We start from the raw sequence: 57,001 nt of genomic DNA on the forward strand, positions 1-57,001 counted from the left end.
TCTCTCCCGGCGGGCCCCCGGGGGGGGCGGCACCCGCCCCCCCCGGCCGCTCATTTTCCCCTTCCACACCCCCCCGGGCGCCTCCCTTTAAATGGGGGGGGGCCCCCGGCCCCCCCCCGCGGGCCCCCCCCCGCACGGGACTTCGTCAGTGCACGCCCTCGAAGAGGCTGGTCACCGAGCCCTCCTCGAAGACCTCGCGGATCGCGGCGGCGATCGACGGGGCGATGGACAGCGTGGTGATCTTGTCCAGCTGGAGCGAGGCCGGGGTGGGCAGCGTGTTGGTGAACACGAACTCGCTCACCCGCGAGTTCTTCAGCCGGTCCGCGGCCGGGCCGGAGAGCACACCGTGGGTGGCCGCCACCACGACGTCCGCGGCACCGTTGTCGAACAGCGCGTCGGCCGCGGCGCAGATGGTGCCGGCGGTGTCGATCATGTCGTCGACGAGCACGCAGACCCGGTCCTTGACGTCACCGACGACGTCGGCCGACAGGATGGTGTTGGCCTGGGTGATGTCGCGGCGCTTGTGGATGATCGCCAGCGGGGCGTCCAGCCGGTCGCACCACTGGTCGGCGACCTTCACGCGGCCGGCGTCCGGCGAGACGACGGTCAGCTTGGAGCGGTCGACCTTCTCGCCGATGTAGTCGGCCAGCAGCGGCAGCGCGAACAGGTGGTCCACCGGGCCGTCGAAGAAGCCCTGGATCTGCGCGGTGTGCAGGTCCACGGCCATCAGGCGGTCGGCACCGGCCTGGCGCAGCAGGTCGGCGATCAGACGGGCCGAGATGGGCTCGCGGCCGAGGTGCTTCTTGTCCTGGCGGGCGTAGCCGTAGAACGGCAGGATCGCCGTGATGCTCTTGGCGGAGGCCCGCTTCAGAGCATCGATCATGATCAGCTGCTCCATGATCCACTGGTTGATGGGAGCCGTGTGGCTCTGCATCACGAAGCAGTCCGCGCCACGCGCGGAGTCCAGGAAGCGGACGTAGATCTCGCCGTTGGCGAAGTCCAGGGCCTTGGTGGGGACCAGTTCGGTCCCGAGCGCCGCGGCCACCTCCTTCGCCAGCTCCGGGTGGGCACGGCCGGAGAAGAGCTTCAGCTTCTTCTCACCCGACGTCGTGATCCCGCTCACTGCACCGTCTCCTCGCGTTGCGGACGCTGAACCCTCGACCCGGCAGCGGGCAGGCGGGGCCCGCTCGCGGCACGGGTAGGGGAAATGTCGGTACGCCTGGACACGGGCGGTAAGCCCAGTGGCGCACGTATGTCCCCAAGGTTACGCGCCCGCGCAGAAACCGTCCGCCCCGGGACTACCGGGTGCCCCGGGGCGCCGCCCGCTCAGGCCTGCTCGGCACCGTCCGCCGCCGCCTGCGCGGCCTGCGCGGATGCCGTCCCGGGGCGCTTGCGCTCGACCCAGCCGTCGATGTTGCGCTGGGTGGCCCGGCTCACACCGAGCGCCCCGGCCGGGACGTCTCCGGTGATCACGGAGCCGGCCGCGGTGTAGGCGCCGTCACCGATGGTGACCGGGGCGATGAACATGTTGTCCGAACCGGTCCGGCAGTGCGCGCCGATGACCGTGCGGTGCTTGTTCACGCCGTCGTAGTTCACGGTGACCGAGGCCGCGCCGACGTTGGTGCCCTCGCCGATCGTGGCGTCGCCGATGTAGGACAGGTGCGGCACCTTGGCACCCTCGCCCAGCTCGGAGTTCTTCACCTCGACGTAGGTGCCGACCTTCGCCTTGCGGGCCAGCTTGGCACCCGGACGCAGGTAGGCGTACGGACCGGCGGTGGCCAGCTCGCCCACCTCGGCGCGGTCGGCCGTGGTGTTGCTCACCCGGGCGCCGGCGCCGACCAGGGTGTCCCTGAGGGTGGAGTTCGGGCCCACCTCGCAGCCCTCGCCCAGGTGCGTGGCGCCCTGGAGCTGGGTGTTCGGCAGCACCACGGCGTCCGGCTCGTACGTGACCTGCACGTCGAACCAGGTGGTCGCCGGGTCCACCACGGTGACGCCCTCGCGCATCGCCCGCTCCAGCAGGCGGTCGTTCAGCAGCCGGCGGGCGTGCGCCAGCTGGACCCGGTCGTTGATGCCCAGGATGTCCCGGTGGTCCTCGGCCACCACGGCGCCGACCCGGTGGCCCGCCTTGCGCAGGATCTCCAGGGTGTCGGTCAGGTACTCCTCGCCCTGCGAGTTGTCCGTGGTGAGCTCGCCCAGCGCCGTGGTGAGCAGCTTGGCGTCGAAGGCGAAGACACCGGAGTTGATCTCGGTGATCGCGCGCTGGACGGCGCTGGCGTCCCGCTCCTCGACGATCGCGGCGACGGTGCCGTCCTCGTCCCGCAGGATGCGGCCGTAGCCGAAGGGCTCCGGGACGACGGCGGTCAGCACGGTGACGCCGTTCTGCTGGGCGGCGTGCGCGTCGGCCAGCCGGCGCAGGGTCTCCCCGGTCAGCAGCGGCGAGTCGCCGGCGGTGATGATCACCGTGCCGTCCAGCGCCACGCCGTCGGCGGACAGCGACTCCAGCGCCGTGCGCACCGCGTGCCCGGTGCCGTTCTGCTCCTCCTGCACCGCGGTGCGGGTGGCCGGGTAGTGCTCCGTCAGGTGCGCCACGACCTGCTCGCGCTGGTGCCCGACCACCACGACCAGCTGGCCCGGGGTCAGCTCCCGGGCCGCCGAGACCGCGTGACCCACCAGCGAGCGCCCGCACACCTCGTGCAGCACCTTGGGCAGCTTGTTCGACTTCATCCGGGTCCCGCCACCGGCGGCGAGCACGACAACGGCGGCAAGCGAATTGGCACCCATGCGGGGAGGCTCCTCGGTAGGTTCACAGAGAGGGCAGAGCAGGCCCGGCCCGGACCCAGGCCGGTCGCCATTCGCACAGTCCGCCGAGCAGCACCGACAATACCGGCGCGGGGGAAAACGCCCGAACCCGAGGCGCGCAGAGGCTCCGCCGCTAGGATTCGAACCCAGACAAAGGCCTCCAAAGGGCCCTGTGCTGCCATTACACCACGGCGGACAGTCGTGTCAGACCCTACCCGAGAGGGCCCTGCCGTGGGTATCGAACTGCACCGATCCACGGCCCCGATTCGGCGTCCGGCGGCCGAACCCGCCGGACCCGCGGTTCATCCATCCAGTCGGGTGAATTCACTCAAGTGCCGCGCGGCGGAGTGTTCCCCTGGACACGGAGCGCAACCTACGATGCCGTAGGTTACGCCAACGTAGCTCCGCTTCTCTCCCGTTCCGGGACGCCGCAAAGGGACGCCCATGACCATTCAGGCAGGCGAGGCGCGCGCGGGGAACGCCGCGTCCCGCACTCCGTCGCCCGACTCCGACCCGGCCGACGTCATCGAGTCCGCCGACATCGTCGCGACCGCCGGGACCGCCGGCCCCGACGCCGCGGCCACCCGGCTGTCCGCCACCCGCGGCGGGGAGAAGCAGGGCCTGGCCGAGCGGATCGCGCTCTCCCTGTTCATCCTGGTGCCGTTCGCCGCCCTGGTGGCCGCCGTCCCGGTGGCCTGGGGCTGGGGGCTGGGCTGGACGGACCTCGCGATCACCGTCGGCATGTACTACCTCACCTGCCACGGCATCACCATCGGCTACCACCGCTACTTCACCCACGGCGCGTTCAAGGCCCGCCGCCCGATGCGCCTGGCGCTGGCGATCGCCGGGAGCCTCGCCGTCGAGGGCCCGCTGGTGCGCTGGGTGGCCGACCACCGCAAGCACCACCGGTTCAGCGACAAGGACGGCGACCCCCACTCGCCGTGGCGCTACGGGGAGAGCGTCCCGGCGCTGATGAAGGGCCTGTGGTGGGCCCACATGGGCTGGATGTTCGACGAGGAGCAGACCTCGCAGCTCAAGTACGCCCCCGACCTGGTGCGCGACCCGGCCATAAGGCGGATCTCCCGGCTGTTCTGGCTCTGGACCACCATCTCGCTGCTGCTGCCCGCGCTGGTCGGCGGCCTGGTGAGCCTGTCCTGGGAGGGGGCGCTGTCCGCCTTCTTCTGGGGTTCGCTGGTCCGGGTGGCACTGCTGCACCACGTCACCTGGTCGATCAACTCGATCTGCCACGCCGTCGGCCGGCGCCCGTTCCGCTCCCGGGACCGCTCCGGCAACGTCTGGTGGCTCGCCCTGCTCTCCTGCGGCGAGTCCTGGCACAACCTGCACCACGCCGACCCGACCGCGGCCCGGCACGGGGTGCTGCGCGGGCAGATCGACTCCTCGGCCCGGCTGATCCGCTGGTTCGAGCTGGCCGGCTGGGTCCGGGACGTCCGCTGGCCGGACGCGCAGCGGATCGCCGCCCGCCGCGCCGCATGAGGCGTCGCTTCCAGCATGATGTAGGGGTGAACGGGAGCAGCGCAGACAGCACAGGCGGTCACCACAGCACGCGGACGGACGCGGCGCCCGCCTCGGCGCCGGCCCGTCCGCGGCCCGCTGCGCCGGCGGCCGGCCCCGGCGAGGGCGGCTCCGCCCCGGCCCCGCGCCGCCGGGGCGGCCGGGTCCGGATGACCGGCAAGCAGCGGCGCGAGCAGCTGCTGGAGATCGGCCGGACGGTCTTCGCGGAGCGCGGCTACGACGGCACCTCGGTGGAGGAGATCGCCGAGCGCGCCGGGGTGTCGAAGCCCGTGGTGTACGAGCACTTCGGCGGCAAGGAGGGGCTCTACGCGGTGGTCGTCGACCGCGAGATGCAGCTGCTGCTGGACATGGTGACCGGGGCCCTGACCGGCGGGCACTCGCGCGAACTGCTGGAGCAGGCCGCCTTCGCGCTGATGGACTACATCGACACCTCGACGGACGGCTTCCGGATCCTGGTCCGGGACTCCCCGGTGGCCCAGTCGACCGGCACCTTCGCCTCGCTGATCAGCGACATCGCCACCCAGGTCGAGGACATCCTGGGCCTGGAGTTCAAGTCCCGCGGCTTCGACGCCCGACTGGCCCCGATGTACTCGCAGATGCTGGTCGGGATGGTCGCGCTGACCGGGCAGTGGTGGCTGGAGGTCCGCAAGCCGGACAAGGCGACGGTGGCGGCGCACCTGGTGAACCTCGCCTGGCACGGGCTGGAGGGCCTGGAGCGGCACCCGAAGCTGGTCGGCGAGCGCAAGGGCTGACCGGCCGGGGCCGTCACGGGCCACCCCGTTCGGCCCAACCGGCCCGGCCCGTCCGGCTCAACCGGGCCGACGTCCGGCTCGACCCGCTCGGCCCGTCCGACTCAGTCCGGCTGCCTGGTCCCCACCGCGAAGATCCGCCGGAACGGGAACACCGTCCCGTGCGCCCCGGCCGGGTAGGCCTCGCGCAGCAGCCGCCCGTACTCGGCGAGGAAGGCGGCGCGGTCGGCCGGGTCGGTGAGCCGGGTGAGGACCGGGCGCAGCGCGGTGCCCTTGACCCACTCCAGGACCGGGTCCGCCCCCGGCAGCAGGGTCAGGTAGGTGGTCTCCCAGACGTCCGGGAGGCAGCCGGCGGCGACCAGGGCGTCGAGATAGCGCTCGGGCCGGTGGACGCCGACCCGGACGGCCTCCCCGCCGAGCGCGTCCCGCCAGCGGGCGCTGCGGCGCAGGTCGGCGAGCAGGGTGTGACTGGGGGCGTCGAAGTTGCCGGGCACCTGGAAGGCGAGCACCCCGCCGGGTTCGAGGGCGTCCGCCCAGCGCGGCAGCAGCGCCAGGTGCCCGTCCACCCACTGGAGGGTGGCGTTGGAGACGATCAGGTCCGGCCGGGCCGGGGCCGGGTCGTAGTCGCGGGCGTCGGCGAGCAGGTACTCGGCGCCGGGCTCGCCGTCGGTGCGGGCGGCGGCCAGCATCGGGGCGGAGTTGTCGACGCCGGTGAGGCGGGCGTGCGGCCAGCGCTCGCGCAGGACGGCGGTGGAGTTGCCCGGGCCGCAGCCGATGTCCAGGATCGCCTCGGCACCGGGGTGCGGGAGGGCGGGGACGCGGGCGAGCAGGTCGCGCAGTGGGCGGGTGCGTTCGTCGGCGAAGCGCAGGTACTGCTCCGGGTCCCAGACGGGGTCGGTCATGGTTCACCTCGCAGGTATCTCGATATCAAGATATCTCGGGTAGCCTCGCCTGCACATTTCTCGATGTCAAGAGACTTCACATCGACACATCCACCGATACACTGATCGTCATGGAGGACGAGGTCGACAGGCTGGTCGCAGCGTGGCGCCGGGAGCGCCCCGACCTCGACGTGGAGCCGCTGGAGGTGCTCAGCCGGGTCAGCCGGCTCGCCCGGCACCTGGACCGCGCCCGCCGCGCCGCCTTCGCCGAGCACGGCCTGGAGCCCTGGGAGTTCGACGTCCTGACCGCCCTGCGGCGGGCCGGCTCCCCGTACCAGCTCTCCCCCGGCCAGCTGCTCACCCAGACCCTGGTCACCTCGGGCACCATGACCAACCGGATCGACCGGCTCACCGGCAAGGGCCTGGTCAAGCGCCTGCCCGACCCGGACGACCGGCGCGGCGTGCTGGTCCGGCTGACCGACGACGGCCGCGACCGCGCCGACCAGGCGCTCGCCGGGCTGCTCGCACACGAACGCGAACTGCTCGCCCAGCTCAGCTCCGGCCAGCAGACCGAACTCGCCGCGCTGCTGCGGGTGCTGGTCGCCCCGTTCGACAACATCCCGGGCTGACGGCGGCTCCCGGGCTCCCCTGCCACCGCGGTTCCCGGCTCAGGGCCGGTTCGACACGGCTCAGGGCCGGTTCGACACGGCTCAGGGCCGGTCGACGCTGCCGACCACCGAGGGCGGCGGGAGCGCGGCCGGCTCGGCGGGACTGACCCCGGCCCGGCGGGCGACCGCGACGGCCGCCAGCGTGGAGTGCACCCCGAGCTTGCCCAGCACGTTCTGCATGTGCGTCCGGACGGTGTGCGGCGACAGGTAGAGCCGCTCCGCCACGGCCTGCCGGCCGAGGCCCGCGACCATGCAGCGCAGGATCTGCTTCTCCCGCGGGGTCAGGGTGTCCACCAGCCGCTCGCTCTCGGTGCGGTCCCGCCGGGCGGTGGTGAGTTCGCGGATCACCCCGGTGAGCAGCGCGGGCGGCAGGTGCGTCTCGTCCCGCAGCACACCCCGGACCACCGCGAGCAGCCGGGCCAGCGAACTCTCCTTGGCCACCCAGCCGGTGGCGCCCGCGTGCAGGGCGCGGGCGGCACGGTGCGGGTCGTCGGCGGCGGCCAGCACGACGGCGCGCAGCCCGGGGTGGGCACGGCGGAGTCGGGCCAGCAGGGTGATGCCGTCGGGCGTCGGGGCCGCGGGTCTCAGCTGGTCGCCCCGCAGCGGGTCCACCACCGGACGGGCGCCGGGCAGCTGCCCGCCCGACAGCGCGACGGGCGCCCCCGGCGGTACGGCCGGCCGGCGCGGCTGCGGTACGGGAGGGGCGGCGCGGCCGCGCCGGGCCTCGTCGCCGTGCTCCGCGCCCGGCCGCCGACGGGCGAGTGCTCCGCCGGCTCCGGGTGCCCCCGGTCCGCCGGACTGCCCGACCGTCCCGGGCCCACCGGGTAACCCGGCCGTACCGGGCACTCCGGCCGTACCGCCCGTGCCACTCGCCTCGACTCCGAGGTCGGCGTCGATCAGTGCCACGTCGTAGGCGCGGCCCTCGCCGGCCGCACGCTCCAAGGCCCGCTCGGCGGCGGCGGCACTGCCGGCCGCCCCCACCTCCACGTCCGGCTCGGCGGCCAGCGCCGCGGCCAGTGCCTCGGCGAAGATCCGGTGGTCGTCGACCACCAGGACGCGAATCCGCGCCATCGTCCCTCCCCCTGCTCAGACCGCCCGAGCCCGGGGCGGGACCGGCCCGGCATCCGCGTTCCGGACCCGCCGTTCCGCCCGCCCACCGGTGGCCGGTGAGACCGAATGGGCGCCGGCCCCCACCGGTACCGCACTCAGCGTACGGGGCGGGAAACGCGCTCGTGGCGATTCGGTGAAGTTTCGTCAGAAGGTGCGCGGGCAGCCGGACTTGGAGCATCCGACCGCCCCCGCGGGGCGCCGCGCCCGGACGTTTCCTGGCGCCGCGCCCCACCGGTGGTCGGGCCGGGATCCCCCCGACCGGCCCCTCCCCGGCGCTTGTCGCCCAGCGGCCGTTCTTCTGTTGCTCAGTGGCCGTTCTTCGCCAGGGTGAACTTCCAGGCGTCGGCGACGATCTCGTCCAGGTTCGGGCGGCGCGGGGTCCAGCCGAGCGTCTCGTGGGCGCGGGCGGCCGAGGCCACCAGCACCGCCGGGTCGCCGGCCCGCCGGCCCTCGACCCGCACCGGGATCTCCCGGCCGGTGACGCGCTTCACCGACTCGATCACCTCGCGCACCGAGAAGCCGCTGCCGTTGCCCAGGTTGCAGATCAGGTGCTCGCCCGGCTCGGCCGTGTCCAGCGCCAGCAGGTGCGCCTCGGCCAGGTCGGCGACGTGGATGTAGTCGCGGATGCAGGTGCCGTCCGGGGTCGGGTAGTCGTCGCCGTACACCGCGATGTGCGGGCGCTGCCCCAGCGCGGCCTGGAAGACCAGCGGGATCAGGTGCGACTCGGGGTCGTGCCGCTCACCGTACGCACCGTACGCACCGGCCACGTTGAAGTAGCGCAGCGAGACGGCGGCCAGACCGTGCGCGACGGCCTCACTGGTGATCAGGTGGTCCACGGCGAGCTTGGTGGCGCCGTAGGTGTTGGTCGGCGCGGTGCGGGCGGTCTCGGCGATCGGCACGACCTCCGGCTCGCCGTAGGTGGCGGCGGTGGACGAGAACACCAGCTTGCGCACGCCCGCCGCGCGCATCGAGCTGATCAGCTCCAGCGAGCCGGCCACGTTGTTGCGCCAGTACTTCTCCGGGTCCGCGACCGACTCACCGACCTGCGAGGAGGCGGCGAAGTGCAGCACGCCGTCGAAGGAGCCGTCCAGCACCTTGCCGGCCTCCTGGATCCGGCCCTCGACGAACTCGGCACCGTCCGGGACGCCCTCGCGGAAACCGGTGGAGAGGTCGTCCAGGACGGTCACCTGGTGCCCCGCCTCCAGCAGGTGGGCGGCGACCACACTGCCGACGTAGCCGGCGCCACCCGTGACCAGGTACTTACTCATGTTGCGACCTCCAGCGAACGACGGTCCGCCCGTCGGGCGGAAGCCATCGACGGAATGCGTACGACTGGGGTCATTCTCCCAATCCCCCCGGGGTGCTCCGCACCACACGGACGACTGATTCCAGCCTTCTCACCGAGCCGTCAACCACCGGTTCACCGAGTCGTCGGCCACCGGTTCACCGAGCCGTCAGCCGCCGGCCATCCGCTCCAGCAGACCGGTGCGCGCCGCGACCGCGGCCGCCTCCAGCCGGGTCCGCGCGCCGAGCTTCATCAGCACCCGCTGGACGTGGGTCCGGGCGGTGCTGGCGGCGATCCGCATCCCGGCGGCGATCGCCGCGGTGTCCTCGCCGTCCGCGATCCGGGCCAGCACCTGCACCTCACGGCGGGTCAGCAGCCGCAGCAGCCGCACGGCCTCGTCGTCCGGCTCCGCCGCCGGGCGCAGCAGCTGGTCGAAGGCCCCGCGCAGGATGTCCACCGCGACCGCGGCCTCACCCGCGCGCGCCCGCCCGATGGCCCGCTCGACCACCTCGATCCGCTCGTCACTGGGCACGTACCCGGCCGCTCCGGCCGCGAACGCCGCCGCCACCCCGCGCAGTTCGCCCACCGGACCGAGCACGATCACGGCCACCTCGGGGCGTTCGCGACGAATCCGGCGCAGCCCGTCGAAGGCGCCCGGCTCCCCCGGCGCGGCCACCCCCAGCAGGCACACCTCCGGCCGCCGGCCGACCACCAGATCGGCGGCGACGCCCGCCGGGGAGCCGACCGCGAGCACCCGGTGACCGCGCAGTTGAAGTGCGGTGGCCAGCGCCTCGGCCAGCAGCCGGTGGTCGTCCACCACCACGAGTCGAACACCCATGACGCCCTCCAGGTCGGGGTCCGGCTCGCGCCCGCACCCCTCGGGCGGGCGGCCGATGACGCACCATCACAGCGCATTCCGTACCCGACCCGCTAGGCCGTGGCGTGTCGACGGTGCGGAACCGGCCGGGAAACGCGAAAGACCCCCGCCGTGAGGCGAGGGTCTTTCAGTGGAGCCCCCATGCGGAATCGAACCGCAGACCTTCTCCTTACCATGGAGACGCTCTACCGACTGAGCTATAGGGGCTTGCTCGCTTGCCGGTGTTTCTCCCGGCCGCTCGAACAAGGAAGACATTACACGGCTCCGGGCCCGGAAGGGAAATCGGCCTCCGCTCCGCCCTGACCGGGCAGCCGGGGGCGACTCGGCCCTCTTCGTGCGCCGGACTCAGCCCTCGCCGTGCGCCGCGTCGAACTCCTCGCGGGCCGCCAGCATCCGCCCGGCGCGACGCTCCGTCCACCGGCCGACCGGCTCCAGCAGCTCGGCCAGCTCACGGCCGAGCGGCAGCAGGTCGTAGACCACCCGCGGCGGCGTCTCCGGGAAGACCGTACGGAGCACCAGCCCGTTGCGCTCCAGGTTGCGCAGGGACTGGGTGAGCATCTTGCGGCTGACTCCGCCGATCCCGCGCTGGAGCTCGGAGAAGCGCTGCGGACCGGAGAGGTGCAGGCTCGTCAGGATCAGCATCGACCACTTGTCGGCCAGCTCGGCGAACACCTCGCGACTGGGACAGAGCCGCGCGAACCGGTCGTACTCCTGCCCACCCTGCGCGCCATGCCCGTCCGCTTCCGCGGGCCGTCCGCTCCGGGTCCGCGCCGCTCGCTCCGTCGTCATGCGTCCAGGGTAGCCCGGCCGGTCTCCATTCCACCCTTGGTAACCAATAGAGACTTGGTCTACATTGGAGACCGAACGGGTCGGGGTCGCTGCCACCGCGCCGCGCCCCTTCCCGTCCCCACGCCCGCCCGCGCCCATCCCCTCTTCTTCCCTGGAGTGCCGCATGACCGCCGTCCGTCCGACCGTCGCCCTCGCCTACCACTCCGGCTACGGCCACACCGCCGTGATCGCCGAGGCCGTCGCCCGTGGCGCCGCCGCCGCGGGTGCCCAGGTCGTCACGATCGCCGTCGACACCATCACCGAGGAGCAGTGGGCCCAGCTGGACGGCGCCGACGCGATCGTCTTCGGCTCCCCCACCTACATGGGCACCGCCTCCGGCGCCTTCCACACCTTCGCCGAGGCCACCAGCAAGCGCTGGTTCACCGACGCCTGGAAGGACAAGCTCGCGGCCGGCTTCACCAACTCCGGCTCCAAGAGCGGCGACAAGGCCGGCACCCTCGGCTTCTTCCAGACCCTCGCCGCCCAGCACGGCATGAACTGGGTCAACCTCGGCCTCAAGCCCGGCTGGAACTCCACCGCCGACTCCGAGAACGACCTCAACCGGCTCGGCTTCTTCAACGGCGCCGCCGCCTCGTCCCCGGTCGACGCCGGCCCGGAAGGCGTCCACAAGGCCGACATCGCCACCGCCGAGCACCTGGGCGAGCGCGTCGCCCGGCACACCGCCGTCGTGCTGGCCGGCCGCGCCGCCCTGGCCGGCTGAGCCCCCGCGCCGCTACGCCGCCGGGTCCGTCCCCCACCGGGGCGCCCGGCGGCGTCCGCCGTCCACCGGACCGTCGACCGGCCCCTCCGTCGCACCGTCCGCCGCCCCGCCCACCGAGCCGCCCAGCGAGCCGAGCTCCGCGCCGGTGTTCTCCGGCAGCATCCACAGACACCCCAGCGCCAGCACCCCCAACACCGCCAGGTACCAGCCCACCGGCTGCGCCGTCCCGTACGCCCCGGTCAGCCGGGTGGCCACCAGCGGCGTCGTCGCCCCGCCGACCACCCCGCCCAGGTTGTACGTCAGCGCCGCGCCCGTGTAGCGCACCCGGGTCGGGAACAGCTCCGGCAGGAACGCCGCCAACGGCCCGAACATGCCGCCCAGCACCACCATCGACCCCGCCAACGCGACGAACATCAACGGCCGGCTCACCGTCTCCAGCAGCGGGAACAGCACCAGCGCCCAGACCGCGGCCAGGCACGTCGCCCAGAACAGCGTCCGCCGCCGCCCCCACCGGTCACTGCGCGAGGCGCTCAGCCACACCGTCGCCGCCATGCCCACCGCGCCGACCAGCAGCATCGACAGCACCAGCGTGCTCGCCACCCCGAGCCCGCCGGTCGCGTACGCCAGCGCGTACGTCGTGGTCAGGTAGAACAGCGCGTACCCCACGGTGATCGCCCCGCCGCCCGCCAACACCGGACGCCAGTGCCCCCGCAGCACCTCCAGCACCGGCAGCCGCTCCCGACGGCCCGCCGTCCGGAACAGCGGCGACTCCTCGACCCGCAGTCGGACGAACAACCCCACCGCGACCATGACGAACGAGGCCAGGAACGGCACCCGCCAACCCCACGCACGGAACGCCCCCTCGTCCAGGCCGAGTTGCAGCGCCAGGAACACCCCGTTCGCCAGCACGAACCCGATCGTCGGCCCCAGCTGCAGGAACCCCCCGTACCGCCCCCGCCGCCCGGCCGGGGCGTTCTCCGCGATCAGCAGCGCCGCCCCGCCCCACTCCCCGCCCAACCCGACGCCCTGACACACCCGCAGCACCACCAGCACCGCCGGCGCCCACCACCCCCACACCCCGAACCCCGGCAGCAACCCCACCCCGGCCGTCGCCAGCCCCATCAACAGCAGCGACACCACCAGCGTCGCCCTCCGCCCCACCCGGTCCCCGAAGTGCCCGAACACCACCGCCCCCACCGGCCGGGCCAGGAACGCCACCGCGTACACCGAGAACGCCGCCAACAGCGCCCCCACCGCGCCCAGTCCGGGAAAGAACACCGGCCCGAACACCAACGCGGCCGCCGTCCCGTAAATGAAGAAGTCGTAGAACTCGATCGCCGTCCCGATCAGCGCCGCAGCCGCCGCCCGCCGCACCTGCCCGACCCGCCAAGCACCCTCCGCATCCATACCGCCAACCCTCGCCACCCCCACCCCACCCCCACCAGCCTCCACCCGAGTGACCCCGGCGCACACCCCCACCCCTCACGCCCCACGAACGCGCGCGAGGGCGCCAGGATGAACCCGACGCCCTCGCGCATGTGTCCGACCCCGAACGCGGCTACCTCGCGTACGGGTTGTCGTCCGGCGGCACCGGCGGCCGGTACGACGGCGGAGGCGGCGGCACCGCCCCCATCGGCTGCTGCGGCGGCACCGGCGGCATCTGGACCGGCTCGGGCTGCCCGACCAGCTTCCGCCTGCGCCGCACCACCGCGAACACCACCCCGGCCACCACCAGGCCGGCGACCACACCGGCCGCGATCGGCAGCGTGCCGCTCGAACCCAAGGACTCCTCCGCCTTCTGCGCACCGACAGCAACATCGGTCGGCGTGTCAGCCGGGACCGGGACCGCCGATGCGGGAGCGGACGCACTGGCCGACGGCACCGGAGCCGCCGACGGCGTAGCCGCGTCAGTCGGCAGCGGCGACACGTTCGCGGGGCCCGGGTCCCCCGGATCCGTCACCGCGATACGCGGTCGCACTGCACCGTAGCCAACGATGTCGTTACGGCTGGAGCCGTCATTCGGCTTCCCCGCCGTATTGATGAGGACCCGCAGGACCTGATTCGCCGTCCAGCCCGGGTGCAACGACCACACCAGGGCCGCCGACGCGGAAACCACGGCGGCCGCATCCGACGTGCCATGGCCCTTGCAATAACCGGTCGCGCTTGAGCAGGCCGCGATCATGTCCATACCAGGGGCGACGAAGACGACCTGCGGCCCGCGCTCGGACTCGGCAGTGACCGTGCCGTTCCGGTCCGAAGCCCCTACACCGACCACGTTGGGCAGGGCTCCCGGATATTCGACAACATTCCCCTGATCGCCGGAGTTTCCGACGCTGGAGACCACGAGCGATCCCTTGGTCCGAGCCCACGCCAAGATCTTGTTCAGCTTCTCCACATCGGCCGGGGAGGTCGTGACAGCAGCCGTTCCCTGCGAGATGTTGATGACCTTGGCACCCTGCTCGACCGCATACGTCACCGCCTGGCCGATCTGGTCCAGAAAATCAGCCGAAACCACCGCATGCTCGGATCCGTTGGCAATCTTCAACGGAAGAATCCTGGCGCCGGGGGCGAGGCCGTAGGCTCCCTTGCCACCATTCGATTGACCGGTTCCGGCAATGAGGCCGGCCATCTGCGTGCCATGGCTCTCCGCATAGGCACCTACCCCGCCCGGGCTTCCACTGAAGTCCTTACCGGGCAGGAACTGCCCGGCCAGATCCGGGTGGTCCAGCTTGAAGCCGCTGTCGATCACGGCAACGGTGACGTTCTCCCCTTTGGTGACCTTCCACATCTCCGGGGCGTGCATGGCATCCAGGTGCCACTGATCGGCACGAATCGAGCCGTCCGCAACCGCGGGTGCTGCGACCGGGCCGACCACGATCCCCGCCGCCAGAAGTGCCGCAGCAGCAACCCGCCAACGCGCTCGCGCGTTCGTCCGCCCCATCACAACTCCTCGTCAATCTCTCCGCCGACCGGGAAGCGCGCCCCGAACAAGCCTGCCCGGCCACCGGGAAGTCCCAGTGGCCGGGCAGTCGTTGCCGTCCGCTGACGATAGATCACCTCGCGTACGGGTTCTCCTCCGGCGGCACCGGCGGCTGGTACGACGGCGGAGGCGGCGGCACCGCCCCCATCGGCTGCTGCGGCAGCACCGGCGGCACCTGGACCACCTCAGGCGGCCCGGCCGGCCTCCGCCGACGCCGCACCACCACGAACACCACCCCCGCCACCACCAACAGCCCGGCGACCACACCGGCCACGACCGGCAGCGTGCTGCTCGAACCCGAGGACTCCTCCGCCTTCGGCGCACCGACAGCAACATCGGTCGGCGTGTCAGCCGGGCTCGGCACCGACGACGCGGGAGTGGACGCACTCGCCGTAGGCGACGGGGCCACCGTCGGCGCAGCGGAGCCGACCGGAAGCGGCGACACGTTCGCAGGGCCGGGGTCCCCCGGGTCCGTCAGGGCAACACGCGGGCGCACCGCGCCGTAACCGACGATGTCATTGCGGCCGGACCCGTCATTGGGCTTTCCCGCGGTATTGATGAGCACCCGCAGAACCTGGTTGCCCGTCCAGTTCGGATGCGCCGCCCACACCAATGCCGCGGAGGCCGACACCACGGCGGTCGCATCCGACGTGCCATGACTCTTGCAGTAGCCCGTGGACGCGGTGCAAGCCGCGATCATATCCATGCCAGGCGCGACGAATGCCACCTGCGGGCCTCGCTCGGACTCCGCCGTGACAGTGCCGTTTCGATCCGAAGCCCCGACGCCGACCACCCCGGGAAGCGCGCCGGGATATTCGAGGGGATTCCCCTTCTCGGCTTCGTTCCCAACCGCAGCGAACACCAGGGCCCCCTTTTCCCTGGCCGCCGCGATGATCCCGTTGAGTTTTGCCACATCCGCCGGGAAGGCCGTTACTGCGTCGATCCCTTGCGAAATATTGATGGCCTTCGCACCCTGAGCGACGGCATAGTCGACGGCCTGTCCGATCTGACCAAGGAAATCGGTCGAGACGACCGACCCGACCTTGCCGGTGTTGATCTTCAACGGAAGCACCTTGACGCCTGGCGCCAGCCCCTGTGCGCCGGTGCCCCCGTTCCCCTTGCCCGTCCCGGCGATGAAGCTGGAGATCGCCGTGCCGTGGCCGTCCGCGAACGAACCCACACCGCCCGAACTTCCACTGAAGTCCTGGCCGGGCAGGAACTGCCCCTCCAGGTCCGGATGATCGAACTTGAACCCGCTGTCGATCACCGCGACCGTGACACCCTGTCCCTTGGTGACCTTCCACATCTCCGGGGCGTGCATGGCCTCCAGATGCCACTGCTGCTGCCGGATCGTGTCCTCGGCAACCGCGGGTGCTGCGACCGGGCCGACCACGATCCCCGCCGCCAGAAGTGCCGCAGCAGCAACCCGCCAATGCGCTCGCGCGTTCGTCCGCCCCATCACAACTCCTCGTCAATCTCTCCGCCGACCGGGAAGCGCGCCCCGAACAAACCTGCCCGGCCACCGGGAAGGCCCAGTGGCCGGGCAGTCGTTGCCGTCCGCTGACGATAGATCACCTCGCGTACGGGTTCTCCTCCGGCGGCACCGGCGGCCGGTACGACGGCGGAGGCGGCGGCACCGCCCCCATCGACTGCTGCGGCAGCACCGGCGGCACCTGGACCACCTCAGGCGGCCCGGCCGACTTCCGCCTGCGCCGCACCACCGCGAACACCACCCCGGCCACCACCACCAGGCCGGCAACCACACCCGCCACGATCGGCACCGTGCTGCTCGAACCCGACGGCTCATCCGCCTTCGGCTGCACCGACGGCGCCCCGACAGCGACATCGGTCGGCGTGTCGGCCGGGCTCGGTGCCGACGACGCGGGAGCGGACGCACTCGCCGTAGGCGACGGGGCCGCCGACGGCGTAACCGCATCACTCGGAACCGGCGAAACATCCGCCGGGCCCGGATCCCCCGGCTCAGTCAATGCGATGCGCGGCCGGACAACGCCATAACCAATGATGTTGTTACGGCTGGACCCGTCATTCGGCTTCCCCGCCGAATTGATGAGGACCCGTAGGACCTGATTCGCAGTCCAGTCCTTGTGCACGGACCAGATCAATGCGGCCGAGGCCGAAGCAAGAGCCGAGGAGTCCGATGTGCCATGGCCCTTGCAGTATCCGGTGCTGCCAGTACACGCCTCGACGATGTCCGCACCTGGCGCAGAGAGAATGACCTGCGACCCCTGCTGCGACTCCGAGGTCACGGTGGCGTTGCGATCGATCGCACCCACCCCCACCACATTCGGCAGGCCGCTCGGATACTCGAGGAGATTTCCCGACTGGTAGGAGTTCCCCACGCTGGAGAAAACCAGCACGCCCTTCGCCCGCGCCCAGGCCAGCGTCTTGCTCAACTTGTCCACATCAGTGGGGGATGCGGTGACAGCAGAGATTCCCTGCGAGATGTTGATGACTTTGGCGCCCTGCTCGACCGCATAGGTGACAGCCTGACCGATCTGCCCCAGAAAGTCCGACGAAACCACGGTTCCCACGGACCCATTGTTGATCTTCAGTGGAAGAACCTTGGCGGCAGGAGCAAGGCCATACGCCCCCGTGCCACCACTGGCCTTGCCGGATCCTGCGATGAGGCTGGCCATGGCCGTACCGTGACCGTCACTGTACGAGCCCACACCACCAGGGCTCTCACTGAAATCCTTGCCGGGGAGAAGCTGCCCCACCAGATCCGGATGGTCCAGCTTGAACCCGCCGTCGACCACGGCGACGGTCATGTTCTCCCCCTTGGAGATCTTCCACATCTCCTGGGCGTGCATGGAATCCAGGTGCCACTGATTCTCTCGAATCGATCCGTCCGCAGCCGCAGGCCCGGCGACCGGGCCAACCACCACTCCAGCCGCGACGAGTGCTGAGGCAAGCATCCGCCAGCGCGCCCGTGCGTTCGTCCGCCCCATCACAGCTCCTCGTCGATGTCCCCAGCAGCAAGACCAGTGCCCCGAACAAGCCTGCCCGGCCACTGGGAAGGCCCAGTGGCCGGGCAGTCGTTGCCGTCCTACTCAACCACGTCCGGGTTGCTGTGCGGCGTACCGCTCGTCCAGGTTTCCTCGTCCTCGTGCAGGTAGTCGGCCCGCTTGCGGCGGTCGCGCTCGTTCCGGCCTCCGTGGCCCGCCATTCCGGGCGCCATCATGCCGTTCTGCCTCGACGGGGCACCGCCTTCGGCAGCGCCCGCCGCGCGGTTGCGCAGGCCGGTACCACCCGGAGTGAACTCCCCGCCGGTCGTCGGCCCCTTGCGGCCGCCGACCGTGCCGCCGGTGGTCGAGGACAGGCCCCGGGCGCGCGAGCCGCCGCCGGCGCCGACGGCGCCACCGTGGGCTCCGCCCATACCGGGGTGCATGCCGCCGCCCATGCCGGTCGCCCCACCGACCCGGCCACCGCCGGCCCCCGCCTCACGGGCGCCGAAGACCGTTCCGCTGGGCAGCCCCGGGTTGCCGCCCTTCGCCTGCCCCGGGCCGCCGCCGAACTGGGTCGTACGCGCCGGGATCTGGCCACCGCCCTTGTTGGGGACGAAGCCGCTGCCGCCACCCTTGGCCGGGACGGAACCGCCACCCGTTCCGGTGGGGAAGCCCGGGCCCGGGCCGCCGCCGGGGACACCGGGCCCGTTGTTCGAACCACCCGGCCCGTTCGGGTAGCCGGGAAGGGTGGTCGGTCCGTCCGTGGGCAGGTGGCCGCCGCCGGTGCCGTACGGGCCGGTCTGGGTGGGCAGGGTCGGCGAGGGGGGCAGGCTGTTGAGGTCGGTGCCCGGGCGGTTCACCGGGTCCGACGGGTGGTACGGCGGGATCGAGGTCCCCGGGTCCTGCGGCGCGGGCAGCACCTGGCCGCCGCCACCGTGCGGCGGGGGCGGGGTGTTGCCCGGGTTCGACGGGCCGGGGCCTCCGGAGCCCGGGTCCCGGGGCAGGACCTTTCCGCCGCCGTAGGTTTCGCCGCCGCCCGGGTTGGACCCTCCGCCGACACTGCCGCCACCCGTACGCGGGTTGCGGACGGCGCCGCCGCGACCTACACCAGGGCCGCCACCCGTCGAGAAGTCCGACTGATCGCCTCGGTTCGTGCCCGACGGCGTCCCCGGCAGAGCCAGGTCGGCGCCGAGCCCGTTCAGCGTCGTCGTCGCGGCGGCGTACGCCTGACCCAGCTTCTCCATCTGGTGGATGGCTTCCTGGTGCGCCTTGTAGACACGCTGCGACGCGGCATCAGCCTCGGCCGCGGTGACCCACGTGCTGGGATTGCGCTTCTTCATGATCGAGTCGAGATTCGCGGGGGTCGGCCCCTCCAGCGTGAAGTTGGCCGACGCCTGGGCCGCAGCGTCGGGCGCGCCCTGGCGCTTTCGGGTGTTCACAGTGGCGATGTCACAGGTCGGGACGTCCGGCACGGCGGACTTGGCCAGACTGAGTGCCTCGCCGGCCTGGTGCATGGCCCCGCCCGCGCCCGCCGAGTAGTTGCCCAACAGCTCGGCCGACTGCTGGAGGTTGCCTGCCCAGGTCTTGAAGCTCTCGGCGGCCGGCCCTTCCCAAGTGATGTTGCCGATGTGCGACTTGAGCGCCTGGCTGAGCTCCTTCAGAACGCGTCCGGCGTCCTGGAGCTTGTTGCCACGGTCCAGCACCGACGACGGCTCGGCGCCGGTGACCATGCCCTTGAGCCCAGAGTGGTCGATCGCTTCGAAGTTCGTTCCGTCTGACACTGCCTACTCCCCGTTTCCCCGTGAACCGTCTGCGCCGACTGCCATCAGAGAGACCCGGAGTTTCCCGGTCCAGCTGTCGACAGATCCGCACCCTTCGCGACCGCGTTCTGGGCTGCCGTCGTGTGGTCTTCGTTGGTCGAGTAGGCGCTCGCCGACTTCATGACCGCGTTCTTCATCGCCTCGATCTGCGACACGAAGTCCTTGTGCAGCTGGACCAGCTGGGCGTGCACCTTCTCGTAGGCGCTGGTCAGGGCCGTCGCCTCGGCGAACTCCGCGCTCGCGAAGCTCTTGCCCGTCAGCTTCTGTTCCTGAAGCTTGTACGGCGCCGCGGGCGAGCCGTCCATCGCGGCGAGCAGGGCCTCGACCTTCCCCGCGAACGTCGTGAGCGTGTCGAGCTCGACCTTGACGTCCTGCTTGCCGAAGGCCGCCACCAGGTCGCCGGCGCTGACGTTGGTCTGCACCGTGCTGACGATGGGCGCGAGGTTGATCCCACCGACCCAAGGCAACGTGATCTTCTGGTCCAGCATGAACGGCGTCGCGTCCCCCGAAGGGTTCGCCGGTGCAGGCGTCCCCGACCCGTCCCCGTTAGCTCCTGCCACAGCAGTTCACCTCTCCCCCGTACGGCCGGCCGCACCCGGGCGTCCCGGGCGGCCGCGTGCCGCAACACACCGTCAACTTCTGGTTCGCACCGCCCTGGTCGGCGCACCGACCGCCCTGTGGACGGGCTACTCCTCCGTCATCGTAGCCACCGCCCCTGTCGGACCGGCAGGGCCCTTGCCCCGCCCGTACGCGATCGGTACGAACTTGACACGTACGAGGCGCCGCGACAGCCCTGGGTAAACTGACCCGGTACGCCCCATCTGCCGCGCAATGTCGCACAGCAGCGACCCAAGGCCGCAGAACGGACGTGACCGCGTGAGTTCCTCCGACGCCTCCCCTTCCCCCTGGTGGGCCCGTGCCGCGCGGCCCGCGCGGCCGCCGCTGCCGGTGGCGCTGATGGTGCGGGCGGCGGCGGGAATGGCGCTGCCGTTGGCGGTGGGGCTGGTGGTGCACCGGCTGGATCTGGGGGTGTTCGCCGGGCTCGGGGCGATGCACGCGACGATGAACGACCGGGTCGAGCCGGGCAGGTTGCGGGCCGCCCGGATCGGGACGGCGGTGCTCGCCTCCGCGCTCGGCATGCTGATCGGCACCGCCCTCCAGCACACCGGCGCGGACGGCGTGGGCCTGGGGGTCGCGCTGACGCTGACCGCCTTCGCCTCCGGCGCGTTGAGCGCGACGGGTCCGCGCGGTTCGGCGGCCGGGATGCTGCTGCTGGTGTCGGCCGCGCTGGGCAGTGGGATGCCGCTGCCGCGGCCGTGGTGGGCGGCGCCGCCGATGATGCTGGTCGGGGCCGCGTTCGTGGTGCTGCTCGGGCTGCTGCCCGCGGGGGCGCCGAACCGGCCTGCCGCGGATCCGTGCAACCGGGCGCTGGCCGCCGCGTTCGAGGCGCTCGGCCGTACCCTCGTCGACCTGGGCGGCCCGCGGGCGGCGTCCTCGCGCCAGGTGCTGACGGCCCGCCTGAACCAGCTCCAGGACCTGCTCGGCACGAGTCACACGAACCGCACCAGCCGTACGAACCGCACGAGCCATACGAGCAACACCGGCCGCCGGAGCGGCCGGGACCACCGGGACCGCCAGGAGCGCCGCCGCCGGATGTACGAGGCCGCCCTCGCCGCCACCGAGGCCGCGACCGGTCTGCTGTGGGCGCGCCGCCCCGTCCCGCCGGAGGTGGCCGAGGTGCCGGCCCGGCTGGCCGCCGCGGTGCGGCAGGGCGGTGGCGAGGTCGCCGTGCCCGACTGGCGGCCCGACACCCCCTCCCGGCAGGCCCTGGACGTGGCTCTGCGTGCCGCCGCCGACACGGTGGCCGGCCGTGACACCCGGATCGGCACCGCCCCCGCGCCGCCGCCGGACCCCTGGCGGCTGCGGGCGCGACTGCTGTCCCGGGGCTCGGTCCGGTACGGCCTGCGGGTCGCGCTGTGCATCGCGGTCGGCTCGGCGGTCACCGCCAACTTCCCGCTCAGCAAGAGCTACTGGGTGCCGATAACGATCGCCTTCGTGCTCAAGCCGGACCTCGGCTCGGTGTTCCTGCGCGCGGTGAGCCGCTCGGTGGGCACGGTGCTCGGGGTGGCCGTGACCGCGGCGCTGCTGATGGTCACCACCGACGAGTGGGCGTTGACGGCGATGGCGGCCGGCTGCGTGGCCCTGCTCCCGTACGCCACGGCGGCGCACTACGGGCTGAACACCGTGGTGATGACGCCGATGGCGCTGATCCTGCTCCAGCTCGGCGGGCAGAGCAGCGCCGCCGAGTTCTGGCCCCGGGTCCTGGACACCGTGCTGGCGAGCGCGATCGTCCTGCTCTTCGGCTACCTGCTGTGGCCGGAGCGGCCGCGCCACCGGATCGAGCCCCGGCTGCTCGACGCCACGACGGCGCTGCGGGCCTACCTCGACGCCGTCGTCCTCGACGCGGCCGTCCTCGACACCACTCTCCGGAACGGCAGCACCCACGACGGCAACGCCCAGGTGTGGCTGCGCCGCACGGCCTACCGGTCACTGGCGGACGCCCGCCAGGAGGTGCGGCAGGGCCTGGCCGAGCCGCCGCCCACCGGCCGGCTGGCCGAGCGGTGGCTGCCGGCGACGGCGGCGCTGGAGCGGCTGGGCGGCGCGGTGGCGGCCTTCGCCGCGCAGATCCGGTACGGCGGCCGGGTCCCGGACCCGTCCGAGGTCGACCGGGTGCGGACCGCACTGGACGAACTGACCGCCGCCGCGCGGGCGCACCAGCCACCGCCGGCCCCACCGGCCCCGGCGGCCCCGACGGACCGTCCGGCCGCCCCGCACGACCCGACGCGCAGCGCACTGGGCCGTGCGGCCCAGGAGCTGGAGACGCTCCTGGGCAACCGGCCGCCCGCCGGGTGACCCGGATCAGAGCCGGGTCACCCCGATCAGAACCGGATGACCACGATCAGAGCCAGGCGACCCCGATCGGAGCCAGGTGACCGCGATCAGACCTGCTCGGCCAGCTCCAGCCAGCTCATCTCCAGCTCCTCCTTCTCCTCCCGGACCGCGCGCAGCTGCGCGTCCAGCTCCGCGACCTTGGAGAAGTCGGCGGCGTGCTCGGCGAGTTGGGCGTGCAGCTTGGACTCCTTCTCGTCCAGCTTGGCGATCTGCCGCTCCAGCTTCTGCATCTCCTTCTTCGCGGCCCGCAGGTCCCCGCCGGAGAGCCCGGCCGCGGCGGCGGTGGTCTCGGCCGGCGCGGCCGCGGCGGAGGGAGCCGCGGCCTGAGCCGCGGCGGCCATCCGGGCCCGGCGCTCCAGGTACTCGTCGACGCCGTTCGGCAGCATCCGCATCTTCTTGTCGCCGAGCAGCGCGTGGACGGTGTCCGTGGTGCGCTCGATGAAGAAGCGGTCGTGGCTGATGACGATCATCGAGCCGGGCCAACCGTCGAGCAGGTCCTCCAGCTGGTTGAGCGTCTCGATGTCCAGGTCGTTGGTGGGCTCGTCCAGGAAGAGCACGTTGGGCTCGTCCATCAGCAGCCGGAGCAGTTGGAGCCGGCGCCGCTCGCCACCGGACAGGTCGCCGACCGGCGTCCACTGCTTGTCCTTGCCGAAGCCGAACTGCTCGCACAGCTGGCCGGCGCTCATCTCCCGGCCCTTGCCGAGGTCGACCCGCGAGCGGACCTGCTCGACGGCCTGGAGCACCCGGGTCGCCGGGTCCAGCTCGACGACCTCCTGCGACAGGTACGCCAGCCGGACCGTCTTGCCGACCTTGATGACGCCGGACGCCGGCTGGACGTCGCCCTCGCTCGCGTACGCGTCGCGCAGCGCGCGCAGCAGCGAGGTCTTGCCGGCGCCGTTGACGCCGAGCAGGCCGATCCGCTCGCCGGGGCCGAGCTGCCAGGTGAGGTTCTCCAGCAGCAGCTTCGGGCCGGCCTTGACGGTCACGCCCTCCAGGTCGAAGACCGTCTTCCCGAGCCGCGCGTTGGCGAACTTCATCAGCTCGGACTTGTCGCGCGGCTCCGGCACGTCCGCGATCAGGGCGTTGGCGGCCTCGATCCGGTAGCGCGGCTTGGAGGTACGGGCGGGGGCGCCGCGGCGCAGCCAGGCCAGCTCCTTGCGGGCCATGTTCTGGCGCTTCTGCTCCTCGACGGCCTCGATCCGGGAGCGCTCGGCACGGGAGAAGACGTAGTCGGAGTAGCCGCCCTCGTACTCGTGCACCTCGCCGTGCTGGACGTCCCACATCCGGGTGCAGACCTGGTCGAGGAACCAGCGGTCGTGGGTGACGCAGACCAGCGCGGAGCGGCGCTTCTGGAGGTGCTCGGCGAGCCAGTTGATGCCCTCGACGTCGAGGTGGTTGGTGGGCTCGTCGAGGACGATCAGGTCGGGCGAGCCGAGCAGCAGCTTGGCGAGGGCGATCCGGCGGCGCTCGCCACCGGAGAGCGGGCCGATGACGGTGTCCAGGCCGTCGGCGAAGCCGGGCAGGTCGAGGCCGCCGAAGAGGCCCTCGATGATGTCGCGGATCCGGGCGTCGCCGAGCCACTCGTGGTCGGCCCGGTCGGCGATCACCTCGTGCCGGATGGTGGCCTCGGGGTCCAGCGAGTCGTGCTGGGTGAGGACGGCCATCTGGAGTCCGCCGGAGTGGGTGATCCGGCCGCCGTCGGGCTCCTCCAGCTTGGCGAGCATCCGGATCAGGGTGGTCTTGCCGTCGCCGTTGCGGCCGACGACGCCGATCCGGTCGCCCTCGCTGACGCCCAGGCTGACCGCGTCCAGCAGGGCGCGGGTGCCGTAGACCTTCGTGACGGACTCGATGGTGGCGAGGTTGACGGCCACGTGTGCTGCGCTCCTGGGTTCGGCGGTCGCGGGGCGGCCCACCGCTCGGCGGTCGGGCTCCCCTGTCGGGGACACCCCGATCTCCCCAGCCTAATGGGCCCGCCGGAACGCCTTCACCGCGTCAGCCCGCCAGGAACCCGCCCCGGGCCCGACCACCGCCTCAACCCGCCAGGAACCCGCCCCGGGCCCGACCACCGCGCCGGCCCGCCGCGACCCCGGCCACCACCTCAGCCCACCAGGGACGCGCCCGGCACCGGCCCGTGCGTGGCGTGCGCCGTCCGACAGGTGCCGGAGGCCCGCAGCGCCTCGGCCACCGCGGCGGCGGCCTCGGCGTCCTTGGCCAGGAACGCGCAGGTCGGCCCGGAGCCGGAGACGATCGCCCCGAGCGCGCCCGCCTCGGTGCCGGCCCGCAGGGTGGCGGCGAGCGCGGGGCGCAGCGAGAGCGCGGCGGACTGGAGGTCGTTGGCGAGCGCGGCGGCCAGGGCGACGGTGTCGCCTTCGGCGAGCGCGGCGAGCAGCGCCGGGTCGGCGTCCGGGGTGGGGACGTCGGTGTCGCTGGAGCCGGTGCCGGCCTCCTCGCGCAGCCGGTCGCACTCGCGGAACACGGCGGGGGTGGACAGGCCGCCCTCGGCGACCGCGAAGACCCAGTGGAAGGTGCCCTCGACGGCCAGCGGCTCCAGGATCTCGCCCCGGCCGCGGCCGAGTGCGACGCCGCCGAGCAGGGCGAACGGCACGTCGGAGCCGAGTTCGGCGGCCAGCTCCAGCAGCACCGGCAGCGGGGTGTCCAGCTGCCAGAGCGCGTCGCAGGCGACGAGTGCCGCCGCTCCGTCGGCGCTGCCGCCGGCCATGCCGCCGGCGACCGGGATGGCCTTGGCGATGTGCAGGTGCACGCCGGGGTCGGCGATGCCGTGGTGGGCGGCGAGCAGCCGGGCAGCGCGGGCGGCGAGGTTGCTGTCGTCCAGCGGGACGACGGCGGCGTCCGGGCCGGAGCAGCTCAGCGTCACGCCCTCCCCCGGACTCGCCGTGACCTCGTCCCCGAGGGCGACGGCGAAGAAGACGTTGGCCAGGTCGTGGAAGCCGTCGGCGCGCAGCCCGCCGACCCCCAGCTGGACGTTGACCTTGGCCGGTACCCGTACGGTGATCACGCGGCGTCCTCGGCGGGCTTGTGTTCGGCGATCGCGGCGAACTGCTCCACCGTGAGCATCTCGCCGCGCAGCTTGTGGTCGATCCCGGCGTCCGCGAGCGCCTGCTCGGCCCGGGCGGCGGAGCCGGCCCAGCCGGCCAGTGCGGCGCGCAGGGTCTTGCGCCGCTGGGCGAACGCGGCGTCGACCACCGCGAACACCTCCTCGCGGCTGGCGCTGGTCTTCGGCGGCTCGCGGCGGATCAGCGAGACCAGCCCGGAGTCGACGTTGGGGGCGGGCCAGAAGACGTTCCGCCCGATGGCGCCGGCCCGCTTCACGTCGGCGTACCAGTTGGCCTTGACCGACGGGACGCCGTACACCTTGTTGCCCGGCTTGGCGGCGAGCCGGTCGGCGACCTCGCTCTGCACCATCACCAGGGTCCGCTCGATGCTGGGGAAGGTCGCCAGCATGTGCAGCAGGACGGGCACCGCGACGTTGTACGGGAGGTTGGCGACCAGCGCGGTGGGCGCCGGCCCGGGCAGTTCGGTGACCTCCATGGCGTCGCTGAACACCAGGTCGAAGGCGTCCGCCTTGCCGGGCATCCGGGCCGCGACGGTGTCCGGCAGGTGCTGCGCCAGCACCGGGTCGATCTCGACCGCGGTGACGTGCCGCGCCACCTCGAGCAGCGCCAGCGTGAGCGAGCCGAGCCCGGGCCCGACCTCCACGACCGCGTCCTGCTCCGTCACGTCGGCGGCCCGGACGATCCGCCGCACGGTGTTGCCGTCGATGACGAAGTTCTGCCCGCGCTGCTTGGTCGGCTTCACGCCGAACGCGGCCGCCAGCTCCCGGATGTCGGCGCTGCCCAGCAGGGGGGTCCCCCCGGCCGGAGGCTGGGGGCGGCTGTCAGGGGTGGGGTCGGTGCTGCTCACGCGCCAAGGATACGGGCGCCGGGGCCCTCGGAGTTCGACGACCTCGGCGAGGTCGATCTCCACCGGGAACCGCACCGAGGTGCGGAGCCCGTTCGCCCCGGCTCAGTACCCGAAGGCCCGCGCCGTGTTCTCCGCGATGGCCGCGGACAGCTCGTCCTCGGCCAGGCCCAGGGTGGCGGCCATCGAGCGCACCGTGACCGGGATCAGGTACGGGGCGTTCGGGCGGCCGCGGTAGGGGTGCGGGGTGAGGAACGGGGCGTCGGTCTCGACCAGGATCCGGTCCAGCGGGGTGGCGAGCAGGGCGTCGCGCAGCGGCTGGTTGGCCTTGAAGGTGACCGGGCCGGCGAAGGAGAGGTACCAGCCGTGCTCGGCGCAGGTCTTCGCCATCTCCGCGTCGCCGGAGTAGCAGTGGAAGACGGTCCGTTCCGGGGCGCCCTCCTCCAGCAGGACAGCGATGACGTCCTCGTGGGCGTCCCGGTCGTGGATGACCAGCGCCTTGCCGTGCCGCTTGGCCATCTCGATGTGGCGGCGGAACGACTCCTTCTGGATCTCCACGCCCTCCGGCCCGGTGCGGAAGTAGTCCAGGCCGGTCTCGCCGACCGCCAGCACCTGCGGCAGCGCGGCGAGCCGGTCGATCTCGGCGAGCGCCTCGTCCAGCGCCGCCCGACCGCCCGCGAGCCGCTGCTGCCCGGACCATCCTCCCCCAGCCCCAGAGGGCTGGGAGGTGCCCCCATCGTCGCCGAGGAAGATCCGCGGCGCCTCGTTCGGGTGCAGGGCGACGGCCGCGTGCACCTGCTCGTACTGCGCCGCCAGTTCGGCGGCCCAGCGCGAGCCGGGCACGTCGCAGCCCACCTGGACCACCGTGGTGACCCCGACCGAGGCGGCCTTCGCGAGGCCCTCGGCCGGGGTGCCGGACTGCATGTCGAGGTGGGTGTGCGAGTCGGCCACCGCCACGGCCAGGGGTTCCGGCAGTGGCGGCGGGGTCGACCGGGCGTCGTCCTTGGCGGCCATGTCAGGCGGTCGGCTTCTCTTCGAGGCGCGGGAAGAGGATCTCGCCCTTGGTGACGGTGGCGCCGGCGGGCAGCCGGCCCCAGTCGGCCACGGTGGCGACGGTCTGGACGCTGAGCGCGCCGAGCCCGGCGGCCTCGGCGCCCAGCGAGACCCACAGCTTCTCGGCGGTGGACGGCATCACCGGGTTGAGCAGCACGGCGGTGGCGCGCAGCGACTCGGCGGCGGTGTAGAGGATGGTGGCCAGGCGGGCCCGGCCCTCGGCCGAGTCGTCCTTGGCGACCTTCCAGGGCTCCTGCTCGGTGAGGTAGCCGTTGACCTGCTTGACGAACTCGAAGATCGCCGCGATGCCGCCGGCGAAGTCCAGCTCCTCGCCGATCTTCCGGTCGGCCGTCTCGGCGGCCCTGGTCAGCCCGTCCGCGACGGCCTGCTCGGCGTCGCCCGCCGCGGTGGCCTCCGGCAGCACCCCGTCGAAGTACTTGCCGACCATCGCGGCGACCCGGGAGGCCAGGTTGCCGAAGTCGTTGGCCAGCTCGGAGGTGTACCGGGCGGTGAAGTCCTCCCAGGAGAACGAGCCGTCGGTGCCGAACGGGATCGCCCGGAGGAAGTAGTACCGGTACGCGTCCACGCCGAAGTGCGAGGTCAGGTCGGTGGGCGCGATGCCGGTCAGGTTGGACTTGGACATCTTCTCGCCGCCGACCATCAGCCAGCCGTTGGCCACGACCCGCTTGGGCAGCGGCAGCCCGGCGGCCATCAGCATGGCGGGCCAGATGACGGCGTGGAAGCGGAGGATGTCCTTGCCGACCAGGTGGACCGAGGCGGGCCACAGCTCGGCGAAGCGCTCCGGGTCGCTGCCGTAGCCGGCCGCGGTGATGTAGTTCTGCAGCGCGTCCACCCACACGTAGAGGACGTGCTTCTCGTCCCAGGGCAGCGGCACGCCCCAGTCGAAGGTGGAGCGGGAGATCGAGAGGTCCTTGAGGTCCTGCTCGACGAAGCGCAGCACCTCGTTGCGGGCCGAGGCGGGCTGGATGAAGTCCGGGTTCGCCGCGTAGAACTCCAGCAGCTGCGGGCCGTAGGCGGAGAGGCGGAAGAAGTAGTTCTCCTCCTCCAGCCACTCGACCGGCCGCTTGTGCACGGAGCAGAGCTTCTCGTCCGCGGTCGCGCCGTCGAGCAGCTCGGACGGGAGCTTGAACTCCTCGCAGCCGACGCAGTACGGGCCGGAGTAGCCGCCCTTGTAGATCTCGCCCTTGTCGTACAGGTCCTGGACGAACTCCTGCACCCGGGCGGTGTGCCGCTCCTCGGTGGTGCGGATGAAGTCGTCGTTGGCGATCTCCAGGTGCTCCCAGAGCGGCTTCCAGGCCTCTTCGACCAGCTTGTCGCACCACTCCTGCGGGGTGACGCCGTTCGCCTCGGCGGTCCGCATGATCTTCTGACCGTGCTCGTCGGTCCCGGTCAGGTACCACACCTTCTCGCCGCGCTGGCGGTGCCAGCGGGTGAGGACGTCGCCCGCCACGGTGGTGTACGCGTGGCCCAGGTGGGGGCGATCGTTGACGTAGTAGATGGGGGTGGAAACGTAGTACGCCGGGGCGTTCGCCCCGGTGGTGCTGTGGTCTGCAGTGGCCGCCATGGTCGGAAAGCTTAGTCGGGCACGCGGACCGCCCTCGACCGAGTTGTTCCCCGGCCGGGGGCGGACCGTCCCGTCACCCCGGTGTCAGCCCAGGAGCCGCGACCAGAACCGGGCCCAGCGTCCGCGCGGCCGGACGGGCTCGGCCACCGGGGGCGTCCCGGCCGGCTCGGCGTGCGCCGGGTAGCCGGGGGCGTGCTGCCAGGGCTGGTCGGCGGAGGCGACCCGGCCCTCGCGCATGATCCGCACGGTGTGGCCGCCGCACCCCGGGCAGGTCGGCTTGAGCAGCGGGGACGGCACCCGGACGCCGTTGGCGTGGTACTCGAACACGACGTGGCCGTCCTTGGCCACGTGGTGCTCGATGTCGTACGCCTGCTCCCAGCCGTACCCGCAGCGCAGGCACGCGAAGGAGTAGGCCTCCCGTACGGTCTCGACGGGAGTGTGCGGCCGGCCGGCCAGACCGGCCGTGCTCAGTGCGCTGCCACTGCGGGGGCTACCGACAACATCGCTCATGGCCGTCTCCCAGCGCCCGCCGGACGCTCGTCCGGCTGGGTCTTTCCCTTCCAGGGAATGCCCGGACCACCTCGGCCGACGCCCCACTTGTGAAGACTTGGATGCGGGTTGGGGAGCCCTATACGAAGGGCCTCCCCGAGACCGGGAACCGCGACCGAAGCTTCAGCTCAGCGGGTGTTTACCGGGGCCTTCCCTCCACGGTACGACTCCCCGTGAGCAACGCAACCCCCGGAATTCACTCCTTTCCCGGAGCCCCTCCCGGGGACTTTCCGGGGGACTTTCCCGGCGCCTTTCCGGGGGCGTTCTCCAGGCCCTCCTTCTTCGCCGCCACGACCGCGTCGAAGACCTCCCGCTTGGGCAGCGAGAGCTCCACCGCGACGGCCGCGATGGCCTCCTTGCGGCGCTCCCCGGCCTCCTCGCGGACGGCCACCAGCCGGGCCAGCTCGGCCGGGGTCAGCTCCTGGGGCGCGGCCGGTGGGGCGCCGGCGACCACGACGGTGATCTCGCCCTTGACGCCGTCGGCGGCCCAGGCGGCCAGCTCGCCGATCGGCCCGCGCTTGACCTCCTCGTAGGTCTTGGTGAGCTCGCGGCAGACGGCGGCCGGCCGCTGCGGCCCGAACGCCTCGGCCATCGCCGTCAGCGCCTCGGCGATCCGGTGCGGCGCCTCGAAGAAGACCATGGTGCGCGGTTCGGCGGCGATCGAGGCGAGCTGGCGGGCCCGGTCGCCGCTCTTGCGCGGCAGGAAGCCCTCGAAGGTGAAGCGGTCCACCGGCAGGCCGGACAGCGCGAGCGCGGTGAGCACCGCCGAGGGCCCGGGCACCGCGGTGACCTTGACGTCGGCGGCCACGGCGGCGGCGACCAGCCGGTAGCCGGGGTCGGAGACGGAGGGCATGCCGGCGTCGGTGACCAGCAGCACCCGGGCGCCGCCGAGCAGCGCCTCGACCAGTTCGGGGGTGCGGCCGACCTCGTTGCCCTCGAAGTAGGAGACCACCCGCCCGGCCGGGGTCACCCCGAGTGCCTGGGTGAGCCGGCGCAGCCGGCGGGTGTCCTCGGCCGCGATCACGTCCGCCGTGGCCAGTTCGTCGACCAGTCGGGGCGGGGCGTCCGAGACGTCGCCGATGGGGGTGCCTGCGAGAACGAGTACTCCTGTCACGGTCCCCATCCTCGCAGCTGCCGCGCGCCCGGGGTTTTTGGTGACGATTCGGTCAGCTTCCGAGGGAGCGGACACACGTGCGAAGAGCGCCCCTACGATGTGGCGGATGAACGGCGACACGGCGGCGCAGACGCCCACTGGTACGGACCACTCCGCGTACGGCGGCGTCGGCCTGCCGTCCCCCCGTCCACCGCAGGACGGGCCCGCCGGCTGGCGCGAGCGCCTGGCCCGGTACGGCTACACCGCCCGCCCCACCGCGCCGCTCACCGAGCGCCTGGTGCCGCCGATGCCGGACGGCCCCCGGGTGACGCCCGGGGACGTGCCCCAGTCGCCGCTGCTGCTGCGGATGGGCGTCTCGCTGCCGCAGGGCCTGTGGGTCTTCCTCTGCCGCTGGGCGGGCTGGCTCGGGCCGATCGCGGTGGCGGTGTTCGCCGGCCTGCTGCGGTTCACGAACCTCGGGCAGCCGCACGCGATCATCTTCGACGAGACGTACTACGCCAAGGACGCCTACGCGCTCTGGCACGGCGGCTACGAGATCAGCTGGCCGGAGGACGCCAACAGCACGATCATGACGCCCGGCGCCGCCGTCCCGTACCGGGCGACGCCCTCGTACGTGGTGCACCCGCCGGTGGGCAAGTGGATCATCGGCGTGGGCGAGCAGCTGTTCGGCATGAACCCCTTCGGGTGGCGGTTCGCGGTGGCCCTGCTCGGCACCCTCTCGGTGCTGATGGTGGCCCGGATCGCCCGCCGGATGTTCCGCTCCACGCTGCTGGGCTGCGTGGCGGGCCTGCTGCTCTCGGTGGACGGCCTGCACCTGGTGCTCAGCCGGGCCGCCCTGCTCGACCTGGTGGTGATGTTCTGGACCCTCGCCGCCTTCGGCTTCCTGCTGCTGGACCGCGACCGCACCCGGGCGCTGCTGGCCGCGAGGCTGGGCGGGGTCGAGAACGCCGAGCTCGCCCAGCGGCTGAACCTGGGCTGGCGCCCGTACCGGATCGCGGCCGGCGTCTGCGTCGGCCTGACCTGCGCCACCAAGTGGAGCGGCCTGTACGTCGCGGCTGCCTTCGGCCTGCTGACCGTGCTCTGGGACGTCGGCGCCCGCCGCCTGGCCGGCGCCCCGCGCCCCTTCGTGGCGGTGCTCGCCCGGGACGTGGTGCCGGCCTTCGTGTCGGTCGTCGTGGTCTCGGTCGCCGTCTACATCGCCTCCTGGTGGGGCTGGTTCGCCAGCAGCACCGCCCCCGGCCAGGGCGGCTGGGGCCGCGACTGGGCGGTCGGCCGCTCCACCGACTTCCCGTGGATACCCGAGGCCCTGCGCGCGCTGTGGCACTACCACTCGACGGTCTACGACTTCCACGTCGGCCTGAGCGACCCGCACACCTACCAGTCCAACCCGTGGTCCTGGCTGGTGCTGGGCCGGCCGGTGTCCTTCTTCTACGAGTCCCCCAAGTACGGCCAGGCCGGCTGCACCGCCGCCGACTGCGCCCGCGAGGTGCTGGGCATCGGCACCCCGCTGCTGTGGTGGACGGGCGTCGTGGCGCTGGCCTACTGCCTGTGGCGCTGGGCGGCCCGGCGGGACTGGCGGGCCGGCGCGCTGCTCTGCGGCCTGGCCGCCGGCTACCTGCCCTGGTTCGCCTACCAGCAGCGGACGATCTTCCTCTTCTACGCGGTGGTCTTCGTCCCGTTCCTGGTGCTCGCGGTGACGATGCTGATCGGCGCCCTGATCGGCCCCGCCGGCGCCTCCCGGGACCGCCGGATCATCGGTTCCACCGCGGCCGGACTGCTGATCCTGCTGATCGTCTGGAACTTCCTCTTCTTCTTCCCGCTGTTCACCGGGCAGACCATCCCGCTGGAGGACTGGCGCCGCCGGATGTGGTTCAACAGCTGGATCTGACCGCCGACCCGGCGCGCACCGGGTTCCCACGAATCGTCCGTATGCGGTGTACGGCACGTACCAGATCCGTCACAAGTCCCGGGCGATTCGCCGGCGCACCGATCCGCGCTGCCTAGGGTGGGGGGGTACCGCGTTTCCGGCCCCGGCCGGTTGCGCCCGGCCGCGAGACCCCTGGGGGACCTGCACCATGCGCAGTGGCGCGAAGATCGGCATCATCACCGGCGTGTCCATCGCCGTCCTCGCGGGCGGCGGCTACGGCGCGTACAGCCTGATGAGCGGCTCCGACGGCTCCGGCGGCAAGAAGCCGCGCACCGTGGTCGCCGAGCCGCCGTCGGCCGAGCAGGCTGCTGCCGGGATGAAGGACTTCCTGACGGCCTGGGCGGCCGGCGACATCGCCAAGGCGGCCTCGCTCACCGACGACCCGGCCGCGGCCACCACCGCCCTGACCGCGTTCAAGGACCAGGTCAAGCCGAGCGCGCTGACCCTCACCCCGTTCGGCCCGACCACCCAGCAGGTCTTCTCCGCCGCCACCGGCACCCCCGCCCCGGCCGCCAAGCCGTCCGCCTCGGCCTCCGCGACGCCGGGTGCCGGCACGCCGGGCGCCGGCGACTCGCCGTCCGCCACGCCCGGGCCCACCGGCACGCTGATGTCGTACAAGGCGCGCGCCGAGTTCGCGGGCACCAACCGGGCCTGGGACTACCAGGGCTTCCTCGGCGTCGTGAAGATGAGCGACAACACCCCGGCCGTGCACTGGGCGCCGTCGGTCATCCACCCGCACCTGTCCGGCAACGAGACCATCTCCGTCCAGCCGGTCTTCGCCCCGCCGTCCACCGTGGTGGACCGCAACGGCAAGCCGATCCAGGGCGCCTCGCTCACCGCGACGCTGATGACCACCCTCCAGGACAACGCCAACAAGCTGCTGCCGCCGGACCCGGCCAAGGACCAGGACGCGGGCACCGCGGTGGTGATCACCGACCCGGCCGGCAAGGGCGCCGTGGACAAGCTGTTCACCATCGTCGAGCCGAAGCCCGGCAAGCCGTTCAAGGTGACCATCGACAACACCCTCCAGGCCGCCGCCGAGAAGGCGATGACGGACCTGGCCGGCAAGCCCGGCTCCGTCGTGGCGATCGAGCCGAGCACCGGCCAGGTGCTGGCCTTCGCCAACTCGCCGGCCACCGGCCAGAACCGGGCCTTCCTCGGGCTGCTCGCGCCGGGCTCGACGATGAAGATCGTCACCTCGGCGGCGCTGCTGGAGTCCGGGGTCAACCCGGACACCGTGGTCGCCTGCCCGGAGAAGAGCAGCAACCCGCACGCGATCCCGAACTCGTTCCCGGGCGCCTTCCCGACCAACACGCTCCAGCAGGACTTCATGATGTCCTGCAACACCGCCTTCATCGACCAGGGCCTGACCAGCCTCAAGCCCGAGACGCTGTCCGGCACGGCCAAGGACGTGTTCGGCATCGGCCTGGAGTGGAAGACCGGCCTGCCGAACACCGACGGCAAGGTGCCGCCGACTCCGGGCAGCAAGGACGAGCAGGCCATGAACTACATCGGCCAGGGCAAGGTCCAGATGAACCCGCTGGCCATCGCCTCGGTCACCGCCACCGTGCAGAGCGGCGAGTTCAAGCAGCCGATCCTGGTCGCCGAGCTGCCGCAGCAGAAGGCCGCCCGCCCGCTCTCCCCGGACGTGGACGCCAAGCTGAAGGCGATGATGGCGGCCACCGCCACCGGCGGCACCGCCAGGGACGTGATGGCCGGCATCACCGACAACGCGGGCGCCAAGACCGGCTCCGCCGAGGTCGCCGGGGTCGACGTCACCAACAGCTGGTTCACCGCCTACCGCGGCAACCTCGCGGTGGCCTCCGAGGTGCAGGGCGGCGGCCACGGCGTGGACGCGGCCGGGCCGGCCGTCGCCTCCATCCTGAAGGCCGCCGGCGGCCGCTGAGGCCCCCGACGAGCGACGAGCCCGCCCGGCCCGGAGGCCCGGCGGGCTCGTCGCCTTCCCGAGCGCTAGCGACGCGGCAGGACGGGCTGCCGCCTCCCGCGTATCCGGTCGGCGGGCGGCACCGGGGGCCGGCCGCTCCAGCGCCCGGCCGCCAGCCGGGGCCAGATCACCAGCACCGCCGGCAGCGCCAGGTACCCGAACCGTCCGGCCGGGGCCAGCATGAAGGCGATGGCGAGCCCGGCGGCCAGCAGGTCGGCCGCCGCGATCGCGGAGACCGGCGGCCGGGCCAGCAGCCAGATCGCCACCCCGACCAGGGCCACGGTCATCAGCGCCAGCGAGATCGCGTGCCCGGTGGGCCCGAAACCGGCCAGCACCTTGCCGGGCAGCGGGCTGCCCGCCGGGGTGCGGATCGCCGTCATCCCGAGCGGGAAGCGCACCACCTGTTCGCGCAGCGCGTCCGCCTGGGTCAGCGCGGAGGGCAGGATCACCAACGCGCTCACCCCGACCCCGATCAGCGCGGTCCTAACCGCGGGCCGCCGGCCGTACAGCCGCCAGAGCAGCAGGACGGCGACGGGCAGCGCGGGCCAGGCCGTCCACTTGAGGGTGCAGGCGAGGGCGAGCACCAGCCCGGCGCCGACCGTGCGGTTCCGCTCGGCGAGCGCCATGGCCAGGCAGCAGACCCCGATCAGCGGCAGGTCCACCCCGCCGACCGCCAGGGCGAGCGCGATCAGCGGCGAGGCGGTGAGGACGGCCAGCGGCAGCAGCGGCGCGCGCGGGTCGCCGCCGCCGGGCCGGGTGGGCCGCAGCAGCCGCCAGGCGGCCAGCAGACAGGCGAAGAAGGTCAGCGCGAACCAGATCCGGGCGTCCCCGGCGACCCTCGCGAAGGCGGTGGAGTCGCCGAGCAGCTGGCGCGGCATCCCGAACAGTGACATCGCCGGCAGGTACGGGTTGTAGTCGGTGACCACCACCGGGTGCGGCAGGTACGCGGTGCCGGTGGTGAGCAGCAGGTGGGCCGAGCGTTCGACCACCATCACCTCGGACTGGTGGCGGCCGTGCAGGGCGAGCAGTCCGAGCGGGACGAGGACGGCCCCGACGAGGGCCACCGAGGCGGCGGCACGGGCCGCGAAGCGGCGCGGCAGGGTCAGGCAGAGCAGTCCGGCCAGGAGGTAGGCGGGGGCCGCGATCAGGCCCCACAGCCGCTGGTTGTCCAGGTCGGAGACGAGCGGGAAGGCGGCGGCCCAGCCGGCCGCGACCAGGCAGCCGAGCAGTTGGGCGGTCCGCGTCGAGACGAGCCCGGCGAGCCCGGCGGTGTTCGGCCGGTCGGGCGTGGGCGGAAAGGTGCTCTCGCCGCGCTGTCGGGGGAAGGGGCGGACGGAGAAGCCGCGCGGCGGTCGTCCGGGTCTGGACGACGACTCGATCGCGCAGGTCTGGGCCGGCGTTCTGCCGCGGCCGGTGAAGCGGCCGCGCGGGCGGGAATGGCCGGGCGTGCGGGTGCTCACCATGGTGGAAGGTTATGGGTGGGAGCCGGGCCCTGTCGCCATCGCGTGGGACACCGGACGGGGTTGGCGTGAAAAGGGCCGCCGGTCGCCTCGGCGGTCGACGGCCCTTCACACGGGGTTCGCCTGCGGGTCAGTCGGCGCTGCGGTCCGAGGAGACGGACTGCGGCTCGGCCTGCTCCAGCCGGGAGTGCTTGATGCTGTAGCCGAAGTAGACGACCACGGCGACGGCGAGGGCGATCGCGCCGGCCCGGAAGGTGTCGGCGTGCAGGCCGGTGATCAGGTAGATGCAGAAGCCGACGCTGATCAGCGGGACGACCGGGTAGCCGGGCACCTTGAAGCCGCGCGGCAGGTCGGGCTGGGTGCGGCGCAGCACGATCACGCCGATGGACACCACCGAGAAGGCGATGAGCGTCCCCAGGCTGGTGATGTCGGCCAGCACCCGCAGCGGGACGAACGCGGCCAGCGCGCCCACGCCGAGGCCCACCACGATGGTGTTCCACACCGGGGTGCCGCTGCGCGGGGAGAGTTCGGCGAAGCGCCTGGGCAGCATGCCGTCGCGGCCCATCGAGTACAGGATGCGGGTCTGGCCGTAGATCACCACGAGGGTGATGCTGAAGATCGAGACGATCGCGCCGATCGCGAAGACCATCGCGGGCCAGCTCTGGCCGGTGATGTCCTGGAGGATCTGCGCGAGGCCGGCCTCCTGGCCGTCGAACTTGGTCCACGGCTGGGCGCCGATGCCGGCCAGGGCGACCAGGATGTAGAGCACGGTCACCACGACCAGCGAGATGATGATCGCCAGCGGCAGGGTGCGGCGCGGGTTCTTGACCTCCTCACCGGCGGTGGACACGGCGTCCAGGCCGATGAAGGAGAAGAAGATGCTGGACGCGGCGACCTGGACGCCGCCGATGCCGAGCGGCATGAACGGGGTCAGGTTGCCGGAGTGGAAGCCGGTGAGCGCCACGCAGATGAACATCAGCAGGATCACGATCTTGATCGCGACCATCACCGCGTTGACCTTCACCGACTCGCTCACGCCGCGGATCAGCAGGAAGCAGACCATGGCGACCAGCAGCAGCGCCGGCAGGTTGAACCAGTGGGTGCTGTCCGGCGCGCCGGACAGCTGCTCGGGGATCTTGAAGCCGAAGGCCAGGTCGAAGAACTTGTTCAGGTACTCGGCCCAGGTCACCGCGATGGCGGAGGCGGAGACGCCGTACTCCATCAGCAGGCAGATGCCCACGCCGAAGGCGACGCCCTCGCCGAGGGTGGCGTAGGCGTAGGAGTACGAGGAGCCGGAGACCGGGATCGCGGAGGCCATCTCGGCGTAGCAGAGCGCGGTGAGTCCGGCGGTGACCGCGGCGATCACGAAGGACAGGATGACGGCCGGGCCGGCCGAGGGCACCGCGGTGTTCAGCACGAAGAAGATGCCGGTGCCGATGGTGGCGCCGATGCCGATCGAGGACAGCTGCCACAGGCCGATCGAGCGGCGCAGGTGGATGCCGGAACGCCCGCCCTCCTCGGGCGCGCCGGCCGGGAGGGAGTCCTTGCCTTCGGTCTCGGCGATCAGTGTCGAGACGGGCTTGCGTCGCAGCAGACGCGCACCAAGGGTGTTGCTGGCCAAAACTGCGGTCCTTCTGGGCGGGGGAGGGTGTCCTTGCGTGTGGTCACCCGACATGCCACGGGGTGCCATCGGGGACCAACCGAACAAAGATGGGACAGTCCACGGCGAAAGCACCAGTGTCGCAAACGAACAGTACCAACCCGCGCATTGTCCGAATCGGCGCATATCGATGTACAAACCGGACACTTCGTAAACGGCGCATCGCCCGTCGGACCGTTAAAGCAGCAGCTCAGCACCCCTGCCGGGGTCATCGGCCGAGCACCGCGCGCATCACCGATCGGGCGATCGGCGCGGCCAGCGCACCACCCGTCACGTCGGTGGCGTGACTGTCCGCGACCACCACGGCCACCGCCACCGGTGGCACCGCGTCCGAACCGGCCGGAGCGGCCCAGGCGATGAACCAGGCGTAGGGCGTGCCGCTGTTGCCCACCCCGTGCTGGGCCGTCCCGGTCTTGCCGCCGACCACCGCCCCGGCGATCCGGGCGTTGCCGCCGGTGCCCTTCTCCACCACGTCGGTCATCAGCCCGCGCACCTGCGCGGCCACCGCCGGCGTGATCGCCCGCTTGTAGACGGACGGCCGCATCAGCTGCACCGTGGTGCCGTCGCTCCTGGTCAGCCTGTCCACGAGCTGTGGACGCATCACCGTCCCGTCGTTGGCGATCCCGGCGGCGACCATCGCCATCGTCAGCGGGGTGGCCGCCGTGTCGAACTGCCCGATCGAGGAGAGCGCCAGCTGCGCGTCGTCCATCCGGGTGTCGAAGTTCGACCGGGCCGCGCGCACCGGGACGTCCAGCTTCGCGTCGTTGAAGCCGAAGTCCCCGGCGATCGCGGCCATCCGGTCCAGCCCGACCCGCACCCCCAGGTAGCCCAGCACGCTGTTGCAGCTGGCGGTCATCGCCTCGGCCAGCGACAGGCCCGCCCGGTCGCACACCGGGGTGTCGTTGACCAGCGGCGTGGTCGTACCGGGCAGCACGTACGGGTACGGCGCGTCGGTCGGCGCGTCCGGGTCGGTGACCACCCCGTCGGCCAGCGCGGCCGCGGCGGTGACCACCTTGAAGGTCGAGCCCGGCGGGTAGGTCTGGCGCAGCGCCCGGTTGAGCATCGGCTCGTCCGCGTCGGCCTGCAGCCGGTTCCAGGCCGCCTGGTCGTCGGCGCCGTACCCGGCGAAGGCTCCCGGGTCGTAGGAGGGCGTACTGGCCAGCGCCAGGATCCGCCCGGTGGCCGGCTCGATCGCGGCGACGGCGCCCTTCTGGTCGCCGAGCCCGCGCATCGCGGCCTGCTGGGCGGCCCGGTTCAGCGTGGTGTACACGTCCCCGCCGGGGTTCTGCCGGCGGGAGACGGCGTCCCAGACCGGCCAGCCCGCCAGCCGGCTGTCGGTGCCGGTCAGCAGGTCGTCCTCGGTCGCCTCCAGCTGGGTGGTGCCGTACGCCTGCGAGGCGAAGCCGGTGACCGCCGCGTAGGTCGGGCCGTCGGTGTAGCCGCGCTTGTACGCGTACCGGCCTCCGGTCGGCTCGGAGTCGGTGACCGGCTCCGAGCCGACCATGATGTCGCCGCGCGGCTGGGCGTAGCGCTCGATGGTGCGCCGCTGGTTGGCGCTGTTGTGGTTGAGCTCCTTCGCCTGGAACACCTGCACCCGGGTGGCCTGCGCGCACAGCGCCGCGATCAGCAGCAGGCAGAAGGTGGCCGCCCGGCGCCCGGTGACGGAGATGCCGGGCAGCCCCTGCGGGCCGTTGCCCCCGGGCCGCGCGCGCGTCATCGGACCTCCTCGGGAGCGGGCTGCCTCGCCGTATCGCTCATCCGCACCAGCAGCGCGACGATGATCCAGTTGGTGACCACCGAGGAGCCGCCCTGGGCGATGAACGGCATGGTCATCCCGGTCAGCGGGATCAGCGCGAGCACCCCGCCCGCCACCACGAACACCTGGAGGCCGACGATCGCGGCCAGCCCGATCGCCAGCAGCCGCCCGAACGGGTCGCGCAGCGCGATGCCGGTCCTGAAACCCCGCGAGACCAGCACCGCGTACAGCAGGAACACCGCGACCAGCCCGGTCAGCCCGAGCTCCTCGCCGATGGTGGCGAGGATGAAGTCCGACTTGGCGGCGAAGCCGATCAGCACCGAGTGCCCGTTGCCGAGCCCGGTGCCCAGCTCGCCGCCCCAGGCGAAGGCGAACAGCGACTGGGCGATCTGGTTGGCGCCCCGGCCCGCCGCGATCGAGCCCAGCGGGTCCAGCCAGTCCGTGACCCGGCTGTGCACGTGCGGCGAGAGCCAGCCCACCGCCACCGCCCCGACGGCGGCCAGGCCCAGGCCGATGGCGATCCAGCCGGTGCGCGCGGTGGCCACGTAGAGCATCACCACGAACAGGCCGAAGAACAGCAGCGAGGTGCCGAGGTCGGTCTCCAGCACCAGGACGCCGACGAACGCCGCCCAGATCAGCAGCACCGGCCCGAGCACCCGCCCGGGCGGCAGCTGCAGGCGCCACACCCGGCGTCCGGTGAGCGCCAGCGCGTCCCGGTGCACCGCCAGGTAGGCGGCGAAGAAGACGGCCAGCAGGATCTTGGCGAACTCCCCCGGCTGGAAGGAGAGCGGCCCGATCACGATCCAGATCCGGGAGCCGTACACCGGCGGGAAGAAGATCGGCAGCACCAGCAGGACCAGCGCCAGCAGCGCCCCGATGTACGCGTACCGCTGCAGCCGGCGGTGGTCGCGCACCAGCAGCACCACCGCGATGAACAGCGCCACCCCCAGGGCCGACCAGAGCAGCTGGGTGGAGGCGGCACCGGCGCGCCCCGGCGTGGCGCGGTCCAGCCGGTAGATCACCACCAGCCCGATCCCGTTCAGCAGCACCGCGATCGGCAGCAGCAGCGGGTCCGCGTACCGGGCCCGCCACCGGACCACGCCGTGCGCCGCCAGGGCGAGCACACCGAGCGCGGCACCGTACTCGGCCGCGTCGGCCGGCACCTGGCCGTCCAGGTTGACGCCGACCTCGACGTAGCCGTACACGGCGATCAGGACGGCGCCGACCACCAGGACGAGCTCGGTGGTGCGCCTGGTCGGCACCGGCCGGCTCGGCCCGGCGGCGGATCTCGGCACGGCGGAGGGTGTCGCCACGGACCGTCCTGGGATTGGGAAGGACCCGGTGCCGCCGGCCGGGGGACGCCGACCGGGGCGGACCGGCGGCGGGGCGGGTCCGCCCCGGGGGAGCGGCGGTCGGACGGGGAGGGTCAGACGGAGGCCTGGGAGCCGGAGGCCTCGACGGTCGCCTTCAGCTCGGCCTCGGCTTCGGCCGACAGCGAGGTCTGGATGATCCGCCCGCCGAAACGGGCCAGCGCCGGGACCACCTTGTCGGCGGTCGCCTTGCGCACCAGCAGGAAGACGGCGGCGGTGCCGGGCTGGAGGTGCTCGCCGACCTGGCGCATGAAGTCGTCGTCCACCCCGATGTCGGTGGAGGCGCCGACCGCGGCCCCGGCCGCGCCGCCGACCGCCGCGCCCACCAGGGGCATGAAGAACAGCAGGCCGATGACCCCGCCCCAGAGCGCGCCGCCGGCGGCGCCCGCCCCGGTCGTGCTGACCTGCTGGTGCAGCTTGATCCGGCCGTCCGCGCGACGCTCGACGACGACCGCGTCCTCCAGCTCGATCAGCTTCTGCTTCTGGAGCCCGATCGCCTCGTTGCGCACCGCCTGGGCGGTGGCGAGGTCCGGGTAGGCGATCGCGAAGAGGTTGCTCACTGCGGGGTCCTTCCAGGGTGTCGGACAGGCCGGGGAGGGGCGCCCGTGTGGTGGCACCGTGTCCCGATTCCGCACCCTAACGAGTGTTATCCATATTTATCGGCTCTTCGCTGCGGTGTGTCCGCCATTGCCGGAATCACCCGGCACGCCCGCTCACTCCGGCCGCCGCCCGGCCAGCGCCGCCACCCCCGCGCCGACCGCGGCCAGCAGGACGACGGCGGCTGCCAGGCTCGGCCACGGCACGGCGATCCGTCCGGTCCGGGCCGCCGACACCAGCCCGCGCACCGCCGCGTTGGCGGGCGAGTACGGCACCACCAGCAGCAGCGTGGCCAGCGCCAGCGCCGTCGGGATGCCGTACTGCGCCCGGCCCAGCACCGGACGGTTCGCCAGCGCCCCGGCCAGCACCCCCATCAGCACGCAGACCGCCGAGGCCGCCAGCCCGGCCGACACCGCCGCCCCGGCCCCCGGATCCCGCTCCGCCCCCGCGTTGGCCACCGACCCGCTGGTCCACCACACCGCCGCCACCTGACCGACCGCCAGCACCAGCGACACCGTCAGCGCCGCCAGCAGCGCCCCCAGGTGGACCCTGACCGGGCCCGCCGCCGCCACCAGGCAGGCCCGCGAGGCCGGCGGCTCGGCGCTCAGCACGCTGCGCACGTACCAGGCGCTCACCGGCAGCAGCACCCCCGCGCCGAAGCCGAGCCCGCCGAGCAGCGGGTCGCCCACCGCCACCCCGACCACCAGCAGCAGCGCGTACGCCAGGAACGGCGGCAGCCAGGCGTGCGAGCGCAGCAGCAGCTCCAGGTGGTACCGGGTCAGCGAACCGATCTGCGCCATCACCGCTCCCCCGCCCCGGGCTCCTCGCGCCGCCGCACCGAGAGCACCCGGACGGCCGGGCGGCCCAGCAGCAGCCGGCGCAGCAGCGCGTCCGAGTGCGCGACCGGGACCGCCAGCCGCACCGCCGTCCCGGCCAGCGCGGTGACCTCCGGTGCCCCCGGCAGCAGCGGCGGCAGCGGGGCGCCGCCCTCGACGTCCACCTCGACCTCCATCACCGGGCCCTCCCGCCCCTGCTCCCCCGTCCCGTCCTCGACGGGCCGCAGCGCGCCGTCCGTGCCGACCCGGTACGCGGCGCTGGTCAGCCCGGCCAGCCGGGCCGGGTCGTGGTCGACGAACAACACCGTGCCGCCCGCCGCCGCCCGCTCGGCGGCGGCCTCGTCCAGCACCGCCCTGGCCTCCGGGTCCAGCCCGGTCCAGGCCTCGTCCAGCAACAGCACCCGCGCCTCGGGCAGCAGCGCCTGGGCGACCGCGACCTTCTGGCAGGTGCCCTTCGACAGCCGGCTCAGCGGCGTGCCCGCCCGGTCCGCGACACCGAAGCGGTCCAGCCACTCCTGCGCCCGCCGCCGCGCCCGCTCCGCCGACAGCCCGTGCACCCGGCCGACCCGCAGCAGGTAGGAGACGGCGTCGAAGGGCAGCGCCGGCGGGAAGCGCTCGGGCACGTAGGCCGTCGGCCCTGGCCGCACCACCCGCCCCGTGCTCGGCCGCTCGATCCCGGCGACCAGCCGCAGCAGCGTCGACTTTCCGCTCCCGTTCCGCCCGGCGATCCGCACCAACTCGCCCGGCCCGACCGCCAGATCGACCCCGCGCAGGATCCACCGCTCCCGCCGCCCGTACCGCTTGCCGACCGCCGTCAGCTCCATCACGCCCCCGTCCCGTCCCGTTGTGTACGGAAGGCTATCCATCGGCGGTAAAGCCGGCGTGAGCTAATTCCCCATCCGTGCGCCGGAGTTCACCCCGCGGCTGGTCGAGGCACGATCGGGACTCGTTTCGCCATGACGAACTGATGATCCCTAGTATCGGCCGGGTGACTACCGGACGACGACCACAGACCAGGCTCGGCAGCCTGCTGGCGGCCCTGGCGATAACGGGCACCTCGCTGCTCCTCGGCCTGCCCGCCCACGCCGACGAACCATCAGCCGGGGCCGCTCCCGCGACCAAGGAGGCCCCCCGGGTCGACCTCGTCCTGGACGTCAGCGGCTCCATGCGGGAAGCGGACATCCAGGGCAAGAGCCGCATCGCGGTGGCCCAGCAGTCGCTGAACGAGGTGATCGACGCGCTGCCCGCGGAGACCGAGTTCGGCATCCGCACCCTGGGCGCGACTTACCCCGGCAACGACAAGGCCCTGGGCTGCCAGGACACCAAGCAGCTCTACCCGGTCGGCAAGACCGACAAGGTCGAGGCCAAGACCGCCGTCGCCACCCTGCGGCCCACCGGGTTCACCCCGATCGGCCTGGCCCTGCGCGGCGCCGCCCAGGACCTCGGCAAGGGCGAGACCACCCGCCGCGTGGTGTTGATCACCGACGGCGAGGACACCTGCACCCCGCCCGACCCCTGTGACGTCGCCCGCGAGCTCGCCTCCCAGGGCATCCACCTGGTGGTCGACACCCTGGGCCTGGCCCACGACGACAAGACCCGCCAGCAGCTGCTCTGCATCGCCAACGCGACCGGCGGCACCTACACCGATGTCCGCACCCAGGAGCAGCTCACCGACAAGGTGAAGCAGCTGGTCGACCGCTCCAACGACACCTACACCGTGACCCCGGTCAAGACCACCGGCACCGACAAGTGCGAGAACGCCCCGGTCCTCGCCCCGGGCGTCTACACCGACCGCGAGAAGTTCTCCGAGCACCGCGTCTACAAGGTCCCGGTCAAGTCCGGCCAGGAGCTGCGCGCCTCGGTCAGCGTCGCCCTGGACCGCCCGGTGGCCCGCGACTACGGGGTGCTGCTCCAGGCCACCAGCGCGACCGGCCAGGAGCTGGTCCGCGGCACCGACGCCGGCAGCTCCCGCACCGACGTGGTCTCCACCGGCCTGCGCTGGTCCACCGCCGACTCCAAGGGGTACGTCACCGCGAGCCCCACGGCCTCCAAGGACGCCAAGGACAAGCCGGAGACCACCGTCTGCCTGGTCGTGAGCAACGCGCTGGCCCCGCAGGCCGGCGTCCAGGCCGACCCGGGCATGCCGCTGGAGCTGACCGTCGACCTGGCCTCCGCCTCGCCCGCTCCCGAGGGCGCCGCGATGGGCCTCGGCCGCGGCTGGATCCTGCTGCTCACCCTCACCCTGGCCGGCCTGGCCTTCGGCCTGGTCTTCGGCTGGATCGCGCGCTGGCGGATCTCCGTCTGGAGGGCGAACTGACCATGCGTACGACGATCCGCGGCGCCCTCGCCGCCCTCGCCCTGCTGCCCGCCCTGGCCCTGAGCGCCCTGGGCGCGCCGACCGCCTCGGCCGCCTCGCCGTCCCCCTCGGCCAGTGCGAGCGGCACCCCGGCCCCGGCCACCAAGGCCGGCACCTCCTTCCTGACCGCGGTCAACCTCTCCCCCGGCCAGGACGCCAACGTCGCCGTCTCCACCGGTGACTACCTGTACTGGGCGTTCGGCGCCTCCGAGGGCCAGACCCCGACGATCAGCCTGGCCGTCACCCTGGCCCCCACGGCCGACCGGCACGGCCCGCAGACCTGGTCCGTCGAGGTCTTCGACGGGCTGCGCCGCCGCCAGGCGTGCACCGCCGGCACCCAGAACGCCACCGCCGAGCAGGGCGCCGCCTCCCTGGCGCTGGACTGCACCCTGCGCGAGGTCCGCACCTGGGCCGAGCCGTGGTCCGGCGACCCGCTGCCCGGCACCTACTACGTGCGGCTGTCGGTCAGCGACGTCCCGCAGCCCGACCTCGGCCTGGCCTCCGCGGTCAAGCTGCACGTCGCGGCCAAGGGCGACGCCGACAACGCCCAGCCGGAGGGCGGCGAGCTGAAGGCCCCGCTGGTCCCGCCGGCCGGCGGCGGCGCCAGTACGGCCAAGGCGGCCGCCCCGGTGGCGCAGGAGGAGCACTGGTACACCGGCTGGTTCTCCGGCTGGAACAGCCGCTGGTACTGGACGATCGGCGGCGGCTTCCTGGCCGCGCTGGCCGGTGTCCTCGGCTACAACCTGACCCGGCACCCGCACGGCCACCGGCCCGGCCGCTACGGCTCCGTCCCGGCCCAGGGCTCCCACCCGAGCGGCAGCTACACCGGCTCCGACCGCCCCTGAGGCACCCCCGAGAAGCCCGCGGAGGGCCGGCCGGACGTCGTTCCGGCCGGCCCTCCGGCGCGTTCGCGGGCGTCGGTCAGCCCCGGAACAGGTTGTGCCCCACGTCGGACGGGACCTCGTCCTGGACCGGCTCGCTGTCCGGCCCCGGCACGTGCTCGCCGGGGATCGGCTCGTCGCCCTCCCGGTGCAGCAGCACGACCCCGTCCTCGGCCCACACCTGCCGGTAGCCGTGCGCCAGCAGCAGCCGGATCCGCTCGGCCTGCTCCTTGTCCGTCTTGAACGGGAAGGACCGCTTGTCGCCCCGGGTGAGCACGTACTCGCGCCCGCGCGGTGTGCCGTCCACCAGCACCACGTCCGTCCGGGCGGTCAGCCGCGGCGCGATCTGGTTGTCCGCCTCGACGAACGCCCCGTCCGGGATCAGCGCGGCCGCCCGCACCAGCGCCGCCTCGCTCGTCTTGGGCGCCCAGGAGGACGGTACGGCCAGCGGCAGCAGCCCCATCGGCACCGCGGCCAGCAGGGCGATGCCGGCCGCGCCGAGGCCCAGCCGGCGGGCCCGCCGCACGCTCCGCTCCGGCCGCCCGACGGCGCTCAGCCGGCCCAGCACCTCGATCGCGGCGGTGAGCAGGACCGGCCACAGCAGCGAGTCGTAGTGCCGGGCGATCGACCAGTGGTTGGGGTTGCTGGACAGGATCCGCTCGGCCAGCAGCGGCAGCGCGCACAGCACGGTGGCCGAGCGCAGCGGCAGCAGCAGCGTGGTGCCGAACAGCCAGAGCAGCAGCAGCGGCTTGAGCGGCTGGTCGAAGGCGGCCTGCACCAGCAGGAACGGGTCGTGCAGCAGGCTGCGCAGCGCGTCGCCGCCGTCCGTGCCGAGCGAGCCGTAGTTCCAGTAGTAGCCCGGCTCCCCGCCCATCGCCGGGATCAGCCAGGTGATGGCGACCGCCGAGGCGACCGGCCCGCCCAGCAGCAGCCCGAGACCGGTGAGGCGGCCCGCCCGGTCGCCGGTGCGGCGGGTGCGCAGCAGCAGCACCAGGCCGTACGCCCCGACCATCAGGCCGAGGTCCTCCTTGGTGCAGCACAGCAGCAGGGCGGCGAGCACCACGGTGCCGTACCGGCGGGCCAGGCCGCGCTCCAGCATCAGCAGGGTCAGCGGCACCGCGAAGGCGACCTCGTGGAAGCCCACCCGGGCGGCCACCAGCAGCGGCCAGCCGAGCGCGTGGACCAGGCCGGCCAGGTCGGCGGCCCGGCGGGCGGTGCGCGGCTCGGCGGCGGCGAAGGCGTGCCCGGCGATCCGCCGGACCAGCGGCACCCCGGCCGCGAACAGCAGCGACTGCCCGATGATCAGCGAGCGCGGGTCGTCCCAGATCCAGTACAGCGGCGCGAGCAGCGCCAGCACCGGCGAGAAGTGGTCGCCCAGCAGCGAGAAGCCCGGCGGGAACTCGTGGTGGAAGCTCTTCAGCGTCGAGACGGGCAGCCCGAAGTGGGCGTAGCCGCGCACGCCCTGGTCGAAGATGCCGAGGTCGAAGCCGCCGAGCGACACGGACGTCCAGCCCTGCAGGCCGATGGCACAGGTCACCGCGAAGCAGAGCGCGGTGAGCAGCGCGGTGCGCCGGGCCGGGCCGAGCAGGACGGCCTCGGCCAGTCGGCGGGCGGCCGGTCCGGCGGCGGCCGGCGGCGGGGGTGCGGTCTGGGTGGTCACGTCGGGTCCGATCCGTCCGGTCTGGGTCCGTGGGTCCGGTCCGTCAGGTCCGGTTCGTCAGGGCGGCTTCGCGGTCCGGCCTGGTGGCGAGTGGGGCCTCGGCGCCGTCCGCGGCCTGCCGCCGGGCGCGGTACAGCCGCACGCCCAGGGTGACCAGGACGGCGATCGCGATCGGCGGGTAGATCGCGCCGGGCAGCTGCCAGTACCAGGCGACGCCGCGGCCCCACCGGTGCGGCACCGTCCACATCACGTGGGAGAGGAACACCAGCAGGGTCAGGCCGAACAGCACCTGCCGGCCCCTGGTCCTGGCCTCCACGGCCAGCAGGGCGAGCAGCGGGACGCACCAGACCCAGTGGTGGGTCCAGCTGATCGGCGAGACCAGCAGCGCGGTGAGCGCGGCGCAGACCGCGCCCCAGGCGTCGGCCCGGCGCAGCATCCGCGTCGAGCGTCCGGCCAGCACCGCCACCCCGAGCCCGAGGGCCGCGACCAGCGCCGAGGCGACGAGCCCGACCGGGCCCGGGTCGTTAACGTCGAGCAGTCGGCAGACGGCGCCGCGCAGCGACTGGTTGTCCACCAGGACGGTCACGCCGACCCGGCTCGGGTCCCAGAGGTAGGTGGTCCAGAACCCCCACGAGGCGTCCGGTAGCGCGGCCCAGCCGATCAGGCCCGCCGCCAGGAAGGTGCCGGCCGAGACCAGGGCGGCCCGGACCCTGCCGGTCAGGAACAGGTAGACGGCGAACAGACCCGGGGTGATCTTGATGGCGGTGGCCAGGCCGATGCCCACGCCCTTGAGGCGGTGGCCGTCCGGGCGGGTCAGGTCCCACAGGACCAGGCAGAGGATGCCGAGGTTGACCTGGCCGTACTGGAAGGTCGTGAAGACCGGCTCCAGCCAGATGCCGAGGCCGGTCGCCAGGATCACCACGGCCGCGCGGTGCTGCTTCGGCCAGCCGGCCAGCTTGAGCGACAGGTGGACGGCCGCGGCGAGCAGCGCGTAGTTGAGGAGCATCACCAGGACGCGCAGGGTGCTCACGTCGAACCAGGTGCTCGGCACGAACAGCATCGCCGCGAACGGAGGGTAGGTGGCCGGCAGGTCCCAGCCGGGCAGCCGCATCGCGTACAGGTCCTCGCCGCGGACGACGGCCTCGCCCTCGGCCCGGTAGACCAGCATGTCGACCATGGTGGCCCCGTGGGTGTGCCGGAACCAGGCGAACACCGCCAGTGACACCGCCGCCACGCAGGCCGCCGGGAGGGTCCAGGAATTCGGTCTTCCGGTTTCCGCTGCGCCGCCGGCCCCTTCCGGACCCGTCTGCCGCCCCCACCGTTTCAGACCGAACTCGCGCACCGCGATGGCACCCCGTCGAGATAGACCAGATCGTTCCCTCGTCAGCGTCTGGGCCCACCCACCATAACCGACCCCTCCGAGCCCCAAACCGCGTCAGAAACGGGCCCGGAAGGGCGATGTGATCTCACCCACAGCCACCCGGGAACCGGCCCCGGCCGCGGGCCCGAAGCCCAAAACGCGAAATCCCGCCGGGAGTTGCCTCCCGGCGGGATTTCGTCGACCGACCGGAGTCGATCTGCTGGGTGGAGCTGAGGGGATTCGAACCCCTGACCCCCTCGATGCGAACGAGGTGCGCTACCGGACTGCGCCACAGCCCCAACGAGAAGAAACTCTAGCACCTTTCGGAGGGGGTCCGTGACCACCCCCCGGTTGGCGGCGCCGACGGGGGGTGGCCCTGGTCATTCGTTGGCCGCGCGCGGGCGCGACTCGGGGGCCTGCGGCTCGGCGTACTGGTCGAACAGCGGGGTCTTGCGGGGCTCCGCGGGGCGGCCCGCCGTCCAGGTGCCGGGGGACGACAGGTCGAGGCCGCGGGAGACCCTGGGGGCGACCGGGGCGGTCACGTAGGTCGGCAGCGGGACGGGCACCGGCTCCCAGGAGTCCGGGCCGGCCGCACCGCGCTCGCGCATGCCGTCGACCCACTCCTCGTGCTCCGTCGCCTCGGCCACCGCGGAGGCGGAGGGCACCGAGACGGTGGGCTGCTCCGGGTCCGCCGCCAGCCGCAGGTGCGCGCGGCGCGCGGCCCGCTCCCCGACGGGCGGGGCCGGGGCCGGCTCCGCGGCGACGGGGGCCTCGGCCGGGGCGTCGCCGGGCGCCGGGGCCGCGGCGCGCTGCTGCTCGCGCTTGCGCAGCCGCTCGGCCGCCTGGGCGGCCCGGACCCGGTCGAGCTTCACCTCGTACCGCTGGCGCTCCAGCTTGCGCAGGTGGCCGATGTACAGGGTGAGGAGGACCGCCGGGACGGCCGGGACCCAGAGGAAGGCCAGTCCGGCCACCGCGGCGACCACCGCGCCGAGCGCGAAGGAGAGGAAGAGGGCGGTGACCATCCGCCGCCGGCGGGCCAGCAGCCGCGCCCGGCGTTCGACTCCGGCCCGCGGCTCGGGGGCCGGCCGTTCGGCCGGGCGCTGTGCCGGGGGTTCGGGCTCCCGCGCGGGGTCGCCGGAGGCGGTCGCGTCCCGTTCGGGAGGACCGTCGTTGCTCTGCTCGCCGTCACGCGGTTCGTCGCCCAGGGCCCGGGCTGCCCGCCGCTCCAGCGCCGAACGCCCGGCCAGCAGGCGGATGGCGGTGCTGAAGCGTTCCGTCGGGCGCGCCTCGTTGAGTTCGTCCTGCCTGCGGAGCCACATCGGCACCAGATAGGCGGCCCAGGCCCCTACGATGACGGCGTAGATAAGGCCGCTACTGCTCACGATTCACACCGTACGGGCGCCGGGGAAGCCTGGCAGCAATTTGGCACGGCGTGTCGTGTGATCAAGCTGATTCTCCGACTATTTTGCCGCTATTTGTGGGGGTCCGGTGCCCCTCCGATGCCATATCGATATTTGTTTCGAACATATATTCAATTACCTCAGCCGCGCCCGGAACTGAGCGCCCGCCAGCGCCCCAGCATCCCCTCCGGGACCTCCTCGTCGGTCAACGCGTAGACGAGGTGGTCGCGCCAGTCGCCGTCGATGTGGAGATAGCGCGGACGGATTCCCTCCGAGCGGAAGCCGAGCTTTTCCACCACCCGTCGGCTCGGGGCGTTCTCCGGACGGATGCAGACCTCGATCCGGTGCAGCCCGAGCGTGCGGAAGCAGTGGTCCACCGAAAGCGCCACGGCGGTCGGGATGATGCCGCGGCCGGCCACCGCCTCGTCCACCCAGTACCCGATGTTGGCCGAGCACATCGACCCCCAGGTGATCCCGCCGACGGTCAACTGGCCGACCAGCTGGCCCTTGTGGACCACGACGAAGGGCAGCATCCGGCCGGCCGAGGCCTCGCCGCGCAGGAAGCGGACCATCTGCCGGTACGTCGGCCGGGGGCCGGCCACCCGACCCGCCGGGCCGGGCGGCACGGTGGCCTCCCAGCGGCGCAGCCAGTCCCGGTTGCGGCGGCTGACCTCCTGCCACTCGCGCTGGTCGCGGGCCCGGATCGGGCGCAGCACGACCTCCCCCTCCTGGAGTTCTACCGGCCAACCGGCGTTCAGTGCGTTCTCCCGGGTGCTGGGGCGTCGGCCCGGGGGTGGTCCCCGCCGCCGAGCTGGTCGACGGCGTGGGCGAGCAGCGGCTCCAGGACGGCCAGGCCGTCCCTGACGCCGCCGGTCGAGCCCGGCAGGTTGACGATCAGGGTACGTCCGGCGAGTCCGGCGAGCCCGCGGGAGAGCGCCGAGGTCGGCACCTTCTCCCGGCCGTACGCGCGGACCGCCTCGGCGATGCCGGGGACCTGACGGTCGATCACCCGGGCGGTCATCTCGGGGGTGAGGTCCATCGGCGAGATGCCGGTGCCGCCGGTGGTCAGCACCACGTCGTAGCCGGCCGCGACGGCCTCGCGCAGCACGGCCTCCACCGGCTCGCCGTCCGGGACGACCCGGGGGCCGTCGGCGGTGAAGCCCATCGCGGTCAGGCCGGCCACCAGCAGCGGGCCGCCCCGGTCCTCGTAGACCCCGGCCGCGGCCCGGTTCGACACGGTGACGGCCAGCGCCCTCCCGGCCGGGGCCGTCATGCGTCCACCTCCGGGGCGAACCAGTCGCCGCTCTTGCCGCCGGTCTTGCTCAGCACCCGGACGGACTCGATCGTGGCGGCCTTGTCCACCGCCTTGACCATGTCGACGACGGTCAGCCCGGCCACCGCGACGGCGGTCAGCGCCTCCATCTCGACGCCGGTGCGGTCGGCGGTCTTCACGGTGGCGGTGATCTCGACCGCGTCGTCCGCGACGGCGAGGTCGACCTTGACGCCGGAGACCGCGATCGGGTGGCAGAGCGGGATCAGGTCCGGGGTCTTCTTGGCGCCCATGATCCCGGCGATCCTGGCCACCGCGAGGGCGTCGCCCTTGGGCACGCCCTCGCCGCGCAGCAGCTCGACCACCTGCGGGGAGACCCGCACCCGGCCGGCCGCCACGGCGGTGCGCGCGGTGGTGGCCTTCTCGGAGACGTCGACCATCCGGGCCGCGCCCTGGTCGTCGACGTGGGTGAGGCGGTCGCCGGGGGGAGGTGTCGTCACGGGGAACTCCAGGGGCGCGCAGGTCGAATACCGCGCTACCGTACCGTTCCCGGGTCCTGGTGGCCGATCAGGAGTCCAGCAACACCACGTCGACCTCGCTGCCGGCGGGCAGTTCGGTGGTCTCCTCGGGGACGGTGATCAGGCAGTTCGCCCGGGCCAGCGCGCCGACCAGGTGCGATCCGGCGCCGCCCACCGGCTCGACCGTGCCGTCCGCCGCCGAGTGACGGCCGCGCAGGAACTGCCGGCGGCCGGCCGGGGAGCGCAGCGCCGTCGGACACACCGCGCGGACGACCGGGCGGTGCACGTCGGCGGCGCCGAGCATGGTGCGGATGACCGGGCGGACGAAGAGCTCGAAGGAGATGTAGGCGCTCACCGGGTTGCCGGGCAGGGCGAGCAGCGGCACCCCGGCCGCGCCGCCGATCCGGCCGAAGCCCTGCGGCTTGCCCGGCTGCATCCGCAGCCGCCGGAAGTCGACGCCGCCGTAGGACTCGAAGACCTCCTTGACCACGTCGTACGCGCCGACGCTGACCCCGCCGCTGGTGACGATCAGGTCGGCCCGGCCGAGCTGGTCCTCCAGGACGGCGCGCAGCCGGTCGGCGTCGTCCGGGACGGCGCCGACCCGGTAGGCGATGGCGCCGGCCTCCTGGGCGGCCGCGGTGAGGGTGAAGCTGTTGGAGTCGGCGATCTGCCCGGGGCCGACCGGCTCGCCGGGCTGGACCAGCTCGCTGCCGGTGGACAGCACCACGACCCGGGGGCGCGGGCGGACCTTCACGGTGGGCCGGCCGATCGCGGCGAGCAGGCCGAGCTGGGCGGGGCCGAGCCTGGTGCCGCCCTCCAGCACCCGGGTGCCGGCCGCGACGTCGCCGCCGCGGCGGCGGATGTGCGCGCCCGCGGCGACCGGGCGCAGCACCCGGACCTCCTCGTCGGGGACGGGCGCGGTCATCGCGGCGGCGGCGACCCCGGTGCCGGTGCCGCCGTCGGTCCACTCGACCGGGGCGACGGCCTGGGCGCCGGGCGGCAGCGGGGCGCCGGTCATGATCCGGGCGGCCTGGCCGGGGCCGACCTTCGGCAGCTCGGCGGCGCCGGCGGCGATGTCGCCGACCACCGAGAGCACCGACGGGTAGGTGTCGGTGGCGCCCTCGGTGTCGGCGGTGCGGACCGCGTAGCCGTCCATCGAGCTGTTGTCGAAGGGCGGCAGGTCGCCGTCGGCGACCACGTCCTCGTCGAGCCGGCAGCCCTGGGCGTCGAGCAGTGGGAGCTCGATCGCGGGCAGCGGGCCGACCGCGGCCAGCACGTCGGCGAGGTGCTCGTCCACCGTCCAGAGCCGCGGGGCCGCCGGGGCCGGGTCCGTTCCGGTGTCGCAGCAGGCGCTGGGCGTGGTGCTGTGCTCGGTGGACCCGGTCATCGGCGGCTCGCTCTCGGTCGTGGTCGTCCTGCGTCAGTCCTGCATCTCGGTGTCGACGAACTCCCGCAGCCAGGAGCGGAACTCCGGGCCCAGGTCCTCGCGTTCGGCGGCCAGACGGACGATAGCGCGCAGGTAGTCGGCGCGGTCGCCGGTGTCGTAGCGGCGGCCCTTGAAGAGCACGCCGTGCACCTGGCCGCCGTCCGCAGCCTCGCGGTTGGTCAGCTCGCGCAGGGCGTCGGTCAGCTGGATCTCGCCGCCGCGGCCGGGCGGGGTCTCCCGCAGCACCTCGAAGACCAGCGGGTCGAGGACGTAGCGGCCGATCACGGCGTAGGCCGACGGGGCCTCGCCGGGCTCGGGCTTCTCGACCAGGTCGGTCACCTGGAAGACGTCCTCGCCGAAGCCGTTCGCCTTGACGGCGGCGCAGCCGTAGAGGTGGATCTGGGAGGGGTCGACCTCCATCAGCGCGACGACGGAGCCGCCGAGCTGCTGCTGGACCTCGATCATCCGGGAGAGCAGCGGGTCGCGCGGGTCGATCAGGTCGTCGCCGAGCAGGACGGCGAAGGGCTGGCCGGCGACGTGCTGCTCGGCGACGGAGACGGCGTGGCCCAGGCCCTTCGGGTCGCCCTGGCGGACGTAGTGCATGTTGGCCAGCTCGACGGACTCCCGGACCCTGGCCAGACGCTGCTCGTCGCCCTTGCGGACCAGCAGCTCCTCCAGCTCGTAGGCACGGTCGAAGTGGTCCTCCAGCGCGCGCTTGTTGCGGCCGGTGACCATCAGTATGTCGGACAGGCCGGCGGCGGAGGCCTCCTCGACGACGTACTGGATCGCCGGCTTGTCGACGACCGGGAGCATCTCCTTCGGGGTGGCCTTGGTCGCCGGGAGGAAGCGGGTGCCCAGTCCGGCCGCGGGAACCACGGCCTTGGTTACCGGCACTCGGGAGTTGGTCGTCGTCATGCGTTTACCTTACTCAGGCACGTTTTCGCCCGGCCGAGCGCAGTCGGACGGCTAGGACAGCGCGTCGCGGGGCCCGGCCACGGTGGCTGGTGTATGGGTCACGACCGGCTGGGAGAGCAGGTCCCCGCCGACACAGGCCGACAGACTACCCGCCTTTCCCGAACGGTCACCTTCGCCCTCCGCTCCGTGACCGGGCGGGCAAGTGGCCTGCTCGGGGCGGTCGCCGCCGGGCCGGTCGGGCTCCTCGGGCGGCCGGGTCGACAGCCGCCAGCAGTCGCCGCCGGCCTCCTTGGCCGCGGCGAGCGCGGCGTCGGCGGCGCGCAGCAGGACGGCCGCGTGGGTGCCGTCCTCGGGCAGTACGGCGATGCCGGCGGCGGCGGTCAGGCCGTTGCCGGCGGCGGGGCGGGCCTCGCGCGGGCCGGAGGACCAGTCCAGCAGCAGGTGCCGGCGCACCGACCAGACCAGCCGCTCGGCGACCTGCGCGGCGCCCTCGGCGCCGGTGTCCGGCAGCACCACCAGGAACTCCTCGCCGCCGTAGCGGCCGAGGGTGTCGGCCCGGCGGATCTCCATCGCGAGCCGCTGGGCGAGGTCGCGCAGCACCGCGCCCGCCCGGCCCCGGCCGTGCTCGGCGACGACCGCGTCGAAGCCGGTGATGGCCAGCATCAGCACGGCGAGCGGGCGCGGCCCTTCGGCCTGCTCGGTGTGCTCGGCCCGGCGGGCCCGTTCGATCTCGCGGTCCAGGGTGAGCTGGAGGTGGCGGTAGTTCCACACGCCGGTGAGCGGGTCGCAGGAGGCGGTGCGCTCCAGTTCGGCGCAGCGCTCCTCCAGTTCGGCGATCCGCGCGCGCAGCCGCTGCGCCCCGGCGGCGGCCCCGGCCCGTTCCCGCCGTCCGCGCAGTCCGAGGGCGGTGGCGCCGGCCAGTGCGGGGACGCTCAGTGCGGCCAGGGCCTGGACCAGCAGCGGGGTGGTCAATGGGGGCGCCCCTTCGCGTGTCAGGCTCTGCGCGTCGGCGGTGCGCAGGCCAGGAGGATCGGATGAACGAGGATCGGATGCCCAACGAGAAGAGCGGCCTGAGGACACGGCTGTTGGCGCGGCGGCGCGAACTGGCCGCCGGGGAACGCTCGGCGGTGGCCGACGCGCTGGCCCGGCACGCCGGTGAGCTGGCCGCCGCGGGCGACACGGTGGCCGCCTACGTCTCGGTGGGCTCCGAGCCCGGGACGGGGCCGCTGCTGGACGCACTGCGGGCGCGCGGGGCGCGGGTGCTGCTGCCGGTGCTGCTGGCCGACAACGACCTGGACTGGGCCGAGTACGCGGGCCCCGACGCGCTGGCCCCGGCCGGGCGCGGGCTGCTGGAGCCGGTCGGCCCGCGGCTCGGCCCGCAGGCGGTGACGGAGGCCGCGGTGGTGCTGCTGCCGGGCCTGGCGGTGGACCGCTCCGGGCTGCGGCTGGGCCGGGGCGGCGGCAGTTACGACCGGGTGCTGGCCCGGCTGGAGCGGGCCGGGGTGCGGCCGGTGCTGGCGGTGCTGCTGTACGAGCACGAGCTGCTGGAGCGGGTGCCGGCCGAACCGCACGACCAGCCGGTGGACCTGGCGGTGCTGCCCTCGGGGGTGCGCGGGCTCGGCTGAGGCCGGCGGCCGCGGGCGGGAACGGCGGCGGCCCCGCTCCCTCGGGGGAGCGGGGCCGCCGGTGGCCGGGCCGTACGGGCCGTACTGGCTCTACGGCCGTCAGCCGGTGGTCAGCACCAGCTTGTGCTTGGTGGCCTTCTCGACCGCGTCCGGTGAGTAGGCCCAGGTCAGCAGCTTGCCCTTGAGCCAGAGGTCGGTCTGGTCGTTGTAGTTGTCGTGGAAGGCGTGGCCGGAGGCGCCGCCGACGTTGATCCAGCGCGAGGCGTCCAGGTCGTTCAGGTCGACCACCATGCGCATCGACGGGATCCAGTCCACCTGGTAGCCGGCCGCCGCGTTCCAGCCGGCCGCGTCGACTGCCGCCGAGCCGCCGGAGAGCCGGTACGGGCCACGGTTGAGCAGCTTGTGCACCGCGCCGGAGGCGATCGAGGAGTCGTCGGTGCCGAGGGTCTGCTCGCGCAGCTCCAGCTTGTGCAGGCGGCCCCAGCTCCAGGTGGAGACGTCCTTGCTGAGCAGCGAGGTCAGCTCCTGGCGGGCGTTCTTCATCGCCTCCTGGAGCAGGTTGTCCAGGCCCTTCTGCTCCTTGTGCTGGTCGTCGATGTACGTCCACCACGAGCTGTCGGGCTTCTCCAGCTGCTGGCGCACGACCTCGGTCCAGCGGTCGCCGCCGTCCGGCTGGGCCTTGCCCGGCTCGCGGGTGCCGCACTCGGTGACGATCTTGGTGGAGCTGTCCGGCTTGGTGGGGTCGTCCTGCTGGCGGACCAGCAGGCAGTTGTCCTTGGCCCGCAGGTCGGCCGGGAACTTCTGCCCGAAGGCCAGGATCAGCAGCTGGCGCCAGACGCCGTTGTAGTAGGCGGCGGCCGCCGAGTCGGCGTCCTGGTGGAAGTTCCAGTCCTTCAGCAGGTCCTGGGCCTCGCGCACGTACGGGTCGCTGACCGGCTGCTTGAGCAGCAGCGGGACCAGCGTCTTGGCCATCACGCTGGTGTTGTCCAGCTGGAGGGTCTGCATGTCGTCCGGCGAGATCTTGCCGTTGTTCTTGAGCAGGCCCTCGATCTGGTCGGTGATCTCCTTGGCGCGGGTGCCGTACTCCCAGTCCTTGGTCAGGTTGTACTTGTAGCTCGGGTCCACCACGGCCTGGTTGGCGGTGACGATGTAGCCGGCCGAGGGGTTGAGGCTCCAGGGCAGCGCGGTGAAGGGGATCGGGTCCTTCCACTGGTACGTGGAGTCCCAGCCCGGCGCGGGGTAGCTGCCGTCGCCCTTGCCGCGGACCGGGATGGCGCCCGGGGCCTGGTAGCCGATGTTCTTGGCGTCGGCGTAGATCAGGTTCTGCGCGGGGACGGTGAAGTCCTTGGCGGCGGCGCGGAACTCGTCCCAGTTCTTCGCCTTGTCCAGCTCGAAGACGGCGTCCATGGTCTTGCCGGGGTTCAGCGCCGTCCACTGCAGGGCGACGCCGTAGCCGCTGGTGCCGCGGTCGGGGGCGGACGGGCCGTTGGGGGCGTACTTGCCGACGTTCTGCTGCTCGCTGCTCTGGTCGGAGATCAGCGGGGCACCGGTCTGGGTGGTGCGGACGGTGATGGTGCGGTCCTCCCCGCCGGCGACCTTGATGGTCTCCTTGCGGAGGTCGAACTTCACGTCCTTGCCGTCCACCTGGTAC

47 protein-coding genes and 3 tRNA genes (1 of these 50 only partly in view) are annotated in these 57,001 nt (G+C 73.1%); 10 read left to right on the top strand and 40 right to left on the bottom strand.

What is annotated here, in order from left to right:
- Positions 1–145: 145 nt before the first annotated feature.
- The 3 genes from ACGF0D_RS10130 to ACGF0D_RS10140 all read right to left on the bottom strand — a co-directional run bounded on the left by ACGF0D_RS10130 (position 146) and on the right by ACGF0D_RS10140 (position 2,995).
- Entirely contained in the window at positions 146–1,123 is a 978-nt protein-coding gene (locus ACGF0D_RS10130; RefSeq protein WP_392914597.1) for a ribose-phosphate diphosphokinase, read from the bottom strand.
- A gap of 203 nt (positions 1,124–1,326) precedes the next feature.
- Complete coding sequence (gene glmU, locus ACGF0D_RS10135) at positions 1,327–2,781, bottom strand: bifunctional UDP-N-acetylglucosamine diphosphorylase/glucosamine-1-phosphate N-acetyltransferase GlmU (RefSeq protein WP_392914598.1); 1,455 nt, start codon at positions 2,779–2,781, stop codon at positions 1,327–1,329.
- A 143-nt stretch (positions 2,782–2,924) separates the two neighbouring features.
- A tRNA-Gln gene (locus ACGF0D_RS10140) sits at positions 2,925–2,995 on the bottom strand.
- 248 nt (positions 2,996–3,243) lie between these two features.
- Between ACGF0D_RS10140 and ACGF0D_RS10145 the strand changes: the two genes are divergently transcribed.
- Positions 3,244–4,293 (top strand): acyl-CoA desaturase, encoded by a 1,050-nt coding sequence (locus tag ACGF0D_RS10145; RefSeq protein ID WP_392914599.1) that lies wholly within the window; start codon positions 3,244–3,246, stop codon positions 4,291–4,293.
- Between the two features lie 188 nt (positions 4,294–4,481).
- Positions 4,482–5,084 (top strand): TetR/AcrR family transcriptional regulator, encoded by a 603-nt coding sequence (locus tag ACGF0D_RS10150; RefSeq protein ID WP_224285115.1) that lies wholly within the window; start codon positions 4,482–4,484, stop codon positions 5,082–5,084.
- 101 nt (positions 5,085–5,185) lie between these two features.
- Here the strand turns inward: ACGF0D_RS10150 and ACGF0D_RS10155 are convergent, their stop codons facing one another.
- A complete protein-coding gene (locus ACGF0D_RS10155) occupies positions 5,186–5,983 on the bottom strand; it encodes a methyltransferase domain-containing protein (RefSeq protein ID WP_392914600.1) in 798 nt (265 codons plus the stop codon).
- A gap of 110 nt (positions 5,984–6,093) precedes the next feature.
- On the opposite strand from ACGF0D_RS10155, the gene ACGF0D_RS10160 reads away from it, so the two are divergent.
- Positions 6,094–6,591: a MarR family winged helix-turn-helix transcriptional regulator gene (locus ACGF0D_RS10160; RefSeq protein WP_392873969.1), complete on the top strand. Its 498-nt coding sequence runs from the start codon at positions 6,094–6,096 to the stop codon at positions 6,589–6,591.
- Positions 6,592–6,672: 81 nt separating this feature from the next.
- Here ACGF0D_RS10160 and ACGF0D_RS10165 read toward each other — a convergent pair whose 3' ends face one another.
- The 5 genes from ACGF0D_RS10165 to ACGF0D_RS10185 form a co-directional block, all read right to left on the bottom strand.
- A complete protein-coding gene (locus ACGF0D_RS10165; RefSeq protein ID WP_392914601.1) occupies positions 6,673–7,701 on the bottom strand; it encodes a LuxR C-terminal-related transcriptional regulator in 1,029 nt (342 codons plus the stop codon).
- A 344-nt stretch (positions 7,702–8,045) separates the two neighbouring features.
- Positions 8,046–9,008, bottom strand: a complete 963-nt coding sequence (gene galE, locus ACGF0D_RS10170; RefSeq protein WP_392914602.1) for a UDP-glucose 4-epimerase GalE — start codon at positions 9,006–9,008, stop codon at positions 8,046–8,048.
- Between the two features lie 186 nt (positions 9,009–9,194).
- Positions 9,195–9,863 carry a LuxR C-terminal-related transcriptional regulator gene (locus tag ACGF0D_RS10175; RefSeq protein ID WP_392914603.1) on the bottom strand — a complete coding sequence of 223 codons (669 nt, stop codon included), beginning with the start codon at positions 9,861–9,863 and terminating at the stop codon, positions 9,195–9,197.
- Between the two features lie 170 nt (positions 9,864–10,033).
- Positions 10,034–10,109: transfer RNA gene (locus tag ACGF0D_RS10180), tRNA-Thr, on the bottom strand.
- A gap of 138 nt (positions 10,110–10,247) precedes the next feature.
- Positions 10,248–10,691, bottom strand: a complete 444-nt coding sequence (locus ACGF0D_RS10185) for a winged helix-turn-helix transcriptional regulator (RefSeq protein WP_392914604.1) — start codon at positions 10,689–10,691, stop codon at positions 10,248–10,250.
- 163 nt (positions 10,692–10,854) lie between these two features.
- On the opposite strand from ACGF0D_RS10185, the gene ACGF0D_RS10190 reads away from it, so the two are divergent.
- Positions 10,855–11,451, top strand: coding sequence for a flavodoxin family protein (locus ACGF0D_RS10190; RefSeq protein ID WP_392873983.1), 597 nt, complete (start codon positions 10,855–10,857; stop codon positions 11,449–11,451).
- Between the two features lie 12 nt (positions 11,452–11,463).
- Here ACGF0D_RS10190 and ACGF0D_RS10195 read toward each other — a convergent pair whose 3' ends face one another.
- From ACGF0D_RS10195 to ACGF0D_RS10220, 6 genes are all read right to left on the bottom strand, one after another.
- A complete protein-coding gene (locus ACGF0D_RS10195) occupies positions 11,464–12,858 on the bottom strand; it encodes an MFS transporter (RefSeq protein ID WP_392914605.1) in 1,395 nt (464 codons plus the stop codon).
- A 151-nt stretch (positions 12,859–13,009) separates the two neighbouring features.
- Complete coding sequence (gene mycP, locus ACGF0D_RS10200; RefSeq protein ID WP_392914606.1) at positions 13,010–14,392, bottom strand: type VII secretion-associated serine protease mycosin; 1,383 nt, start codon at positions 14,390–14,392, stop codon at positions 13,010–13,012.
- 112 nt (positions 14,393–14,504) lie between these two features.
- A complete protein-coding gene (locus ACGF0D_RS10205) occupies positions 14,505–15,890 on the bottom strand; it encodes a S8 family serine peptidase (protein ID WP_392914607.1) in 1,386 nt (461 codons plus the stop codon).
- A 112-nt stretch (positions 15,891–16,002) separates the two neighbouring features.
- Complete coding sequence (locus ACGF0D_RS10210) at positions 16,003–17,400, bottom strand: S8 family serine peptidase (protein ID WP_392914608.1); 1,398 nt, start codon at positions 17,398–17,400, stop codon at positions 16,003–16,005.
- A 98-nt stretch (positions 17,401–17,498) separates the two neighbouring features.
- Complete coding sequence (locus ACGF0D_RS10215) at positions 17,499–19,178, bottom strand: WXG100 family type VII secretion target (protein WP_392914609.1); 1,680 nt, start codon at positions 19,176–19,178, stop codon at positions 17,499–17,501.
- Between the two features lie 44 nt (positions 19,179–19,222).
- Positions 19,223–19,705 (bottom strand): hypothetical protein, encoded by a 483-nt coding sequence (locus ACGF0D_RS10220; protein ID WP_392914610.1) that lies wholly within the window; start codon positions 19,703–19,705, stop codon positions 19,223–19,225.
- A gap of 388 nt (positions 19,706–20,093) precedes the next feature.
- Here ACGF0D_RS10220 and ACGF0D_RS10225 point away from each other — a divergent pair, with 388 nt between their 5' ends.
- Entirely contained in the window at positions 20,094–22,130 is a 2,037-nt protein-coding gene (locus ACGF0D_RS10225) for an FUSC family protein (RefSeq protein ID WP_392914611.1), read from the top strand.
- Positions 22,131–22,216: 86 nt separating this feature from the next.
- Here the strand turns inward: ACGF0D_RS10225 and ACGF0D_RS10230 are convergent, their stop codons facing one another.
- From ACGF0D_RS10230 to rsmI, 7 genes are all read right to left on the bottom strand, one after another.
- Positions 22,217–24,040 carry an ABC-F family ATP-binding cassette domain-containing protein gene (locus tag ACGF0D_RS10230; protein ID WP_392914612.1) on the bottom strand — a complete coding sequence of 608 codons (1,824 nt, stop codon included), beginning with the start codon at positions 24,038–24,040 and terminating at the stop codon, positions 22,217–22,219.
- Positions 24,041–24,267: 227 nt separating this feature from the next.
- Entirely contained in the window at positions 24,268–25,185 is a 918-nt protein-coding gene (locus ACGF0D_RS10235) for a 4-(cytidine 5'-diphospho)-2-C-methyl-D-erythritol kinase (protein ID WP_392914613.1), read from the bottom strand.
- Complete coding sequence (gene rsmA, locus ACGF0D_RS10240) at positions 25,182–26,090, bottom strand: 16S rRNA (adenine(1518)-N(6)/adenine(1519)-N(6))-dimethyltransferase RsmA (RefSeq protein ID WP_392914614.1); 909 nt, start codon at positions 26,088–26,090, stop codon at positions 25,182–25,184. The genes ACGF0D_RS10235 and rsmA overlap by 4 nt, the downstream gene beginning before the upstream one ends.
- A 102-nt stretch (positions 26,091–26,192) precedes the next feature.
- A complete protein-coding gene (locus tag ACGF0D_RS10245) occupies positions 26,193–27,101 on the bottom strand; it encodes a TatD family hydrolase (RefSeq protein WP_392914615.1) in 909 nt (302 codons plus the stop codon).
- A 1-nt stretch (position 27,102) separates the two neighbouring features.
- The gene (gene metG / locus ACGF0D_RS10250) at positions 27,103–28,725 is read right to left on the bottom strand and encodes a methionine--tRNA ligase (RefSeq protein WP_392914616.1); all 1,623 of its coding nucleotides are present in this window, start codon (positions 28,723–28,725) and stop codon (positions 27,103–27,105) included.
- A gap of 84 nt (positions 28,726–28,809) precedes the next feature.
- Positions 28,810–29,235, bottom strand: a complete 426-nt coding sequence (locus ACGF0D_RS10255; protein WP_392874021.1) for a hypothetical protein — start codon at positions 29,233–29,235, stop codon at positions 28,810–28,812.
- Positions 29,236–29,470: 235 nt separating this feature from the next.
- Positions 29,471–30,388, bottom strand: coding sequence for a 16S rRNA (cytidine(1402)-2'-O)-methyltransferase (rsmI, locus tag ACGF0D_RS10260; protein WP_392874024.1), 918 nt, complete (start codon positions 30,386–30,388; stop codon positions 29,471–29,473).
- Positions 30,389–30,485: 97 nt separating this feature from the next.
- Between rsmI and ACGF0D_RS10265 the strand changes: the two genes are divergently transcribed.
- Entirely contained in the window at positions 30,486–32,276 is a 1,791-nt protein-coding gene (locus ACGF0D_RS10265; protein WP_392914617.1) for a dolichyl-phosphate-mannose--protein mannosyltransferase, read from the top strand.
- A gap of 187 nt (positions 32,277–32,463) precedes the next feature.
- A complete protein-coding gene (locus ACGF0D_RS10270) occupies positions 32,464–34,221 on the top strand; it encodes a penicillin-binding transpeptidase domain-containing protein (protein ID WP_392874030.1) in 1,758 nt (585 codons plus the stop codon).
- A gap of 65 nt (positions 34,222–34,286) precedes the next feature.
- Here the strand turns inward: ACGF0D_RS10270 and ACGF0D_RS10275 are convergent, their stop codons facing one another.
- The 7 genes from ACGF0D_RS10275 to ACGF0D_RS10305 all read right to left on the bottom strand — a co-directional run bounded on the left by ACGF0D_RS10275 (position 34,287) and on the right by ACGF0D_RS10305 (position 42,763).
- Positions 34,287–35,723: a glycosyltransferase 87 family protein gene (locus ACGF0D_RS10275; protein ID WP_392914618.1), complete on the bottom strand. Its 1,437-nt coding sequence runs from the start codon at positions 35,721–35,723 to the stop codon at positions 34,287–34,289.
- A gap of 127 nt (positions 35,724–35,850) precedes the next feature.
- A complete protein-coding gene (locus tag ACGF0D_RS10280) occupies positions 35,851–37,341 on the bottom strand; it encodes an amino acid permease (RefSeq protein ID WP_392874036.1) in 1,491 nt (496 codons plus the stop codon).
- A gap of 247 nt (positions 37,342–37,588) precedes the next feature.
- Positions 37,589–39,097 carry a penicillin-binding transpeptidase domain-containing protein gene (locus ACGF0D_RS10285; protein ID WP_392914619.1) on the bottom strand — a complete coding sequence of 503 codons (1,509 nt, stop codon included), beginning with the start codon at positions 39,095–39,097 and terminating at the stop codon, positions 37,589–37,591.
- Entirely contained in the window at positions 39,094–40,449 is a 1,356-nt protein-coding gene (locus ACGF0D_RS10290; protein ID WP_392914620.1) for an FtsW/RodA/SpoVE family cell cycle protein, read from the bottom strand. The genes ACGF0D_RS10285 and ACGF0D_RS10290 overlap by 4 nt, the downstream gene beginning before the upstream one ends.
- 113 nt (positions 40,450–40,562) lie before the next feature.
- On the bottom strand, positions 40,563–41,066 hold the full coding sequence (locus ACGF0D_RS10295) for a DUF1269 domain-containing protein (protein WP_392874044.1): 504 nt from the start codon (positions 41,064–41,066) through the stop codon (positions 40,563–40,565).
- A 153-nt stretch (positions 41,067–41,219) separates the two neighbouring features.
- Entirely contained in the window at positions 41,220–41,903 is a 684-nt protein-coding gene (locus ACGF0D_RS10300; RefSeq protein WP_392914621.1) for an ABC transporter, read from the bottom strand.
- A complete protein-coding gene (locus tag ACGF0D_RS10305; RefSeq protein WP_392914796.1) occupies positions 41,903–42,763 on the bottom strand; it encodes an ATP-binding cassette domain-containing protein in 861 nt (286 codons plus the stop codon). The genes ACGF0D_RS10300 and ACGF0D_RS10305 overlap by 1 nt, the downstream gene beginning before the upstream one ends.
- Before the next feature lie 164 nt (positions 42,764–42,927).
- Between ACGF0D_RS10305 and ACGF0D_RS10310 the strand changes: the two genes are divergently transcribed.
- Positions 42,928–44,256 carry a VWA domain-containing protein gene (locus tag ACGF0D_RS10310; protein WP_392874050.1) on the top strand — a complete coding sequence of 443 codons (1,329 nt, stop codon included), beginning with the start codon at positions 42,928–42,930 and terminating at the stop codon, positions 44,254–44,256.
- Positions 44,257–44,258: 2 nt separating this feature from the next.
- On the top strand, positions 44,259–45,140 hold the full coding sequence (locus ACGF0D_RS10315) for a peptidase (protein ID WP_392874053.1): 882 nt from the start codon (positions 44,259–44,261) through the stop codon (positions 45,138–45,140).
- 76 nt (positions 45,141–45,216) lie between these two features.
- On the opposite strand, the gene ACGF0D_RS10320 is transcribed toward ACGF0D_RS10315, so the two are convergent.
- The 10 genes from ACGF0D_RS10320 to ACGF0D_RS10365 form a co-directional block, all read right to left on the bottom strand.
- The gene (locus ACGF0D_RS10320; RefSeq protein ID WP_392914622.1) at positions 45,217–46,836 is read right to left on the bottom strand and encodes a DUF2079 domain-containing protein; all 1,620 of its coding nucleotides are present in this window, start codon (positions 46,834–46,836) and stop codon (positions 45,217–45,219) included.
- Between the two features lie 43 nt (positions 46,837–46,879).
- Entirely contained in the window at positions 46,880–48,070 is a 1,191-nt protein-coding gene (locus tag ACGF0D_RS10325) for a glycosyltransferase 87 family protein (protein WP_392914623.1), read from the bottom strand.
- A gap of 351 nt (positions 48,071–48,421) precedes the next feature.
- Positions 48,422–48,495, bottom strand: a tRNA-Ala gene (locus tag ACGF0D_RS10330).
- Positions 48,496–48,576: 81 nt separating this feature from the next.
- On the bottom strand, positions 48,577–49,578 hold the full coding sequence (locus ACGF0D_RS10335; protein ID WP_392914624.1) for a hypothetical protein: 1,002 nt from the start codon (positions 49,576–49,578) through the stop codon (positions 48,577–48,579).
- Between the two features lie 158 nt (positions 49,579–49,736).
- Positions 49,737–50,354, bottom strand: a complete 618-nt coding sequence (locus tag ACGF0D_RS10340; RefSeq protein ID WP_392874283.1) for a GNAT family N-acetyltransferase — start codon at positions 50,352–50,354, stop codon at positions 49,737–49,739.
- Complete coding sequence (locus ACGF0D_RS10345) at positions 50,351–50,869, bottom strand: molybdenum cofactor biosynthesis protein B (protein WP_392914625.1); 519 nt, start codon at positions 50,867–50,869, stop codon at positions 50,351–50,353. The genes ACGF0D_RS10340 and ACGF0D_RS10345 overlap by 4 nt, the downstream gene beginning before the upstream one ends.
- Positions 50,866–51,306, bottom strand: a complete 441-nt coding sequence (gene moaC / locus ACGF0D_RS10350) for a cyclic pyranopterin monophosphate synthase MoaC (RefSeq protein ID WP_392874286.1) — start codon at positions 51,304–51,306, stop codon at positions 50,866–50,868. Before moaC ends, ACGF0D_RS10345 begins: the two co-directional genes overlap by 4 nt.
- 127 nt (positions 51,307–51,433) lie before the next feature.
- Positions 51,434–52,771: a gephyrin-like molybdotransferase Glp gene (gene glp / locus ACGF0D_RS10355; protein WP_392914626.1), complete on the bottom strand. Its 1,338-nt coding sequence runs from the start codon at positions 52,769–52,771 to the stop codon at positions 51,434–51,436.
- Positions 52,772–52,804: 33 nt separating this feature from the next.
- Entirely contained in the window at positions 52,805–53,725 is a 921-nt protein-coding gene (gene galU, locus ACGF0D_RS10360) for a UTP--glucose-1-phosphate uridylyltransferase GalU (protein ID WP_392874068.1), read from the bottom strand.
- Between the two features lie 51 nt (positions 53,726–53,776).
- Complete coding sequence (locus ACGF0D_RS10365; protein WP_392874070.1) at positions 53,777–54,697, bottom strand: GGDEF domain-containing protein; 921 nt, start codon at positions 54,695–54,697, stop codon at positions 53,777–53,779.
- A gap of 62 nt (positions 54,698–54,759) precedes the next feature.
- On the opposite strand from ACGF0D_RS10365, the gene ACGF0D_RS10370 reads away from it, so the two are divergent.
- Entirely contained in the window at positions 54,760–55,350 is a 591-nt protein-coding gene (locus ACGF0D_RS10370; protein WP_392914627.1) for a 5-formyltetrahydrofolate cyclo-ligase, read from the top strand.
- 99 nt (positions 55,351–55,449) lie between these two features.
- On the opposite strand, the gene ACGF0D_RS10375 is transcribed toward ACGF0D_RS10370, so the two are convergent.
- Positions 55,450–57,001, bottom strand: the 3' portion of a protein-coding gene (locus ACGF0D_RS10375) for a penicillin acylase family protein (RefSeq protein ID WP_392874074.1). It continues 1,166 nt past the right edge of the window; the window shows 1,552 of its 2,718 coding nt (coding positions 1,167–2,718); its start codon lies off the right edge, out of view; the stop codon is at positions 55,450–55,452.

The sequence above is a fragment of the Kitasatospora sp. NPDC048298 genome (assembly GCF_043201465.1).
Taxonomy (GTDB): domain Bacteria; phylum Actinomycetota; class Actinomycetes; order Streptomycetales; family Streptomycetaceae; genus Kitasatospora.

What these genes read in the sequence shown, in the direction of transcription:
- glmU (WP_392914598.1), bottom strand. Translation starts at nt 2,781, where the DNA reads ATGGGTGCCAATTCGCTTGCCGCCGTTGTCGTGCTCGCCGCCGGTGGC.
- ACGF0D_RS10145 (WP_392914599.1), top strand. Translation starts at nt 3,244, where the DNA reads ATGACCATTCAGGCAGGCGAGGCGCGCGCGGGGAACGCCGCGTCCCGC.
- ACGF0D_RS10150 (WP_224285115.1), top strand. Translation starts at nt 4,482, where the DNA reads ATGACCGGCAAGCAGCGGCGCGAGCAGCTGCTGGAGATCGGCCGGACG.
- ACGF0D_RS10155 (WP_392914600.1), bottom strand. Translation starts at nt 5,983, where the DNA reads ATGACCGACCCCGTCTGGGACCCGGAGCAGTACCTGCGCTTCGCCGAC.
- ACGF0D_RS10160 (WP_392873969.1), top strand. Translation starts at nt 6,094, where the DNA reads ATGGAGGACGAGGTCGACAGGCTGGTCGCAGCGTGGCGCCGGGAGCGC.
- ACGF0D_RS10165 (WP_392914601.1), bottom strand. Translation starts at nt 7,701, where the DNA reads ATGGCGCGGATTCGCGTCCTGGTGGTCGACGACCACCGGATCTTCGCC.
- galE (WP_392914602.1), bottom strand. Translation starts at nt 9,008, where the DNA reads ATGAGTAAGTACCTGGTCACGGGTGGCGCCGGCTACGTCGGCAGTGTG.
- ACGF0D_RS10175 (WP_392914603.1), bottom strand. Translation starts at nt 9,863, where the DNA reads ATGGGTGTTCGACTCGTGGTGGTGGACGACCACCGGCTGCTGGCCGAG.
- ACGF0D_RS10185 (WP_392914604.1), bottom strand. Translation starts at nt 10,691, where the DNA reads ATGACGACGGAGCGAGCGGCGCGGACCCGGAGCGGACGGCCCGCGGAA.
- ACGF0D_RS10190 (WP_392873983.1), top strand. Translation starts at nt 10,855, where the DNA reads ATGACCGCCGTCCGTCCGACCGTCGCCCTCGCCTACCACTCCGGCTAC.
- ACGF0D_RS10195 (WP_392914605.1), bottom strand. Translation starts at nt 12,858, where the DNA reads ATGGATGCGGAGGGTGCTTGGCGGGTCGGGCAGGTGCGGCGGGCGGCG.
- mycP (WP_392914606.1), bottom strand. Translation starts at nt 14,392, where the DNA reads ATGGGGCGGACGAACGCGCGAGCGCGTTGGCGGGTTGCTGCTGCGGCA.
- ACGF0D_RS10205 (WP_392914607.1), bottom strand. Translation starts at nt 15,890, where the DNA reads ATGGGGCGGACGAACGCGCGAGCGCATTGGCGGGTTGCTGCTGCGGCA.
- ACGF0D_RS10210 (WP_392914608.1), bottom strand. Translation starts at nt 17,400, where the DNA reads ATGGGGCGGACGAACGCACGGGCGCGCTGGCGGATGCTTGCCTCAGCA.
- ACGF0D_RS10220 (WP_392914610.1), bottom strand. Translation starts at nt 19,705, where the DNA reads ATGCTGGACCAGAAGATCACGTTGCCTTGGGTCGGTGGGATCAACCTC.
- ACGF0D_RS10245 (WP_392914615.1), bottom strand. Translation starts at nt 27,101, where the DNA reads ATGGCCGCCAAGGACGACGCCCGGTCGACCCCGCCGCCACTGCCGGAA.
- metG (WP_392914616.1), bottom strand. Translation starts at nt 28,725, where the DNA reads ATGGCGGCCACTGCAGACCACAGCACCACCGGGGCGAACGCCCCGGCG.
- ACGF0D_RS10255 (WP_392874021.1), bottom strand. Translation starts at nt 29,235, where the DNA reads ATGAGCGATGTTGTCGGTAGCCCCCGCAGTGGCAGCGCACTGAGCACG.
- ACGF0D_RS10265 (WP_392914617.1), top strand. Translation starts at nt 30,486, where the DNA reads ATGTGGCGGATGAACGGCGACACGGCGGCGCAGACGCCCACTGGTACG.
- ACGF0D_RS10270 (WP_392874030.1), top strand. Translation starts at nt 32,464, where the DNA reads ATGCGCAGTGGCGCGAAGATCGGCATCATCACCGGCGTGTCCATCGCC.
- ACGF0D_RS10275 (WP_392914618.1), bottom strand. Translation starts at nt 35,723, where the DNA reads ATGGTGAGCACCCGCACGCCCGGCCATTCCCGCCCGCGCGGCCGCTTC.
- ACGF0D_RS10285 (WP_392914619.1), bottom strand. Translation starts at nt 39,097, where the DNA reads ATGACGCGCGCGCGGCCCGGGGGCAACGGCCCGCAGGGGCTGCCCGGC.
- ACGF0D_RS10300 (WP_392914621.1), bottom strand. Translation starts at nt 41,903, where the DNA reads ATGGCGCAGATCGGTTCGCTGACCCGGTACCACCTGGAGCTGCTGCTG.
- ACGF0D_RS10305 (WP_392914796.1), bottom strand. Translation starts at nt 42,763, where the DNA reads ATGGAGCTGACGGCGGTCGGCAAGCGGTACGGGCGGCGGGAGCGGTGG.
- ACGF0D_RS10315 (WP_392874053.1), top strand. Translation starts at nt 44,259, where the DNA reads ATGCGTACGACGATCCGCGGCGCCCTCGCCGCCCTCGCCCTGCTGCCC.
- ACGF0D_RS10345 (WP_392914625.1), bottom strand. Translation starts at nt 50,869, where the DNA reads ATGACGGCCCCGGCCGGGAGGGCGCTGGCCGTCACCGTGTCGAACCGG.
- moaC (WP_392874286.1), bottom strand. Translation starts at nt 51,306, where the DNA reads ATGGTCGACGTCTCCGAGAAGGCCACCACCGCGCGCACCGCCGTGGCG.
- glp (WP_392914626.1), bottom strand. Translation starts at nt 52,771, where the DNA reads ATGACCGGGTCCACCGAGCACAGCACCACGCCCAGCGCCTGCTGCGAC.
- galU (WP_392874068.1), bottom strand. Translation starts at nt 53,725, where the DNA reads ATGACGACGACCAACTCCCGAGTGCCGGTAACCAAGGCCGTGGTTCCC.
- ACGF0D_RS10370 (WP_392914627.1), top strand. Translation starts at nt 54,760, where the DNA reads ATGAACGAGGATCGGATGCCCAACGAGAAGAGCGGCCTGAGGACACGG.